Annotated in this window: 50 protein-coding genes and 1 pseudogene; 31 read left to right on the top strand and 20 right to left on the bottom strand. The window is 70.7% G+C overall.

The genetic code is table 11. From position 1 onward, the window contains the following. Nucleotides 1-106: 106 nt before the first annotated feature. Both SSMG_RS10965 and SSMG_RS10960 read right to left on the bottom strand, forming a co-directional pair. Entirely contained in the window at nucleotides 107-499 is a 393-nt protein-coding gene (locus tag SSMG_RS10965; protein ID WP_037713305.1) for a DUF6221 family protein, read from the bottom strand. 157 nt (nucleotides 500-656) lie between these two features. Further along, nucleotides 657-1,712: a DNA polymerase domain-containing protein gene (locus SSMG_RS10960; protein WP_009075663.1), complete on the bottom strand. Its 1,056-nt coding sequence runs from the start codon at nucleotides 1,710-1,712 to the stop codon at nucleotides 657-659. A gap of 37 nt (nucleotides 1,713-1,749) precedes the next feature. Here SSMG_RS10960 and SSMG_RS10955 point away from each other — a divergent pair, with 37 nt between their 5' ends. From SSMG_RS10955 to SSMG_RS10910, 10 genes are all read left to right on the top strand, one after another. Further along, the gene (locus SSMG_RS10955) at nucleotides 1,750-2,424 is read left to right on the top strand and encodes a TVP38/TMEM64 family protein (protein ID WP_037713303.1); all 675 of its coding nucleotides are present in this window, start codon (nucleotides 1,750-1,752) and stop codon (nucleotides 2,422-2,424) included. A 57-nt stretch (nucleotides 2,425-2,481) separates the two neighbouring features. Further along, nucleotides 2,482-4,179: a serine/threonine-protein kinase gene (locus SSMG_RS10950; protein WP_009075658.1), complete on the top strand. Its 1,698-nt coding sequence runs from the start codon at nucleotides 2,482-2,484 to the stop codon at nucleotides 4,177-4,179. A 50-nt stretch (nucleotides 4,180-4,229) separates the two neighbouring features. Next, entirely contained in the window at nucleotides 4,230-4,535 is a 306-nt protein-coding gene (locus tag SSMG_RS10945) for a hypothetical protein (protein ID WP_009075657.1), read from the top strand. A 19-nt stretch (nucleotides 4,536-4,554) separates the two neighbouring features. Further along, complete coding sequence (gene msrB / locus SSMG_RS10940) at nucleotides 4,555-4,983, top strand: peptide-methionine (R)-S-oxide reductase MsrB (protein WP_009075655.1); 429 nt, start codon at nucleotides 4,555-4,557, stop codon at nucleotides 4,981-4,983. A 109-nt stretch (nucleotides 4,984-5,092) separates the two neighbouring features. Beyond that, nucleotides 5,093-5,977 carry a TIGR04222 domain-containing membrane protein gene (locus SSMG_RS10935; RefSeq protein ID WP_037713295.1) on the top strand — a complete coding sequence of 295 codons (885 nt, stop codon included), beginning with the start codon at nucleotides 5,093-5,095 and terminating at the stop codon, nucleotides 5,975-5,977. 98 nt (nucleotides 5,978-6,075) lie between these two features. Further along, complete coding sequence (locus SSMG_RS10930; protein ID WP_037716904.1) at nucleotides 6,076-7,005, top strand: TIGR04222 domain-containing membrane protein; 930 nt, start codon at nucleotides 6,076-6,078, stop codon at nucleotides 7,003-7,005. A gap of 24 nt (nucleotides 7,006-7,029) precedes the next feature. Next, on the top strand, nucleotides 7,030-7,860 hold the full coding sequence (locus SSMG_RS10925) for a TIGR04222 domain-containing membrane protein (protein WP_009075651.1): 831 nt from the start codon (nucleotides 7,030-7,032) through the stop codon (nucleotides 7,858-7,860). Beyond that, a complete protein-coding gene (locus SSMG_RS10920) occupies nucleotides 7,853-8,656 on the top strand; it encodes a DUF692 domain-containing protein (protein WP_037716901.1) in 804 nt (267 codons plus the stop codon). Before SSMG_RS10925 ends, SSMG_RS10920 begins: the two co-directional genes overlap by 8 nt. After that, nucleotides 8,653-8,979, top strand: coding sequence for a hypothetical protein (locus tag SSMG_RS10915; protein WP_037713293.1), 327 nt, complete (start codon nucleotides 8,653-8,655; stop codon nucleotides 8,977-8,979). Before SSMG_RS10920 ends, SSMG_RS10915 begins: the two co-directional genes overlap by 4 nt. A 102-nt stretch (nucleotides 8,980-9,081) precedes the next feature. Then, nucleotides 9,082-9,873, top strand: coding sequence for a TIGR04222 domain-containing membrane protein (locus tag SSMG_RS10910; protein WP_037713291.1), 792 nt, complete (start codon nucleotides 9,082-9,084; stop codon nucleotides 9,871-9,873). A gap of 718 nt (nucleotides 9,874-10,591) precedes the next feature. On the opposite strand, the gene SSMG_RS10905 is transcribed toward SSMG_RS10910, so the two are convergent. From SSMG_RS10905 to hemE, 4 genes are read right to left on the bottom strand one after another with little or no spacing between them, the layout of a single operon-like run. Beyond that, a complete protein-coding gene (locus SSMG_RS10905; RefSeq protein WP_009075645.1) occupies nucleotides 10,592-11,959 on the bottom strand; it encodes a CoA transferase in 1,368 nt (455 codons plus the stop codon). A 6-nt stretch (nucleotides 11,960-11,965) separates the two neighbouring features. Continuing rightward, nucleotides 11,966-12,658, bottom strand: a complete 693-nt coding sequence (gene hemQ / locus SSMG_RS10900) for a hydrogen peroxide-dependent heme synthase (protein WP_009075643.1) — start codon at nucleotides 12,656-12,658, stop codon at nucleotides 11,966-11,968. A 46-nt stretch (nucleotides 12,659-12,704) separates the two neighbouring features. Then, a complete protein-coding gene (gene hemG, locus SSMG_RS10895; RefSeq protein WP_037713288.1) occupies nucleotides 12,705-14,114 on the bottom strand; it encodes a protoporphyrinogen oxidase in 1,410 nt (469 codons plus the stop codon). Further along, nucleotides 14,111-15,127: a uroporphyrinogen decarboxylase gene (gene hemE / locus SSMG_RS10890; RefSeq protein WP_286157040.1), complete on the bottom strand. Its 1,017-nt coding sequence runs from the start codon at nucleotides 15,125-15,127 to the stop codon at nucleotides 14,111-14,113. Before hemE ends, hemG begins: the two co-directional genes overlap by 4 nt. A gap of 836 nt (nucleotides 15,128-15,963) precedes the next feature. On the opposite strand from hemE, the gene SSMG_RS10885 reads away from it, so the two are divergent. The 3 genes from SSMG_RS10885 (at nucleotide 15,964) to SSMG_RS10875 (ending at nucleotide 19,238) form a co-directional block, all read left to right on the top strand. Next, a complete protein-coding gene (locus SSMG_RS10885; RefSeq protein WP_286157039.1) occupies nucleotides 15,964-16,518 on the top strand; it encodes a DUF3000 domain-containing protein in 555 nt (184 codons plus the stop codon). Between the two features lie 672 nt (nucleotides 16,519-17,190). Then, complete coding sequence (locus tag SSMG_RS10880) at nucleotides 17,191-17,907, top strand: response regulator transcription factor (RefSeq protein WP_033291604.1); 717 nt, start codon at nucleotides 17,191-17,193, stop codon at nucleotides 17,905-17,907. A 68-nt stretch (nucleotides 17,908-17,975) separates the two neighbouring features. Continuing rightward, nucleotides 17,976-19,238: a ribonuclease D gene (locus SSMG_RS10875; RefSeq protein WP_009075633.1), complete on the top strand. Its 1,263-nt coding sequence runs from the start codon at nucleotides 17,976-17,978 to the stop codon at nucleotides 19,236-19,238. Between the two features lie 59 nt (nucleotides 19,239-19,297). Here the strand turns inward: SSMG_RS10875 and SSMG_RS10870 are convergent, their stop codons facing one another. Then, nucleotides 19,298-20,062 (bottom strand): IclR family transcriptional regulator, encoded by a 765-nt coding sequence (locus tag SSMG_RS10870; RefSeq protein WP_009075631.1) that lies wholly within the window; start codon nucleotides 20,060-20,062, stop codon nucleotides 19,298-19,300. A gap of 194 nt (nucleotides 20,063-20,256) precedes the next feature. Here SSMG_RS10870 and SSMG_RS10865 point away from each other — a divergent pair, with 194 nt between their 5' ends. Further along, nucleotides 20,257-21,369, top strand: coding sequence for an NAD/NADP-dependent octopine/nopaline dehydrogenase family protein (locus tag SSMG_RS10865; RefSeq protein WP_199785871.1), 1,113 nt, complete (start codon nucleotides 20,257-20,259; stop codon nucleotides 21,367-21,369). Continuing rightward, the gene (locus SSMG_RS10860; protein ID WP_009075627.1) at nucleotides 21,366-22,325 is read left to right on the top strand and encodes a 3-hydroxyacyl-CoA dehydrogenase NAD-binding domain-containing protein; all 960 of its coding nucleotides are present in this window, start codon (nucleotides 21,366-21,368) and stop codon (nucleotides 22,323-22,325) included. Before SSMG_RS10865 ends, SSMG_RS10860 begins: the two co-directional genes overlap by 4 nt. 37 nt (nucleotides 22,326-22,362) lie before the next feature. Here the strand turns inward: SSMG_RS10860 and SSMG_RS10855 are convergent, their stop codons facing one another. Next, on the bottom strand, nucleotides 22,363-23,427 hold the full coding sequence (locus tag SSMG_RS10855; protein ID WP_199785870.1) for a tetratricopeptide repeat protein: 1,065 nt from the start codon (nucleotides 23,425-23,427) through the stop codon (nucleotides 22,363-22,365). Nucleotides 23,428-23,752: 325 nt separating this feature from the next. Here SSMG_RS10855 and SSMG_RS10850 point away from each other — a divergent pair, with 325 nt between their 5' ends. The 3 genes from SSMG_RS10850 (at nucleotide 23,753) to SSMG_RS10840 (ending at nucleotide 28,820) form a co-directional block, all read left to right on the top strand. Beyond that, nucleotides 23,753-24,952: a thiolase family protein gene (locus tag SSMG_RS10850; protein ID WP_037713282.1), complete on the top strand. Its 1,200-nt coding sequence runs from the start codon at nucleotides 23,753-23,755 to the stop codon at nucleotides 24,950-24,952. Beyond that, nucleotides 24,952-27,060 carry a 3-hydroxyacyl-CoA dehydrogenase NAD-binding domain-containing protein gene (locus SSMG_RS10845; RefSeq protein ID WP_009075623.1) on the top strand — a complete coding sequence of 703 codons (2,109 nt, stop codon included), beginning with the start codon at nucleotides 24,952-24,954 and terminating at the stop codon, nucleotides 27,058-27,060. The genes SSMG_RS10850 and SSMG_RS10845 overlap by 1 nt, the downstream gene beginning before the upstream one ends. 146 nt (nucleotides 27,061-27,206) lie before the next feature. Next, nucleotides 27,207-28,820 carry a PHP domain-containing protein gene (locus SSMG_RS10840; protein WP_009075620.1) on the top strand — a complete coding sequence of 538 codons (1,614 nt, stop codon included), beginning with the start codon at nucleotides 27,207-27,209 and terminating at the stop codon, nucleotides 28,818-28,820. Nucleotides 28,821-28,865: 45 nt separating this feature from the next. Here the strand turns inward: SSMG_RS10840 and SSMG_RS10835 are convergent, their stop codons facing one another. The 6 genes and pseudogenes from SSMG_RS10835 to SSMG_RS46785 form a co-directional block, all read right to left on the bottom strand. Then, nucleotides 28,866-29,267: a PIN domain-containing protein gene (locus tag SSMG_RS10835; protein WP_037713280.1), complete on the bottom strand. Its 402-nt coding sequence runs from the start codon at nucleotides 29,265-29,267 to the stop codon at nucleotides 28,866-28,868. Continuing rightward, nucleotides 29,264-29,551 carry a type II toxin-antitoxin system Phd/YefM family antitoxin gene (locus tag SSMG_RS10830; RefSeq protein WP_009075617.1) on the bottom strand — a complete coding sequence of 96 codons (288 nt, stop codon included), beginning with the start codon at nucleotides 29,549-29,551 and terminating at the stop codon, nucleotides 29,264-29,266. The genes SSMG_RS10835 and SSMG_RS10830 overlap by 4 nt, the downstream gene beginning before the upstream one ends. A 43-nt stretch (nucleotides 29,552-29,594) precedes the next feature. Then, nucleotides 29,595-30,719: a cell wall metabolism sensor histidine kinase WalK gene (locus SSMG_RS10825; protein ID WP_009075615.1), complete on the bottom strand. Its 1,125-nt coding sequence runs from the start codon at nucleotides 30,717-30,719 to the stop codon at nucleotides 29,595-29,597. Continuing rightward, nucleotides 30,716-31,387: a response regulator transcription factor gene (locus SSMG_RS10820; RefSeq protein ID WP_009075614.1), complete on the bottom strand. Its 672-nt coding sequence runs from the start codon at nucleotides 31,385-31,387 to the stop codon at nucleotides 30,716-30,718. Before SSMG_RS10820 ends, SSMG_RS10825 begins: the two co-directional genes overlap by 4 nt. 59 nt (nucleotides 31,388-31,446) lie before the next feature. Continuing rightward, nucleotides 31,447-31,626: a helix-turn-helix domain-containing protein gene (locus SSMG_RS44270; protein ID WP_159396476.1), complete on the bottom strand. Its 180-nt coding sequence runs from the start codon at nucleotides 31,624-31,626 to the stop codon at nucleotides 31,447-31,449. Between the two features lie 934 nt (nucleotides 31,627-32,560). Further along, a pseudogene (locus SSMG_RS46785) lies at nucleotides 32,561-32,950 on the bottom strand (PucR family transcriptional regulator ligand-binding domain-containing protein); the annotation flags it as partial. A gap of 106 nt (nucleotides 32,951-33,056) precedes the next feature. Here SSMG_RS46785 and SSMG_RS10810 point away from each other — a divergent pair. Genes SSMG_RS10810 through SSMG_RS10790 form a run of 5 tightly spaced genes read left to right on the top strand, consistent with a single transcriptional unit; the run spans nucleotide 33,057 to nucleotide 39,949 of the window. Then, the gene (locus SSMG_RS10810; protein WP_009075609.1) at nucleotides 33,057-34,508 is read left to right on the top strand and encodes a sodium:solute symporter; all 1,452 of its coding nucleotides are present in this window, start codon (nucleotides 33,057-33,059) and stop codon (nucleotides 34,506-34,508) included. Next, nucleotides 34,505-35,458: an agmatinase gene (gene speB, locus SSMG_RS10805; protein WP_009075607.1), complete on the top strand. Its 954-nt coding sequence runs from the start codon at nucleotides 34,505-34,507 to the stop codon at nucleotides 35,456-35,458. Before SSMG_RS10810 ends, speB begins: the two co-directional genes overlap by 4 nt. Then, complete coding sequence (locus tag SSMG_RS10800) at nucleotides 35,455-37,098, top strand: thiamine pyrophosphate-binding protein (RefSeq protein WP_009075605.1); 1,644 nt, start codon at nucleotides 35,455-35,457, stop codon at nucleotides 37,096-37,098. The genes speB and SSMG_RS10800 overlap by 4 nt, the downstream gene beginning before the upstream one ends. Further along, nucleotides 37,095-38,501: an aminobutyraldehyde dehydrogenase gene (locus tag SSMG_RS10795; RefSeq protein WP_009075603.1), complete on the top strand. Its 1,407-nt coding sequence runs from the start codon at nucleotides 37,095-37,097 to the stop codon at nucleotides 38,499-38,501. The genes SSMG_RS10800 and SSMG_RS10795 overlap by 4 nt, the downstream gene beginning before the upstream one ends. Continuing rightward, entirely contained in the window at nucleotides 38,501-39,949 is a 1,449-nt protein-coding gene (locus SSMG_RS10790) for a cytosine permease (RefSeq protein ID WP_009075600.1), read from the top strand. Before SSMG_RS10795 ends, SSMG_RS10790 begins: the two co-directional genes overlap by 1 nt. 223 nt (nucleotides 39,950-40,172) lie before the next feature. Here SSMG_RS10790 and SSMG_RS46075 read toward each other — a convergent pair whose 3' ends face one another. After that, nucleotides 40,173-40,397 (bottom strand): cupin domain-containing protein, encoded by a 225-nt coding sequence (locus SSMG_RS46075; RefSeq protein ID WP_009075598.1) that lies wholly within the window; start codon nucleotides 40,395-40,397, stop codon nucleotides 40,173-40,175. A gap of 251 nt (nucleotides 40,398-40,648) precedes the next feature. Here SSMG_RS46075 and SSMG_RS10780 point away from each other — a divergent pair, with 251 nt between their 5' ends. Next, nucleotides 40,649-41,275 carry a hypothetical protein gene (locus SSMG_RS10780; RefSeq protein WP_037713277.1) on the top strand — a complete coding sequence of 209 codons (627 nt, stop codon included), beginning with the start codon at nucleotides 40,649-40,651 and terminating at the stop codon, nucleotides 41,273-41,275. Nucleotides 41,276-41,672: 397 nt separating this feature from the next. Here the strand turns inward: SSMG_RS10780 and dxs are convergent, their stop codons facing one another. After that, nucleotides 41,673-43,589, bottom strand: a complete 1,917-nt coding sequence (dxs, locus tag SSMG_RS10775) for a 1-deoxy-D-xylulose-5-phosphate synthase (RefSeq protein WP_009075594.1) — start codon at nucleotides 43,587-43,589, stop codon at nucleotides 41,673-41,675. Nucleotides 43,590-43,797: 208 nt separating this feature from the next. Here dxs and SSMG_RS10770 point away from each other — a divergent pair, with 208 nt between their 5' ends. From SSMG_RS10770 to SSMG_RS10755, 4 genes are all read left to right on the top strand, one after another. Next, nucleotides 43,798-45,267, top strand: a complete 1,470-nt coding sequence (locus SSMG_RS10770; RefSeq protein WP_009075592.1) for an aldehyde dehydrogenase family protein — start codon at nucleotides 43,798-43,800, stop codon at nucleotides 45,265-45,267. A gap of 31 nt (nucleotides 45,268-45,298) precedes the next feature. After that, on the top strand, nucleotides 45,299-46,825 hold the full coding sequence (locus SSMG_RS10765; protein ID WP_037713274.1) for an APC family permease: 1,527 nt from the start codon (nucleotides 45,299-45,301) through the stop codon (nucleotides 46,823-46,825). Beyond that, nucleotides 46,822-48,375 carry a GMC family oxidoreductase gene (locus SSMG_RS10760; protein WP_009075588.1) on the top strand — a complete coding sequence of 518 codons (1,554 nt, stop codon included), beginning with the start codon at nucleotides 46,822-46,824 and terminating at the stop codon, nucleotides 48,373-48,375. The genes SSMG_RS10765 and SSMG_RS10760 overlap by 4 nt, the downstream gene beginning before the upstream one ends. Before the next feature lie 390 nt (nucleotides 48,376-48,765). Continuing rightward, nucleotides 48,766-49,185, top strand: coding sequence for a hypothetical protein (locus SSMG_RS10755; RefSeq protein WP_009075586.1), 420 nt, complete (start codon nucleotides 48,766-48,768; stop codon nucleotides 49,183-49,185). A 2-nt stretch (nucleotides 49,186-49,187) separates the two neighbouring features. Here the strand turns inward: SSMG_RS10755 and SSMG_RS10750 are convergent, their stop codons facing one another. Together SSMG_RS10750 and SSMG_RS10745 are read right to left on the bottom strand one after the other, a co-directional pair. Beyond that, a complete protein-coding gene (locus SSMG_RS10750) occupies nucleotides 49,188-50,378 on the bottom strand; it encodes a class I SAM-dependent RNA methyltransferase (RefSeq protein ID WP_009075584.1) in 1,191 nt (396 codons plus the stop codon). Continuing rightward, entirely contained in the window at nucleotides 50,375-52,423 is a 2,049-nt protein-coding gene (locus tag SSMG_RS10745) for an APC family permease (RefSeq protein WP_009075581.1), read from the bottom strand. Before SSMG_RS10745 ends, SSMG_RS10750 begins: the two co-directional genes overlap by 4 nt. A 150-nt stretch (nucleotides 52,424-52,573) precedes the next feature. Between SSMG_RS10745 and SSMG_RS10740 the strand changes: the two genes are divergently transcribed. Both SSMG_RS10740 and SSMG_RS10735 read left to right on the top strand, forming a co-directional pair. After that, the gene (locus SSMG_RS10740; protein WP_009075579.1) at nucleotides 52,574-53,239 is read left to right on the top strand and encodes a TrkA family potassium uptake protein; all 666 of its coding nucleotides are present in this window, start codon (nucleotides 52,574-52,576) and stop codon (nucleotides 53,237-53,239) included. Further along, nucleotides 53,239-53,895, top strand: coding sequence for a TrkA family potassium uptake protein (locus SSMG_RS10735; RefSeq protein ID WP_009075577.1), 657 nt, complete (start codon nucleotides 53,239-53,241; stop codon nucleotides 53,893-53,895). Before SSMG_RS10740 ends, SSMG_RS10735 begins: the two co-directional genes overlap by 1 nt. Before the next feature lie 54 nt (nucleotides 53,896-53,949). Here SSMG_RS10735 and SSMG_RS10730 read toward each other — a convergent pair whose 3' ends face one another. Together SSMG_RS10730 and SSMG_RS10725 are read right to left on the bottom strand one after the other, a co-directional pair. Beyond that, nucleotides 53,950-54,696 (bottom strand): DUF3159 domain-containing protein, encoded by a 747-nt coding sequence (locus SSMG_RS10730; RefSeq protein WP_009075575.1) that lies wholly within the window; start codon nucleotides 54,694-54,696, stop codon nucleotides 53,950-53,952. Between the two features lie 9 nt (nucleotides 54,697-54,705). Continuing rightward, on the bottom strand, nucleotides 54,706-55,086 hold the full coding sequence (locus tag SSMG_RS10725) for an OB-fold nucleic acid binding domain-containing protein (RefSeq protein ID WP_009075573.1): 381 nt from the start codon (nucleotides 55,084-55,086) through the stop codon (nucleotides 54,706-54,708). A 104-nt stretch (nucleotides 55,087-55,190) separates the two neighbouring features. Here SSMG_RS10725 and SSMG_RS10720 point away from each other — a divergent pair. Then, nucleotides 55,191-55,604 (top strand): alpha/beta fold hydrolase (locus SSMG_RS10720; RefSeq protein ID WP_369404174.1); only part of this gene is annotated, 414 nt, incomplete at its 3' end.

The raw sequence follows: 55,604 nt of genomic DNA, 5'->3' as shown, positions 1-55,604 counted from the left end.
TTTCCCGCCTTGACAAGCACCCCAGCGCCGTAGTCACAATCAAAAATCGGGGTGCCCAGCCTCACCACCCGGGCGCGATGTCGCCGCCAGGCGACGAGCCGACCCCCTACGGCCTCCACCGCTCGCTGTAATCCGGATGATCCGCGTACGGCAACGCCAGCAACCGCAACGTCAAACACCAATTCGACCCAGCCTCGTCGGCGGGCACATGGCACGTCTCACACCAATACTCGCTGCCGTACAACGGAAACCCGGGCACCTTCTCCGACACCGTAGTCCGATGCGCGAGCATGATCCGCCGCGTCGCCTCGATCTCGTTGATCATCTGGTTGACCACGTCGAGTTCGAGGTCGCCGAGGGAACGGACCCGCTCCTCCAGCCCGACCTTGGCCTCGCCGCGGGTCAGCGGCTCGCCGGCCTTGCCCTTCTGCACCGCCTGCATGATCAGCGCCTGCCGCTGTCCGACGCGCGCGGCGAGGAACGCGATCAGGTCGTCCACGACGTCTCCCTCCTCCGGTCCCGGCTCCCCTCCGGTCCGGCAATAGTCGCACCTCGACCTCGGCGCGTTACCAACCAGCGGCACGCTCCAGGGTAGTCGACCGCGAAAAACTCAGCGCGACCTGCGGAAACTTGCCGGAAATTCGCCGCGATGTTGATCACCCAGAGTGATCACGCCCGGCAATCGGACGATCACGCCTGGTCGGACGGGCCTTGCTGGGTTGCACCCGCTTCGGTTCGCCGGGCATTTTCGGGTAATCGGGCGGGTAGGGCAGTTCCGCACCGCCGAGGTCCCGGTCGTCGCGCTCGTACCACTCCAGCAGGGTCTCCAGGCCGAACGCCTTCTCGTCCATCGGCGCGTGCAGGTCGCCGTGTTCGGCGAGGAAGCCGGGGACGGTCAGGACATCGAAGTCGTCCGGGTCGACGTCGGCGAGCAAGTCCCAGGTCAGCGGGGTCGACACGGTCGCGCGCGGGGTGCCGCGGACCGACCACGAGGAGGCGACCGTCCGGTCCCGGGCCGCCTGGTTGTAGTCGAGGAAGACGCGGCCGCCGCGTTCCTCCTTCCACCAGGAGACCGTCGCCTTGTCCGGGATCCGCCGTTCGACCTCGCGGCCGAGCGCGATCACCGCGTGCCGCACCGCGATGAAGTCCCATTCCGGGCGGATCCGCACGAGGACGTGCACGCCGCGGCCGCCGGAGGTCTTCGGATAGCCGGTGAGCCCGGCGTCGGCGAGCACCTCGCGGACGACGCCGGCGACCTCGACCGCGTCGGCGAACCCGGCGCGTTCCGGCGGGTCGACGTCGATCCGCAGTTCGTCCGGGTGGTCCACGTCGGGGCGGCGGACCGGCCACGGGTGGAAGTCGAAGGTGCCGAGGTTGGCGGCCCAGGCGAACACCGCGGGCTCGGTCGGGCAGACCTCGTCGGCCGTCCGGCCGGACGGGAAGGCGATCCGCGCGGTCTCAAGCCAGTCCGGCGCGCCCTTGGGCACGCGCTTGGCGTAGAACCAGTCGCCGGTGACGCCGTCGACGTAGCGTTTCAAGGTGGTCGGCCGTTCGCCGATCGCCCGCAGCAACGGATCGGCCACGGCGAGGTAGTACTCGACCACCTGCCGCTTCGTGATGCCGCGTTCGGGGAAATAGACCTTGTCGGGGCTCGACACCCGGACAGTGCGCTCCCCCACCTGGTACTCGACCGGATCGCCGTGTTTGGCCATGCGGCCACCGTAGCCGCGAGTGCCGTACCGTGGCGGGGTGTCCGGGAGAACCAAGCTGATCGTCGCCCTGGCCGTGTTGGCCCTTCTCGGCGCCGCCGCGCTGTGGCTGCCGATCCCCGGACCGGCGCAGCTGCGCACCTGGGCCGCGGCGACCGGATCGATGACTCCGCTGGTGCTCCTCGTGGCTTACTCGCTGTTCACCGTCGCGCCCATCCCGCGCACGGTGTTCAACCTGGCCGCCGGGTTGCTCGTCGGCAGCGTCGCGGGGGTGTTCATCGCCTTGGCGGCCACCACGATCGCCGCCGCGCTGGCGTACGGGCTGGCCCGGCTGCTCGGCCGCGACCTGATCCTGCGCCATCTCCACCGGGCGCCGGTGCGGGCCGTCAACGACCGGCTCTCCGACGGCGGCGTGCTCGCGATCACGTCGCTGCGGTTGATCCCGGTCGTCCCGTTTTCGGCGATGAACTACCTGTGCGGCGTTTCGTCCGTGAAACTCCTTCCGTACCTTGCCGGGACCGCGCTCGGGAGCGTCCCCGGGACCGTCGCGGTGGTCGTTTTCGCGGACGCGCTGACCGGCGACACGCCGCCCGCATTGCTGGCTTGCTACGCCGTCTTCGCGGCGCTCGGCGCGGCAGGATTGGTGCGGGTGCTGCGGAAGCGCGTCCCCGCCGCTGAACCGGAGGCGCCCGTGCCGTCGGCACCGGCTGGCTGACGGCGGGCAGGTACTTCCGACCGCTACACTCGTTCGGGTGCGCGAGGGGTATCCGCGCTGCGCACGACCACGATCACGGGACTTTCGTCAGGAGCGGGCGTCATCGACACCGGGCAGCTGATCGCGGGGCACTACCGCCTCGTCGAGCACATTGGTAGCGGTGCCATGGGCGTGGTGTGGCGTGCCGTGGACGTGCGCCTGGAACGGTCCGTGGCGATCAAGCAGATCCTGCCGCAGCCGGGCGTCTCCGAGGCCGAACGCGACAACATGCGCCAGCGCGCCATGCGCGAGGCGAAGAACGCCGCCCGCTTCCAGCACCCCAACGCGATCGTCGTGTTCGACGTCGCCGAGCACGGCGGCGACCCGTGCCTCGTGATGGAGTACCTCAACGGCCCGAGCCTGTCCGCGGTGCTGGCCGAACAGGGCACGCTGCCGGTCGGCCAGGTCGCGCGGATCGGCGAGCAGGTCGCCGCGGCTCTCGTGGCCGCGCACCGCGCCGGGATCGTGCACCGCGACGTCAAGCCCGGCAACATCCTCATCGACGAAACCGGCACCGCGAAGATCACCGACTTCGGCATCTCCCGCGCGGCCGGCGACATGACGCTCACCCAGACCGGCCTCATCGGCGGCACCCCGGCGTACCTCGCCCCCGAACTGGCCCGCGGCGCCGACCCGGTGCCCAGCTCGGACGTCTTTGCCCTCGGCGCGACGCTGTACCAGGCGATCGAGGGTCAGACCCCGTACGGCAACACCACGAACCAGCTCGCGCTGCTCTACGCGGCGGCGAACGGCCAGGTCAACCCGCCGACGCAGGCCGGTCCGGCGACCGCGTTGCTGATGAGCCTGCTGCGCAGCGAAGCTTCCGAGCGGCCGAGCATGGCCGAGGCCCGGGAACGGCTGGCGGCGCTCGCGACCGGGGAACCGGCCGCGCCGCAGCAGTTGCTGTCGGGCCGCGGTCCGGGAAGCAACGGATCCCGTCCGCCGTGGGCGCGTACGGCTGCTCCGGCGGCGGCTGCCGCTGCCGCGCCGAAGGCCCCGTCGAACCCGCCGCGGACGCCGACTGCGTCGTTCATGCCGATGGGCGCGCCTTCGCGTCCTGCTCCCCCGGCGAACACTCCGCCGCGTCCGCAACCCGCGGTGCGACCGACGCCTACCGCTGCTGCGCCGAACTACTCCGGTGCTGGGTCGGGAGATCGGGTTTCGCCTGCTGCGGCACGGAAGAAGAAGATCGCGTTCCTCGCCGGCGGGGCCGCGGCAGTGGTCGCGGTGGCGTTGGTGGTGTTCTTGGTTTTGAGCAGCAGCCAGGGCAAGAGCGGCGGTTCGTCGAACGCGCAGCCGCCGGCGTCGAGTTCCTCCGCGCCCGCTACTCCGTCGAACACGCCGAGTTCGTCGGCACCTCCGGTCAAGTCCAGCGGAACGGTGCAGTGGCGGCCCGCAGGCGACCAAGTCGTCGCGTTCTACGGTGACGCTGGGTCGCCCAGTACCTGGGCGATGTTGACCCCTGCGGCGCAGGCAGCGTTCGGCGACCAGACCGCGTTCGCCGCGTACTGGAAGGAGAACAAGCCAGCTTCCTTCCGGAACGCGAACGTTTACAAGCGCCAGAACAACCCGGACGGTTCCGCCGACGTCCAAATCACCCTCTTTTCCAATAGCGGCGCGCAGACCCTGAAGGTCGTGCAGGTCGTCGCCGGGCCAGACGGAACGTTGATGATCAACAGCGATCCCCGTGTCGAGACTGGCGCGCCCGCGCAGTGACACTCGCCGCAGAGGTGGGTCCGGCGGGGCGAATAGCCTACCGTTGAGGCATGGCCGAGAACGGAGCTCTGCCGCCGGGCTGGAATCCTCGGTTCCACGAGGATCTGGTCGGGCTGGATCCGTACGACCCGGAGGCCCGTGCGTTCGCCGCCCATCTCGACCGGATGGAGCGCACCGGGCCGACTTTCACCGTCGAGGCGTGCCTGGACCAGGTCGCCGACTTCGCCGAGTCCAGCAACCGCACCGGCGGGCTCCGCTACTGGGTGTCCGCGCTGGTCGTGGTGCTGATCGTGCTCGGGCTGCTGGTCACCGCCTGGGACATCGCGCTGCACACGGTCGCTTTTCTCTCCAGGTAACGTGGGAAGGGTGAAAGGTATGAAACCCGTCGTCGGCACCACTCCGCGCGTGGTGAAGTCCGACCAGGAATGGCGGGAGCAGCTTGCCCCCGAGGAGTACGCGGTGCTCCGGCAAGCCGGCACCGAACGGCCGTTCACCGGCGAGTACACCGACACCAAGACCACCGGCGTGTACGAGTGCCGGGCTTGCGGCGCGGAGCTGTTCCGCAGCGACACGAAGTTCGAAAGCCACTGCGGCTGGCCGTCGTTCTACGACCCGGCGGACTCCGACGCGGTGCTGCTGCGCGAGGACCGCACCATGGGCATGCGGCGCATCGAGGTGCTGTGCGCCTCGTGCCACAGCCACCTCGGGCACGTGTTCGAGGGCGAGGGCTACGCGACCCCGACCGACCAGCGGTACTGCATCAACTCGATTTCCCTGAAGCTCGTCCCGGAATCCGGCGACTGACGCCCGGTTCCCCGAAACCGCCCTTCCCGCGCCGGGGAGGGCGGTTTTCCGTCCGGCGGCAACCCCGGCCGGGCGGGTAGCGTGGACTGTTCATCCGGAGGGGACCGCGATGGACTGGACGATCGAACGCGCGATGCCGGCCGCGTTGATCCTGGTGCTGGCGCTGGTCTGCTGGTGGCCCGGACGGCGGACCGCCGCCCGGCTGCACCGCGGCAGGCATCCCGAAACCCGGCTCACGTCCGCGGCGCAGGTCGCGCTGCTGACCAACGGACCGATCCGCGTCGCCGAAACGACAGTCGCGTCGATGCTGGAGCGGGAACAGCTCCGCGCGGACTCAACGGGAAGGCTGTACCGCACGCCGACCGAACCGTCGGACGCGCTGAGCCGGGAAGCCGCCGAGCTGACCGGTACGGGAGTCGGGATCGCGACGGTGTTGCGCGGTCTCGTCGGCGGCGAGACGGTCCGCGAGATGATCGATGACCTCACCAAACGCGGCCTGCTCGTTGACCGCCAGGCGCTGCAGGCGGCCTGGAAGTGGACCGCGATCGGGGAAGCAGTGCTGACGGCGGCGGGCGTGGCGGCGGGCGTCGGCGGGCTGAACGGCTATGTGCTGATTTCGGTTCTGCTGCCCGCGTGGTTCGGGTTCACCGCGCTGTCCCGTCGTCGGGCTGCCCGGCGGATCCGGCCGACCGACGCCGGACGCGCGGCGGCCGAAGCGGCGTGGCCGGACCAGAGCCTGATCAGCGGCCTGACCGGGAACGTCGCGGTCGGCGGGCTGTCGAACCATCCGGATCGCGAACTGCGGGTCGCGCTGCTTCGCGGGCTCCCAGCGACCCGGCAGGCGCGAGCGGCCATCGCGGGCTCCGCGGGCGGAGCTGCGGGGTATTGGGCCGCCGGGGCGGGGTGCGGATCCGGCTGCGGCGGTGGAGCGGGCTGCGGATCCGGGTGCGGCGGCGGATGCGGCGGGGGTGGCTGCGGCGGCGGGAACAGCTGAACCGGGAACGAACCGGGCATCGAGTGCGTCAGTTCTGCCGACAGCCTCCGGCGAGCAGCCGGTTAAAGTTCGGGCAACGCTGGAAAGAGGGGGAAGCCGTGGACGAACCGTGGGGCATTTCGGGCCCGCAATTCCTGCTGATCTTCGGCCTCGCGCTGGCCGTCGTGCTGCTGGTGCAGCTGAGCTGGCCGCCGATCGCGCGGTCCCGGCGGCGGAACGCGCCCGCCACCGTCGAACCGCCGCTGCAGCCGGACGTCTACCAGCTCGCCTATTTGGCCGGCGGCTCGGACCGCACGGTCGACACCGCGATCGCGACGTTGCTGGAACAGGAACTGCTGCGGGTGAGCAGCAAGGGCAAGCTGAGCGCGATCGGCAAGCGGCCGTCTGGCAAGAGGCTGGAACGCGCGGTGCACGACGCTGCTCAGGGCGGTTCGGCGACCGTGGCCATGGTGCGCAAATCGCCGGTGGTCCGGCCGGAAGTGGAAAAGATCCGCCAGGACCTCGAACGGCGCGGGCTGCTCACCGCCGGCGACGGCCTGGACGGCTTCCGCGTCGGCATCGTGGTCGCGTACGCGGCGCTGCTGCTGATCGGCATCGTCCGCGCGGTCAACGGAGCGCAGCTGGGGCGGCCGATCGGCGGGCTCATCGGACTGCTTTTCGTGGCCGGGACCCTGACGTTGATCGCTTATTCGGTGCGCAAGGGCTCGAAGACGTCCCGGGCGACCGACGCGGGCCACGCGATCGTGGTGCGCGCCCGCGAAGAAGCGAAAGCCGCCGAGGAACGGCCTCAGGAGTTCGCTGAGACGAGCGGAAACGGCAAGGGCGCGTTGCTTGTCGGTGCGGCGGCGGTGGTCGCGCTCGGCGGAATCGCGCTGTACCCGGACGAGGAGATGAGTACCGCCCTGATCAGCGGAAGCGGCAGCACGTGGGCCGGGGGCGGCGGTTCGAGCGGCGGGTCGTCGTGCAGCAGTGGTTCCTCGTGCAGCAGCGGGTCTTCGTGCGGCGGCGGGGGCGGCTGCGGCGGATGACCCGCGCTTGAGGAGGGAGACGCCGTGCACGAGCCGTGGGGAATCTCAGGCCCGCAGTTCCTGGCGATCTACGGGTCCGCGCTGGCCTTGACACTGGCGGTGCAGCTCGTCTGGCCGCGGATCGGGCCGAGGGCGGCCGCGGACGTGCGCCGGCCGCTCGACGTCTACCAGCTCGCCTTCCTCGCGGGCGGCCCCCACCGGACGGTCGACACGGCAATTGCCGCACTGCTGGAGCGCGGACTGCTGCGAGTCGACACCCGGGGCCAGCTCACCGCTGTTTCCGGAGCGCCCACAGGGCCAGTTGAGCAGGCGGTTTACGCGGCTGTGCGGAAGCGACGCCACGCGGCGGCGACGCTGCGCACGGCGGAAGCGGTCGCCGCGCCGGTGCGGAGCATCGGGGACGAACTGCGCCAGCGCGGTCTGGTCACGGTCGCGTCCGCCCGCTTCGCGGCGGGGGTGAGCGCGGTCTACGCGATCCTGTTCGTGGTCGGTCTGGTGCGCTCGATGAACGGCTCCGCGCTCCACCGGCCGACCGCGGGCCTGAACGTGCTGCTGACAGTCACCGCGATTCTCGCGGTGCTGGCGATGCTCAGCCGGAAGCGGCCAAAAGTCCACCCGACCAAGGCTGGGCGCGCGATGGTCGCCGCGGTGCGGACAGACCCGGCGGCGCAGCGGATACAGTCCGGCGCGCTGTTGGTCGGTGCGGCTTCGCTGGTCGCGCTGGGCGGCTTCGCCCAGTACCCGGACCATGCGACAAGCTTGGCGTTGCAGAGCGGCGCGGGAACGTCGTCCGGCGGCGGATCGTCGTGCGGCGGTGGCGGCGGATGTGGAGGCGGAGGTGGCTGCGGTGGCTGACCGGCTGGGAATCGGCATCGGCTGGCGACCGGAACTGGACCTGTCGATCGCGCGGCTGCCGGGCGTCGACTGGGTCGAGGTGGTCGCGGAGAACCTGCACGCCCCGCATCTCCCGGAAAGCCTGCTGGCGCTGAAAGATCGCGGGATGCCGGTGCTGCCGCACGCGGTGTCGCTGTCGCTGGGCGGAGCCGAGCCGCTGGACACCGCGCGCGTGGAGCACCTGGCCGAACTGGCGAGGACCCTCGACGCGCCGCTGGCCAGCGACCACGTGTGTTTCGTGCGCGCGGGCGGGCTCGATTCCGGGCATCTGATGCCGTTGCCGCGCACGCGCGAGGCGCTGGACGTGCTCGTGGACAACGTCCGGCTCGCACAGTCCATTGTGGACGTGCCGTTGGCGCTGGAGAACATCGCCGCGCTGCTGGAATGGCCGGAAAACGAGCTGACTGAAGAACAATTCCTCACCGAGCTGACCGAACGGACCGGCTGCCTGCTGATCATCGACGTCGCGAACCTGTACGCGAACGCGCGCAACGTGGGCACCGATCCGGTCGCGTTCCTGGACGGGATTCCGTGGGAACGGCTCGCGTATGTGCACATGGCGGGCGGTGTCGAGCGAGACGGCGTTTACCACGACACACACGCGCATCCGGTGCTGCCGGAGGTGCTGGATCTGCTGGCCGAACTGCGCCGCCGCACTGATCCGCCGGGCGTTCTGCTGGAACGCGACGACGACTACCCCACCGATTCCGAACTCGCTGCCGAACTGGTCGCGCTGCGGACCGCGGTAACGCCGTGAGCAGGGAAGAACTGGCGGCTCGGCAGGCCGCGTTGCTGGACAGCCTGTTGACCGGAACCGAGCCGCCGTCCGGCTTCGACGCCTCGCGATTGCGCATCGAGGCAGACGTCCTGCTCGCCAAGCGACGACGGCTTGTGGCGTACCTGCGACCGGACCTTCCGGAGACGCTGGGCTCGCGGTATCGGCCGTTGTTCGACACGTTCGCGGCGGAGCGGCCGAAGACGACTTCGATTCGGGCGCGCGAGTACGCCGACGCGTTCGCGCAGTGGCTCATCGCCCGCGGTGACCTGCCCAAACCTCGGCGCAGATGGTTCCGGCGCTGAGGCCTTCCCGTTTTTGTCGGTGGTGCTGACTACGCTGGCGACATGTCTGGTTACGGCGGGGTTATCCGATCTCTGCCGGGCCAGGGAGGGAGGGAATCTGTCGTGAACGGATTCTGGGCCGCGGTGAGCCCGATGGTGCTGGTCTACGTGGCCCTGGCCGCGGGCCTGGTGAGCATTTTGGCCGCTGGCAAGGACAAGCTGGCGAAGCAGGCGTCCGTGCCGGAGTCGGCCGCCATGCCGCGCGACGCGTACGACGTCGCGTACTTGGCGGACGGGCGGCCACGAGTGGTCGAGACCGCGATCGCGGCGCTGCTCGCGCGCGGACAGCTGCAGGTCGGGTCGATGGGCGAGGTCCTCGCCACCGAGCCGCCGCCTGCGTCACCGCCCCCGTCGCCGCCGCTGGAGCAAGCCGTGCACCAGGCGGCCGGTCGCGGACGGCTCGCCTCGTGGATCGCGCGTTCCTCGGCGCTCAAGCCCGCGATCCGGGCGCTCGAAACCGATCTGGTCCAGCGGCAACTGGTCAGCAGGCGCAGGCCGTTGACAGGCCTCGGGTACACGCTGACCGCGGTCGCCGTGGTCTTGCTGGCGGCCGGGGTGGCCCGGGTGGTCTACGACGTCGGCCGGTCTCACCTGAACGTCCTGGTGGTGCTCGTCTTCGCCGAGGTCGGGCTGACACTCTGGCTCTGCCTCGTCGGCAGTCAGCGGATCACCAAGAGGTTCGGCGAGCGGAAGGTCAGTTCGTTGCCGCCGACGACTGCCGGGACGACGGTGCTCGCGCGGGCACAACAGCAGGCTGCCGCGGGCAGTGGCGCAGGACCGGTTGAGCTGGTCGCGGTGGGCGGGTTGGCGGCTTATCCGGACAAGCGGGTTGCGGGAGGTCTTATGCCGATTTAGCCGTGGGGCGGAGCGGCGTTGACCGGCGTTTGGGGCTGGTGGCGTTGGTTTGTGAGACCAAGTGCTCATCGGACGTGCCGACGATCCGGCGCGGCGTCCACCGACGGACGCGCATGGGACTCATCGGCGTGGCCGTGCCTACTCGGCACTCGCGCCGTTGGCGGGGTCCACGAGATTCCTGCTTGGAGAACCGGCGCAGCACTTGGCGGACTGGCGGCACCCGACGAAACCGGTGCCGGGCTCATGAACTGGGGCGCTCACGAAGCTGCCCGTGGTCATGGCAGTGCTCACGCGAGACCGGCGCGCGGCGCGTCTCGGACTGACGGCACCCACGAGACCGGCTCTGGACTCACGGACCACGGCGCTCACAAAGCGCACTGTGCCCACGGGACTGGCAACGCCCGCACGCGACTGACGCGCGGCACGCCTGGGCTGGCGGCATCCACGAGACCCGCTTGGGCCTAGCCGAGCGCGACGCTGACAGTCGCCACGGACGGCGGCGTCCACGCGAGACTGACGCGCGGAACGTCGCGAACTGACGGCACCCACGAGACCGGCTTGGCCCTCACCGAGCACGACCCTGAACTGTCACGACGGAACTGGAGGTGCGCACGCGAAACTGACGCGCGGGACGTCCCCGGCTGGCGGCATCCGCGAAACCGGCGCACAGCGGTAGCCACGCAACCGGGGCGGCCGCCCACGAAGTGCCGGGAGACGCCTACGAAACCGGCTGCGGCACGACCGGCGACCACACCGGGGTGTCCGCGCCCGGGCGGTGCGACGGGTGGTCCCAGTGCGGCGGCGAGCCGGGCAGCTCTCCGGCCATCCGCACGCGGGTCATCCGGCCGAAGTCGCTGTCGACGGTCTCCATGACGTCCGCGTAGTCCACTTCGGACGGTTCCGGGTCCTTGCGGCCCAAGGAATCCAGCCACCGTCCGGTGCCGGCCAGGGAGAGGCGGGCGTGCCAGGTGCCGCCGTCGGTGACTGTGCGGCGGAGTGCTGTCATGATGGCGGCGGCGGTCAGCCAGCCGGTCGCGTGGTCGAGTGCTTGCGCGGGCAGCGGCGCGGGAGCGTCGGTGGCGTACTCCTCGGCGATGCCGGACGACATCTGCACGAGGCTGTCGAAGCCGCGGCGGCGGGCCCACGGGCCGGTCCAGCCGTAGGCCGACACGTCGGCCACCACGAGGCCGGGGCGCAATTCGGCCAGTTGTTCCGGGCCGAAGCCGATTCGGGCCAGGGCACCGGGGCGGAAGGTCTGGAGCAGGACGTCCGCGCGGGCGATGAGCTTCTTCAGCTTCGCGCGGCCGCCTTCGGTGTCGAGCGCGATGAACGCGGAGCGCTTGCCCTGGCCGGTGTCCATGGTCAGCACCGGAATGCGCGGCAGGTGTGCGGCACCGACGTGCAGCACGTTCGCACCGTGCGCGGCCAGCACGCGGCCCGCGACGGGTCCGGCCAGCACGTGCGTCAGTTCAAGCACGCGGACGCCGCCCATCGGGCGGTCCGAGTCGAACAGGGTGCGTTTCGGCGCGTCCCCGATGCGGTTCAGTTCGACCAGCGGGAGTTCCGCGACGGCTCGGCCTTGCGGATGCGCCAGCCAGTCCTCGCGAGAGCGCATCAGCGCTGCCGCACCGCCTGCCGTCACCACGGCGGACTCGACCTCTGCTGTGGATTTTCCGGCCACGGCTTTGGTCACCGCTTCGCGGGTCGCCGGAACGCCGAGCGCCCAGCAGACCGCTGCTTCGTGCCGGGAAGTGTTGCAGTGCAGCTTGATCCAGCCGTCGGCGGCGCGGTAGTCGCCCGCGATGCGGCCCCACGGGCTTGGCCCGGGTTCGCCGTCGATGCGGAGCAGCTGCTCGCTGCGGAACGCGGCGGCGGCGTGCCGGGTGTCGACCGACACCGTGCCTGGGTCGATGCCGCGCAGGCGCAACAGCTCACCGGCGGACAGGGTGGCCGCGGCGATGCTGGCGCTTGCCATGGCCGGGACCCGGAAGTGCCCGGGCAGCACGGATTCGTCGCCGGTCAAGGACACGGCGGGCAGCGGTTCCCCGGCGAGCGACTGCCAGGCCCCGGCGAGTACGTCCTGCACCGGCGGTTACGGCAGAGCCGCGACGAGCTCGGCGGGCGGCACCTTCGTGCCGGTGTAGAACGGGATTTCGACGCGCACGTGACGGCGGGCCTCGGTGTTGCGGAGGTGGCGCATCAGGTCGACGATCCGGTGCAGCTCGTCCGCCTCGAAGGCGAGGATCCACTCGTAGTCGCCGAGCGCGAACGAAGCGACGGTGTTGGCGCGCACGTCCGGGTAGTCCCGCGCCTCCTTGCCGTGGTCGGCCAGCATCTTGCGGCGTTCCTCGTCCGGCAGCAGGTACCAGTCGTAGGACCGGACGAACGGGTACACGCAGACGTACTTGCGCGCCTCCTCGCCGGCCAGGAACGCGGGCACGTGGCTCTTGTTGAACTCGGCGGGCCGGTGCAGCGCGGTCTGGCTCCAGACCGGCGTGGACGCGCGGCCGAGCGGCGTGCGGCGGAACCCGGTGTAGGCGGCCTGGACCTGCTCGATCTCCTCGGCATGCCACCAGATCATGTAGTCCGCGTCAGCCCGGAGGCCGGACACGTCGTACACGCCCCGGACGACGACGCCCTTCGCCTCGAGCCCGTCGAGGTATTCGGCCGTCTCGCGGCCCGCGGCGCCGCGGTCCTCCCCCAACTTCCCCGGTTCGATCCGGAAGACCGACCACGTGGTGTAGCGGATCGTGTCGTTGAGTTCGTTGTAATTCAACCGCGCCATGACTCCATCCTGGCACTGTCCGCCCGGCGATCGCCATGGGGCTCCGTCACACGAAGAGCTGCTCCGCGATCCGCCGGGCAGCGGCGTCGGCCGTGGCCACGCACGCGGGGAGGCCGACGCCGTGCAGCGTGGCGCCCGCCACGGCCAGGCCCGGGATCCCCGCCACTGCCGTCTCGATCCGCGTCACCCGCTCCAGGTGCCCGGTGCCGTATTGCGGCAGGCCGCCGCCCCACCGCGTCACCAGGGTGTCGATCGGCTTCGCGGTGACCCCGGCGAGCCGGGCCAAATCCGCGCGGACCGCTGCGACCAGCGCATCGTCGTCGCCGTTCAACGCGCCGGGCTCCCCGAACCGGCCGACCGAACCGCGCACCAGCACCGGTCCGGCATTTCCGAGGTGTGCCCACTTGTTCGACGAAAACGTGAAGGCTTTGGACGCGTACGGAACGCCTTCCGCGTCCCGCTCCCCCGCGCCGATAAGGATTCCGGACGCATCCGGCAGTTCAGTGCCCGGCGGGAAGGCGAACGCGACGACCGCCATGGAAGCCAACTCGACCTCGCCGAACGCCGTCGAAGCCACCGGAGCCACACCGTCGAGCAGTTTCCGGGCGGCCGGTGCGGGCACCGCGAGCAGCACCGCGTCCGCGTCCACCGGGCTGTCTGCAGGCGCGTGCGCTGGCGCGGCGGCACCGAATTCGAGGCGCCAACCGGACGGCGTCCGCGTCAGCGAACGGACCGTCGACGAAGTGCGCAACTCGGCTCCGGACAGCTCCAGCAACCTGTCGAGCAGGCCTCGCAAGCCGCCGGTCAGACTGCCGAAAACCGGTGCGGTGCCGGGGGTTTTCGGCAGCAGCGAGGACGCGGCCTCGGTGAGCGAACCCGCCCCGCTTTCGATCGCATTGGCCAAGCCGGGCATCGTCGCGCGGAGGCCAAGGCCGTCGGCACCGCCCGCATAGACGCCGCCCAGCAGCGGGTCGACCAGCCGGTCCACCAGCTCGTCGCCAAAGCGAGTGCGCAGCAACGGTCCGAGCGGCACGTCGCCCTCGCCCAGGTCGACCGGGCCGAGCGAGCGCTCCTTCTCGACCGCGCTCCGTCCGTCGGCGGACAGCACGCCCGCGACGGACTCCGCGGACGCCGGGACCCCCATCACGGTGCCGGGCGGCAGGCTCTGCACCGAACCGCCAGCGTGGATTTTGGCGCGCGCCTTCGTCGGATGCACCAGGCGATCGGCGAGGCCGACCTCCTTGACCAGCGAGACCATCTCGGGCCGCCGGGCGAGGAACGCTTCGGCCCCGACGTCGTAGCTGACGCCGCCGACCTCGGCCGTGCGCAGCTTCCCGCCGATCGCGGGCGTGCTCTCGAAAACAGTGATGGCCACCCGGTCGCCGAGCAGCTGACGCAGCCGGTACGCGGCGGCCAGGCCGGAGATCCCGCCGCCGACGACCGCGACGTGCTTCACAGCGAGTGCACCAGGTCGACGACCCGCTTCAGCACCTCCGGGTCGACTCCGGGCAGCACGCCGTGGCCGAGGTTGAACACGTGCCCGCGGGCGGCGCGGCCCTCTTCGACGATCCGGCGAACCTCGGCCTCCAGGACCGGCCACGACGCGTACAGCAGCGCTGGGTCGAGGTTGCCCTGCACCGACACGTTGCCGCCGAGCCGCTGGACCGCGACGTCGAGCGGGATCCGCCAGTCGACGCCGACCACGTCCGCGCCCGCCTCGCGCATCGCGCCGAGCAGCTCGCCGGTGCCGACGCCGAAGTGGATCCGCGGCACGCCGTACTCCCCGGCCACGGCCAGCACGCGGCTCGAATGCGGCAGCACGAACTCGCGGTAGTCGCGCTCGGACAGCGCGCCGGCCCACGAGTCGAACAGCTGCACCGCGTCGACGCCCGCCTCGAGCTGGGCGCGCAGGAACGTGGCGGCGAGGTCGGCGAGGCGCGCGGCGAGGTCGTGCCAGACCTCGGGCTGCGAGTGCATCAGGGCCTTGGTGTGCTCGTGGTTGCGGCTCGGGCCGCCCTCGATCAGGTAGCTGGCCAGCGTGAACGGCGCGCCGGCGAACCCGATCAGCGGCGTCTCGCCGAGCCGCTCCACCAGCAGCCGGACGCCGTCCGCGACCTTGCCGACCTGCTCGGGTTCGAGCTTCGGCAGCGCGCGCACCGCGTCCGCGTCGCGCACCGGGGAGGCCACGACCGGGCCGGTGCCGGGGACGATGTCGATGTCGACGCCCGCCGCCTTGAGCGGGACCACGATGTCGCTGAACAGGATCGCCGCGTCGACCCCGAGCCGACGGACCGGCTGCATCGTGATCTCGGCGAGCATCTCCGGGTCGAAGCACGCGTCGAGCATCGGCACGCCCTCGCGCAGCGCGCGGTACTCCGGCAGCGAACGGCCGGCCTGGCGCATGAACCACACCGGGACGTGCGCGGGCCGCTCCCCGCGCGCGGCGGCGAGGAAAGCCGAACCGGGCAGGACGCGACGGGTCGAAACGGACGGGGCGCCGACGGGCGCGGACGAAACCTGAGGCACGAACCCCATGGTCCCACGCGGGCCCGACAGTCCCGGCCCGCCCCGGGCCCAACGAGCCAGAACCCGCTCTCACGGCGGCACAGCGAGGTGTCCGGGCAGATGGGGGGCGGCAACGAGCAGAGGCGCAAGGCGAGCAGACAGGGAAGGCAGAGGCACCCAAGCAGGACGAGGTGCGCAGTGAGGCGGCGGAGAGACGGGACGGCCAACGAGGCAGCGCCGAGACCGCCGGGCAACACGGGGCCAGAGACGCTGCAGCACAGAAAGAGGGACGGGCGAGAGGGGGGACAGCAAGCCTCGACTGGCGGAGGCTCGGTCCGGGCGAGGCGGACAGCGCGGAACGAGCGAGACGAGAGCCATGCGCTGGGCGCAGCAGACAGCGTGCAGCGAGCGAGACGAAACCAAGCGCTGGGCGGAGCGGAGCGCGTCGCACACGGCGCGGCAGATAGGGCGAAGCGAGACACCAGCGCGGGACGAAGTCAAGCACGCGGCAGACGGCGCGGCGGACAGCGAGAGCGACGGAGACCGGTTCCAAGCCGCCGCAGGCACCGTGGCTGACGGTGCGGTGCGAGCGAGACCCGAGCCAAGCGGCGCGGCGATGCGGAGCGCGCGGCGGACCGCGCGCTCGGCGACGCGGAGCGAGCCAAGACCCAAGCACCGGGCGGAACGAAGCACCCAGCGAACGGCACCCAGACCCCTTCCCCGGGTCGCGGGACGGTCTCGCTCGGCGCGCCTGCGACCGCAACTGGGCGTTGCCGCCCTACAGTCGGTGCGTGACCGCGATGACGCCAGTGCCCGATCTTTTCCGCGAAGCCGTCGCGGCGCTGCAAGCCGTCCGGCCGCGCCCGGAGATCCGCCTGGAGACGATGCGCGCGCCGCAGCGGCTCGCGCCGTGGTCGTATGCCTTGAGCTGCGACGTCTCCGGCCCCGCCGACGTGATGGCGTCCGGCAGGCTGGTCCTGCTGCACGACCCGGACGGCCAGGAGGGCTGGGACGGCGTGCTGCGGCTGGTCATGTACGTGCGCGCCGAACTCGACCGCGAGCTGGCCACTGACCCGTTCCTGCCCGCGGTCGGCTGGTCGTGGCTCACCGACGCGCTGGAGGCCTCCGGAGCGGCGTGGAAGGCGCTCGGCGGCACCGTCACCGAGACGTCCTCCGCCCGGTTCGGCGACATCTCCGGCCCGGCCCGCACCGACGACCTCGAACTGCGCGCTTCCTGGACCCCGACCGACTCCGCGCTCGGGCCGCACGGGCTCGCGTTCTGCCAGGTGATGGCGAGCGTCGTGGGGCTGCCTCCGGTGGGCGTCACGCTGTTCGAGCAGCGGCAGAGCTCCTGATTTCCTAAGTTCACCCGGTCGGGCACGGTCTGCGCGGCACTTGCACGCGCACGGACGCGCCTTCCCGGGCGCTTTCGGGCCCTCCCAGCGCTCCGCGAAGATCTTCGGCGGGGCTTCCGCGCGCCCGCGGCCGACGGTCCACCGTGGACCGGAGCGGGCGCTGCTCCGGATGCCGCACGTTCGTGGCCGGGCTCGATCACAGCCAGTGAACCCCCGGTAACCAGCTTCGACGCCGTTCCAGGCCCCTTTTCGACGCCTCCGGCGGGGTGCGGGCGGCCGGGCGGCGCGCGCGGCAAAACATGAAAGAAAATGATCTTGCCCCGGCCGGGGCGCATTTCCGGACCCGGCTCGCCCGGGAGCCAGGGCCGCCTCGCGAGCACCCGCAGGTGCACGGGCCATCTGCACGCCCGTTTCATTGCCGGTAACTCAGGTGCATCGCGGCCCGGTCGCCAGTCGTTAACAAGACTCCGCGCGTTAGTCCGATCGTGTTACAACGATCTCGCTGAGTGACGAACTGTTTCGGATAGATACCCATTCGATCCCCCCGCAACGGCGTCCGGACGGCTACAGTGCCTGGGACGACACCACTTTCGGTCTAAAGCTGGCGCGGCTGAACGGCCGAAGGTCCCGGTGCCGGTCGGGGGGCACGACCGACTCCAGGGAGGTAGTGACGTGGCTACCGTCGGCTTATCTCAGGCCGTCCGATCCACGCCAGCCGGCGCCTTGCCGGCGAGCATGGTTCCGCACCCGCGGGAAGAGCTTTTTTCCGTGTTGGTGGTCGATGACCACCCGCTGTTGAGGGAGGCAATCGCAGCACGACTCGCACAGATGGGTGCGGGCACTGTCCACGAAGCCGCCACGGTGGCCGAGGCGAGGGCGCGAGCACAGGCCACCGGCCCGTGCGACCTGGCGATCCTCGATCTCGGACTGCCGGACGGCAGCGGCATCGAACTGGTTACGGAACTCCGTAGCCACGGCTGGCCGCGCGTGGTGGTCCTGGCATCCTCCGACGACCCGTACGCGGTGCGCTCCGCGTTCCAGGCCGGAGCTCAGGCGTACCTGCTGAAGTCGGCGTCGCCGGTGGTGGTCACCGACGGCGTGCGCCGGGTTCTCGAAGGCGGCGTCTACGCCGACCCGAGCGTGGCCCCGGTCCTGGCGACCGGCACGCGGGTGGCGGGCACCGACAACACCCCGCGCGAGCTGTCGGCTCGCGAGGTGGAGGTGCTCCAGCTCGTCGCGGACGGGCAGTCGAACAAGGAGATCGGCGAGGAGCTTTCCCTCTCCGCTCTCACCGTCAAGTCCCACCTGTCCCGCATCGGGCGCAAGCTCGGCACGGGCGACCGGGCGCAGATGGTCGCGCTGGCGATGCGAGCCGGCGTGATCCGCTGACGACGAACCACGTCCCTGCGGGGCGGGCGGACCAGGCGCGGTCCGCCCGTCCCGTAGGGTCGTCGGACATGGGAACTGCACAGGCGGACGGAGCGCGGACCGGAGACGAGACCACCGAAGACTCCGGAACGCCGGTGCTGCTCCGCGAACCGGCGGAAGGCACCCCTCCGGTGGTGGCCGACCCCGACGCGCTCGCCGAGGCGTGCGCGCGGCTCGCCGCGGGCACGGGCGCCGTCGCCGTCGACACCGAACGGGCGTCGGGTTATCGCTACTGGCCCAAGGCCTATCTCGTCCAGCTGCGCCGCGAAGGCTCCGGCACGGTGCTGATCGACCCTATCGCGCTCGCCGACGACCTCGCCCCGCTGCGGGACGTCCTCAACGACACCGAATGGGTGCTGCACGCCGCGTCCCAGGATCTGCCGTGCCTGGCGGAACTGAACCTGCGCCCGCGCTCGCTGTTCGACACCGAACTGGCCGGACGGCTGGCCGGATACGAACGCGTCGCGCTGGGCACGCTCGTCGAGCTGCTGCTCGGGTACACGCTCGAGAAGGGGCACAGCGCCGCTGACTGGTCGAAGCGCCCGCTGCCGGTCGACTGGCTCAACTACGCCGCGCTCGACGTCGAGCTGCTCAACGAGCTGCGCGAGAAACTCGAGGCCGAGCTGACGGCGCAGGGCAAGCTGGAGTGGGCGCGGCAGGAGTTCGAGGCGGTCCGCACCGCTCCCCCGCCCGCGCCGCGCGCCGAACCGTGGCGCCGAACGTCCGGGGTGCACAAGATCCGCAGCCCGCGCGGCCTCGCCGCGGTCCGGGAGATGTGGCAGGCCCGCGACGAGCTGGCCCGCAAACGCGACCGCGCGCCGAGCCGGATCCTGCCCGACAGCGCGATCGTCAACGCGGTCACCTCCGACCCGAAGACGGTCGAGGAACTGCAGGCGCTTCCGGTGTTCAGCGGACGCGTGCAGCGCAAGTACACGGCCAGCTGGCTGCGGCACCTGCAGGCGGCCAAAGCGCTGCCGGCGAGCGAGCTGCCGAGCCCGAGCCAGCCGTCCGACGGTCCGCCGCCGGTCAACCGGTGGGCCGACAAGGACCCGGACGCCGCTGCCCGGCTCGCCGCCGCGCGGGCCGCCTTGGCCGCGATCGCGGAGGACCGCAAGCTTCCGGTGGAGAACCTGCTGCTGCCGGACCTGGTCCGGCGCACCTGCTGGCGTCCCCCGGCCGACCTCTCGGAGGACTCGGTCGCGGAAGCGCTGAAGGCGGGTGGAGCGCGGCCGTGGCAGATCGAGCTGACCGCGGCGGTGCTGAGCAAGGCGTTGCAGAGCACGGCTTCCTGACCTCGCAACGGTGGTTTAGACCTCAAGCTGAGGTTCAGACCTTCGGCACGACTGCCCGCTCACGAACGGCGACGGGCCGGTCGGCGATATCCCAGCGACCGTGCCACGCCGGTCGCCGTGGTGACCACCGCGGGCACCAGATGGGCCACTGAGGTCGTCTCGCGACGGCCCACGACCGCGACGGCGGCGCTGACCCGCGAGGTCGCGTCGCGGATCGGGGCGGCGACCGCGACCGCGTCGTCGGCGAGCTGACGGTCGGCGACGCAGTAGCCGGTGCGGGCGATGTCGGCGAGTTCGGCGCGCAGGGCCTCCGGATCGGTCGTGGTGTGCGGGGTTTCCGCGGTGATCGGGCTGGTCAGCGCGGCTTCGCGGACGTCGGCGGCGGCGTGCGCGAGCAGGACGCGACCGGTGGCGGTGGTCGTCGCGGGGAGGCGGCTGCCGGTCGTGGTCAGAATTTCGACCGAACGGTGCCCGGCCAGCCGAACGAGAAACACGACGTCGGTTCCGTCCAGTACGGACAGGTGCACGTTTTCGCCGGTCGCGTCGAACAGGTCGCCCAGGTACGGCAGGGCGATTTCCCGGATCGACGCGCGGGCCAGCGACAGCGAGCCCAGCTCCCACAGTTTCAGGCCGAGGTGGTAGCCGCCGTGGTCGTCGCGGGTCAGCGCTCCCCATTCGGCCAGCTCGCCGACCAGCCGGTGCGCCGTGCTCAACGGGAGACCTGCGGTCTGGGCGATTTCGGTCAGGGACAGCACTGGATTCCGGGCACTGAAGCAGTCCAGCACCGACAGCAGCCGCGCCGCCGCGGTGGGTCTGGCTTCCATGTGGCGGAAGTCTGATTGAGGCCGGGCCGCGGCGCAAGCGACACTGCGGGCGTGGGTCGGCCAAGCGGACGTGCCTGCTTCGGAGCACGACTTTCCGGATTTCCCCGCGATGCCGCTGTGGGCTGAGAAAGACCTGGCCGACCCGTGAGAAAGTGCGGGCGGCGCGACAGCACACCAGTACGAGACAGGAGCACATGACAGTGAAGATCGCGGTTCTCGGGGGCGGACACGGTTCCTGGGCCACGGTGGCGGAACTCGCCGAAAACGGCCACGAAGTGCGCTGGTGGCGGCGGAACGCCGAGGCGTTGGAAGCGGTGCGCGCGACCGGAGCGGTGGGCGTCCGGGACTACCGAGGTTCCCGATCGGTGTCAGTCGGCGACGGTGCCGGGGAGATCAACCCGGTGGCGGACCTCGCCGAGGCAGTGCGCGGTGCGGCCCTGGTCGTGATTCCGCTGCCGTCGACCACACACGACGACCTGGCTCCCCAGCTCGCCCCGCTGCTGTCCGACGGCCAGGTGGTGTTCCTGCCGCCGGGCACGTTCGGTTCGCTGGTGTTCGCCCAGGCAGTCGCCGCGGTGGGCGGCAGCTCGGAGATCGCGTTCGCCGAGGCCGGGACGCTGCCGTACCTCGCGCGTCGGTACGGCGACGCGGAAGTGGTGATCAGCGGGTACGCGACCCGTCTGCCGACCGGCGTTTTCCCGCTGCGGCTGGCGGAAAGCGCGTTCCAGACCCTGCGCGAGGCATACCCGAGCGTCGAGGACGCGGGCGACGGGCTCAGCGGCGCGCTGATGAACGCGGGCCCGATCATCCACCCGCCGCTGATCACGATGAACGCCGGTCCGCTGGAGCATTTCGCCGCCTGGGACATCCACAACGAGGGCACGCAGCCGTCGATCCGCAGCGTCACCGACGCACTGGACGCCGAGCGGGTCGCGCTGCGCGAAGCGTTCGGCTACGGCGCGCCGCACTTCCCGCTGGCCGACCATTACGCCACCGACGGCGAGGAATGGATGTACGGCCGCGCGGCGCACGAGCGGCTCACCGACAGCGGCGACTGGCGCGAGAAGATCGACCTCCACACGCACCGCTACATGGTGGAAGACACCCGGCTCGGGTTGTCGCTGCTGGTGTCCGCGGGCCGTTGGGCCGGGGTGCCGACGCCGGTCGCGCAGGGTCTGCTGGCTCTCGGTTCCGCCATCACCGGCCGCGATTTCTACGCCGAGGGCCGGACTTTCGAAAACCTCGGGCTGGCGGATCTCGACCGCGCCGGGCTGAGCAAGCTGCTGCGGGACGGAGTCCAGTCGTGATCGCCATCGTCGGCGCCGGGCGGATGGGCGAGGGCATCGCGTTGGCCTTCCTCGCGGCGGGACACCCGGTGCTGCTCGCGGACGTCAAGGACCGCACCGAGGAGGAACGCCAGCTCCGCCGCGACGAGGTCCGCAAGCGCCTCGCCGACCGGCTGCGCGCGATGTTCGGCCACGCGGACGCGCTGGAAAGCCTGACGCTGGGCGACCGCACGGCGAAGGAACTCGCCGACGCGACCGTGGTGTTCGAGGCGGTGCCGGAGGTCATGGACGTCAAGCGGGAGGTGTTCGGCTGGCTCGGCTCGCAGGTGCCGGAGTCGGCGGTGCTGGCCTCGACGACGTCGACCTTCCTGGTCACGCAGATCGCCGAACTCGCCGACCGGCCGGAGCGGGTCGTGAACGCGCACTGGCTCAACCCGGCGGAATTGATGCCTCTGGTCGAGGTCAGCCGGAGCGACGACACGGATCCGGCCGCGGTCGACCGGCTCGTGGAGCTGCTGCGCGAAATCGGCAAGGTGCCGGTGGTGTGCGGACCCGCCGCCGGGTACATCGTGCCGCGGCTGCAGGCGTTGCTGATGAACGAGGCCGCGCGGATGGTCGAGGAAGGGGTGGCCGGAGCCGCCGAAATCGACCTCGCCGTCCGCGCCGGGCTCGGTCCGCGGTTCTCGGTGCTGGGCCCGCTGGAATTCATCGACTGGGGCGGCGGCGACATCCTGTACTACGCCTCGCGCTACCTGACCGGCGAACTCGGCGAGCGGTTCCAGGCGCCGGCGATCGTCGAGGAAAACATGACCGGCCAGCGGCGAGGCCTCCAGGACGGGGCCGGGTTCTACCGCTTCGACGCCGCCGGGGTGCCGGACTACCGGGCGGCGCGGATGCGGGAGTTCGAGGAGATCTTCCGGCTGCGGGAACCGCATTTGCGGGACGGGACGCCGGTTCCGGAGCGTCCGGAGGAGTGATTTCCGGCTGACGGCCGCGGGTTTCGGCCCGCGGCCGTCAGCATGCCTTGAGCCATCCGGCTGCCTCGACGGTGATGGGATGGGTGTCGCCGAGGGTCGCTTCGAGCCCGGCCACCACGGACTCCAGCTCTGCTGCGGCACCCGCCCGGTCGCCGCGTTGGGCGGCGGCTCGGGCCAACGTCGCGCGGAGGCCGAGCACCTTGGGGTGTCCCGCAGGCCAGGCACCGGCGGCCAATACGGTTCGGGCGGCGTGCTCGGCTTCGTCCAGATTGCCGCTCTCCACACCGGCTCGCGCGAGCGCGCCGCGGAGGACCAGCGCGCCTCGGCCGCGTGCTTCGCCCAAGGCTTGGCGAAGCAGGTCGGCCGCCTCGCTTGCTTGCCCTGCTTTCAGGAGCACGGCCGCCAGGAATTCCGCCAGCTCCGGCCGCTTCTCGAACAGCTCGCGCATCGGCGCGATCGCCGGCCCTGGATCACCGGTTTCGGCTTGCACCACCAGCCGAAGTCCGCGGATCCCGTCGCGGTGCTTGTCGGTGTCGCAGAGCGAATCCTCGTCGGACAGCATTTGTTCGACCGCCTCGTAGCGGTTCAGCGTGCGCAGCATCGTGATCTTGCGGCGGCGTCCGGCTTTCGTGCGAGGGTGCGCCGGGCCGACTTCGGCTGTGCAGTAGTCGATGTGGGCGTCGAGCACCGCCAGCGCGTCCTCGTATTGCGCTGCGACGCCGTAAGCTTCCGCGAGGAGCAGCTGGGTATGGAACGTCCCTGGCTGGCGCGCGCCCCAGGTTTCCTCGAACGCCTCCGCGGTGCGCTCCAGCAGCGGGATCGCCTCCGCCGGACGGCCCTGCGAAGTCTGGCAATACGCCAGATTCGCCCACGCGGCAAGGGTGTTCGGCCCACGCGGGCCGAAGGTATCCGTCAACGCGGGGATGAGGTCCGCGTAGTGCTGTTCCGCGGCCGCCCAGTTCTCGTTCTTGAGCAGCAACTGGCCCAGGAGGAGCCGCCGACGCAGGTTCGGCGCGCTGTTCGGGTTACGCGCCTTCGCGAGGGCGGCCTGCAGCGCGGCGACCTCGTCAGCCGGCTCTGGCTTCGTGCGGAAGAGTCCCACTCGGACAGTCTGCCCGCCCCGGGATCGCACCTGGGCGTCGGTTGCGACTAGGACGACGCCGAGCCGGTACCGCAGCGCGTCTTGCGCAGCCGCGCGATTTCGGTCGCCGGGTTCGCCCGGAAAAGCGCCATTGCCGTCCCCCGCCCGGTTGGTGTGTTCCGGACGCCGCAAGCCCCCGGGAGTGTGCCGTGCCCCACTCGACCGGGCCACTGCACTGGTTACCGACCGGTAACAAGGGCTAGGGTGCGGGCAGGAACACTCTCGACTTCCAGGAGCATTCGTGGCCGCACCAGCTACGCCGCCGCTCGCGCCCACCGCGCGAGGGGTGCGCAACGTCGTCTTCGTCGAAGGGGTACGCACGCCCTTCGGCAAGGCGGGCGACAAGGGCATGTACGCCGGGACCCGGGCGGACGACCTCGTCGTCAACGCCATCCGCGAGCTGCTGCGGCGGCATCCGGAGCTGCCGCCCGAGCGCGTGGACGAGGTGGCGATCGCCGCGACGACGCAGATCGGCGACCAGGGCCTGACCATCGGCCGCACCGCGGCGCTGCTCGCCGGGCTGCCGAAGTCCGTCCCGGGCTTCGCGATCGACCGGATGTGCGCGGGCGCGATGACCGCGGTGACCACCACCGCGAGCGGCATCGGCTTCGGCGCGTACGACATCGCCATCGCCGGCGGCGTCGAGCACATGGGACGCCACCCGATGGGCGAGGGCGTCGACCCGAACCCGCGGATCGTCGCGGACAAGCTGGTCGACCCGACCGCGCTCGTGATGGGCCAGACCGCGGAGAACCTGCACGACCGGTTCCCGGAGATCACCAAGGAGCGCACGGACGCGTTCGCCGCGCGCAGCCAGGAAAAATACGCCGAGGCGGTCAAGACCGGCAAGATCGGCCCGGAGCTGGTTCCGGTCGCCACGCGCAGCAAGGAACTCGGCTGGGGCCTCGCGACCGAGGACGAGCCGCCGCGCCCGGGCACGACCGTCGAGCAGCTGGCGAAGCTGAAGACGCCGTTCCGCCCGCACGGCCGGATCACCGCGGGCAACGCGGCCGGCCTCAACGACGGCGCGACCGCGGCGATCCTCGCCGACGAGGACACCGCGCGCGAGCTCGGCCTCCCGATCGGAATGCGACTGGTCGGCTACTCGTTCGCCGGCGTCGAGCCGGAGGTCATGGGCATCGGCCCGGTGCCGGCCACCGAGAAGCTGTTCAAGCGCACCGGCCTGTCCATCGACGACATCGGCCTGTTCGAGATCAACGAGGCGTTCGCGGTGCAGGTGCTCGCGTTCCTCGACCACTTCGGCATCGCCGACGACGACCCGCGCGTCAACCAGTGGGGCGGCGCGATCGCGTGCGGCCACCCGCTGGCCTCGTCCGGCGTCCGGCTGATGACGCAGCTGGCGCGCCAGTTCTCCGAGCGTCCCGACGTGCGCTACGGCCTCACCACGATGTGCATCGGCATCGGCATGGGCGGCACGGTGATCTGGGAAAACCCGGCCTACAACGGCGCCGAGGGGGCGAAGTAATGACTTTCACCGCTGAAGAGGCGAAGGCCGCGTTCCCGGACGAGGTCGTGACCAACGCGGTCACCAACCTGGTCAAGGTCCCGGGGCTGGACAAGCCGGTCGCGCTGATCACGCTGGACAACGGCCACGACCACACCCGGCCGAACACCTTCGGACCGCAGGGTCTCGTGGCGCTGAACTCCGCGCTGGACGAGGCGTTCGCCGCCGAGCCGGCCGCGATCGCGGTCACCGGCAAGCCGTTCATTTTCGCGGTCGGCGCTGACCTTTCGGGCGTCGAAGCGGTGTCGGACCCGAAGCTGGCGCGGGAGATCGCGCAGACCGGGCACGACGTGTTCCGCCGGCTCACCGAGTCGAAGATCCCGACGTTCGGGTTCGTCAACGGCGCGGTGATGGGCGGCGGGCTCGAACTCGCGCTGTCCTGTCACTACCGGACGCTGTCGGACAACACCGCGGCGATCGCGTTCCCCGAGGTGTTCCTCGGCCTGTTCCCGGGCTGGGGCGGCACGCAGCTGCTGCCGAACCTGATCGGCCCGGACGCCGCCGTCACCGTGATCATCGAGAACGCGTTGGCGCAGAACAAGATGCTGAACGTGCGCAAGGCCGCTGAACTCGGCATCGTCGACGAGGTCTTCGGTTCCGCGGACTACCTCGAGCAGTCGCTGCTGTGGCTGGCGAAGGTCGTCAACGGCGAGATCACCCCGGCCCGCCGGGAAATCGACCGCGGCGCGGAGTGGGACGCGGCGATCGCACGTGCCAAGTCCATCGTGGACGGTCGCACGCACGGTGCCTCGCCGGGCGCGACCAAGGCGGTCGAACTGCTGGAGCTGGCGCGGGAGAACGACCTCGACCGCGGATACGCGGCGGAGACCGACGGGCTCGCCGAGCTGCTGATGTCGGACGTGCTGCGGGCTGGGCTGTACTCGTTCAACCTGGTCAACAAGCGGGCCAAGCGGCCGGCCGGCGCGCCGGACAAGTCGTTGGCGCGCAAGGTGAACAAGGTCGGCATCGTCGGCGCGGGCCTGATGGCCAGCCAGCTGGCGCTGCTGTTCGTGCGCCGCCTCAAGGTGCCGGTGGTGCTCACCGACGTCGACCAGGCGCGCATCGACAAGGGCGTGGGCTACGTCCACGAGGAGATCGACAAGCTGCTGGCCAAGAAGCGCGTGTCCCCGGACGGCGCGAACCGGCTGAAGGCTCTGGTGACCGGCTCGCTCGACAAGGCCGCGTTCGCCGACGCGGACTTCGTGATCGAGGCCGTTTTCGAAGAGCTGGGCGTGAAGCAGCAGGTGTTCGCCGAGCTGGAGCAGCACGTCTCCCCCGAGGCGATCCTGGCCACGAACACGTCCTCGCTGTCGATCACCGCGATGGCCTCGAAGCTGCAGCACCCGGAGCGCGTGGTCGGCTTCCACTTCTTCAACCCGGTGGCCGTGCTGCCGCTGCTGGAGATCGTGCGCGGCGAGAAGACCGACGACGCGGCGCTGGCGACGGCGTTCTCGGTCGGCAAGCAGCTGAAGAAGTCGAGCGTGCTGGTGAAGGACGCGACGGCGTTCGTCGTGAACCGGCTGCTGCTGCGCTTCCTCGGCGAGGTGCTGGTGGCGGTGGACGAAGGCACGCCGTTCGAGGTGGCCGACTCCGCGCTGGAGCCGCTCGGCCTGCCGATGTCGCCGCTGAACCTGATGCAGCTCGTCGGCCCGGCCATCGCGCTGCACGTCGGCGAGACGCTGCACGGCTCGTTCCCGGACCGCTTCACGGTGAGCGAGAACCTGGAGAAGTTCGTGAAGGCGGGCAAGAAGGGCGTCTGGACCTGGGACGCGACCGGCACGCCGTCGGTCGACCCGGAGGTCGCCGAACTGTGGAAGCAGGGCGACAACCCGTCGACCGCCGAGCAGGTCCGCGACCGCGCGCTGAACGCGATCGCCGAAGAGGTCCGGATCATGCTCGACGAGGGCGTGGTCGCGGAGGCCCAGGACATCGACCTGTGCCTGATCCTCGGCGCGGGCTGGCCGTTCTGGCTGGGCGGCATCACGCCGTACCTGGACCGCTCGGGCGTGTCGGAGCGGGCCAACGGCAAGCGGTTCCTCTCCCAGGGAGTCGCTTCGGTTCCGGCGTAACGCCTTGGCGGAGCCGCCCCGTGTTCGTGCGGCCCGGCTCCGCCGTGAACCCGGACACACCGAGCGCTTCGTGACCTTCCGGGCACCAGCCGTTCACCGCTGCCCCATAGCGTCCTGCCGAATCTTCGGAGCAGGTCAGGAGCAGGATGAACAGCACGAACCCGGACGGTGTCGGCCGTCGCGGATTCTTCAAGCGCGCCGGGCTCGTCGGCGCCGTCGCGGCCGGGGCCCCGGTGCTGGCGTCGGGTCAGGCCGATGCCATGGACCTCGATCTGGGGCTCGACCTCGGGATCGATCTCGACTGGCTGTTCGGCCGCCGCTACCAGTGGGTCGTCGGCGATCACCACACGCACAGCCAGTATTCGTACGACGCGATGTACCCCATCGACCGGATCGCCGCCGGCGCGCGCGAGCATGGCGCGAAGTGGATCGTTTTCACTGATCACGGGCACGCGACGCACGAGAAGTCGTCGGTGGAGCCGACCAGCCGCGACGTGCTCGCCGCGCAGCGAAGGCATCCGGATCTGCTGCTGTGGCAAGGCATGGAATGGAACGTGCCGGGCGCCGAGCACGCGACGCTGTTCTTCCAGGCCGGACGCGACCAGGCGACCGTGCTGCGCGAATTCGAGCGCAATTTCGACTGGCGGCTGACGGATTCCGAATCCTCCAGCCCGGAGCACGAAGCGTTGGCGCTCAAGGGTTTGCGGTGGCTGGCCGAGCAGGAACGCAAACGCCGGATCCACGCGCCGGTCGTCCTCATCAACCACCCGCTGCGCAACGGCCGCGTGTCGCCGCACGAACTGCGCAACTACCGCGACACCGCGCCGGGAATCGTGATCGGCATGGAAGGCGCACCGGGTGCGCAGGCCGACGGATTCCCCAAGCCGCAAGGCAATGGCGGCGCCAGGGGCGGCTACGGCAACAACCCCGGCGGCAACTCGTGGCCCGGCTTCCCGGCCGAGGCGTACCGCACGTTCGGCGGCTGGGACTGGACGACGGCGAAGGTCGGCGGTCTGTGGGATTCCCTGCTGGCCGAAGGAAAACCGTGGTGGATCACCACGAACTCCGATTCGCACTACAACCGCGGCGACCATCTGGTGCGGCCGTCGGTGCCGGACGGCTGGTACGAGCAGACCGGCAAGTACCCGGACCCGGTGGACAGCGGGGTTCCGCAGTTGTCCGCTCCGTACGCGGATTTCTACCCCGGCGAGTTCAGCCGCACCGTGGTCGGCGTGCGGCGGCCGGGTTTCGAGGGCGTACTGGAAGGCCTGCGTGCGGGCCGGATCTGGCTGTCCCACGGCGGTTTGGTGCAGCAGCTGGAAGTCGGCGTCGCTGGCGGCGGCGACTGCACGACGTTCGGCGGACGCCTGCGCGTGCGGCGGGGCTCGACGGTGACGGTCGTCGTGTCGGCGGTGACCGCGTACCGGCCGAACGGCTCGGGTTCGGTGCCCCGGCTCGGTCGGCTGGACCTGATCTCGGGCCCGGTCACCGGCCCGGCGGCGGATCGCGACACGATGACCGCGCCGGGTACGCGGGTGGTGGAGTCGTTCACCCCTTCGCGGGGCTATGCCGGGCGGCGGGTGACGTTCAAGCACACGTTCCGCAACGTGCGGGAGCCGTTCTATGTGCGGGTGCGCGGAACGGACGGGAACCGGCACGTCGCCGGCGGGATCGAGCCCGCGATGGACGTGATCGGGCAGGCGAATCCGTACGAGGACCTTTGGCTGTACGGGAATCCTACGTTCGTGGACGTCCACTGAGGACAGTGCGCCCGGCAGGCGCGGTTTCGGCCGCGTCTGCCGGGTTCAGATCTCGACGACCTCGACCAGCCGATCCAGGCCCACGAAGTCCTTGAGGTTCCTGGTCAGCAGCGGGATCTGCTGCGCCGCCGCGGTCGCCGCGATCTGCAGGTCCGTCCGGCGGGGACGCGGATCCCGCCCGAACCGCCGGACCAGTCCCGCGCCCGTGCCGTACATCTTGGCTTCGTCGACGCCGAACGGCAGCACCACGAACTGGTCGAGAGCACGGCGATAACGCTCGACCCGTTCCGCGAGCCGGACGGGATCTTCGGTGACGAGTCCGTAGGCCAGCTCCGCGACGGTCACCGAGCTGATCGCGGGAACCGCGGACGCGTACGAGCCGAGGTCGAGCCGTTCGAGGTCGATGACCACCGAGGTGTCGAGCAGCACCCGGGCCGGAGCGGTCACCGGTCTTCGCCGGGATCGCCGAGGCGGTCCGGCCCGAAGACGGCGTCGTCGGCTTCCCGCTCGCGACGCCATTCGGCGCTGTCCATCGGCGGCAGCCCGCGGAAAGCTTCCTGGATCTCGCCGAGCGTCCGGTCTCGCCGCGGTTCCTCCGGGGCGCGGTGCGGCACCAGGTCGGCGACCGGCTTTCCGTTGCGCGTCACCACGAACGACTCGCCCGCCGCCACCCGGCGCATGATCTCCGCGTTGTCGTTGCGCAGCTCTCGCTGGCCGATTGCGGACCCCATAGCCAGGATTGTAGCACCTTTTCCCTTAAGTGCTACACCAGTGCTACACCGACGGGAGCCGCACCGTCACCGCCAGCCCGCCCCCGACCACCGGTTCCGCGGACACCGTTCCGCCGTGGGCCTGCACCGCCGCCCGCACGATCGACAAGCCCAGCCCTGCCCCGGAACGCGCCGTCCGGGCCACCCCGGCTCGGCGGAACGGCTGGAACAGTTCCGGCACCGCCGCCGGGTCCAGGAGGCCGCCCGACGAGCGCACCCGCAGCGTCGACCATTGCGCTCCAGGCTCGGTCGTCACCTCGATCCAGCCGCCGTCGACGTTGTGCCGCACCGCGTTCTCGACGAGATTCCCGGCGATTCGTTCCAGCAGCGCCGGATCCCCGATCGCGGGCGACGGCTGCATCGCGAAATCCGCGCGCAGGCCCCGTTGTTCGGCTTCGCCGCGGACCGCGGACCACGCCCGTTCCACGAGCACCGTCAGGTCGACCAGTTCCCGCGTCGCCAGGCCCGCTCCGTCGGTCCTTGCCAGCAGCAGCAACGAATTCACCAGCTGCCCGGCCCGGTTCGTCGCGTCCAGGACCACCCCGGCCATGCGGCGGAATTCGGCCTCGTCGGCGTTTTCGTCGGACAGCGTGACGTCCAATTCCGTGCGGATCACCGACAGCGGCGTACGCAGTTCGTGGCTCGCGTTGGCCACGAAATGCCGCTGCGAATCGAACGCGTCCTGGAGCCGGTCGAGCATGTCGTCGAACGTCCGGGCCAGCTCGGCCAGCTCGTCGCGCGAGCGGATCTCGCCGATGCGTTCCCCCATCGACTCGATCGACAGCCGTTGCGCGGTGCCGGTGATCTCGCGCAGCGGACGCAGCACACGGGAGGTGAACGTCCAGGCCAGGATCGCCGCCGCGGCCACCACGAAGAAGAACGCCAGCGAGCCGAAGATCAGCACCCGGGTGACCGCGTGCGTGCGCAGATGCTGCGCGAGCGTGGACGCGTCCACGTCGTTCCCGTCGACCCGCACGATGGTGCCCGGCGGCATGTGCGGCACGGCGTCGACCGCGTCGCCGACGAGCGTCCAGGCCAGCCACAGCAGGAGCAATCCCGCCGCGGCGACCAGGACGGTCGCCAGGACGGTGACGCGCACCCGCAGGCTGCGGGCACCGGGAAGCTTCACTCGGAACCGGCGACCGACACCCGGTAGCCCGAGCCGACCACGGTCTCGATGATGCCCGGTTCGCCGAGCTTCTTCCGCAAGGTCATCACGGTGACCCGGACGGTCGTGGTGAACGGGTCGGCGTTCTCGTCCCACACCCGTTCGAGCAGTTCCTCGCTGCTGACCACGGAACCCCCGGCGGACAGCAGCACCTCGAGCACGCCGAACTCCTTGCGGGTCAGCTCGACCGGCCCGCTCGCGCGCCGGACGGTGCGCTTCGCCGGGTCCAGCTCGACGTCGCCCGCGGTGAGCAGCGGCGGCGCGGCGGGCGTCGCGCGGCGGCCCAGCGCCCGCACGCGCGCGACCAGTTCCGGGAACGCGAACGGCTTCGCGAGATAGTCGTCCGCGCCCAGGGACAGCCCGTCCACCCGGTCGGACACCGAACTGCTCGCGGTCAGCATCAGCACGCGCGTCAGCTCGCCGGACGTCACGATCTCCCGGCACAGGTCGTCGCCGGACATCCCGGGCAGGTCGCGGTCGAGCAGCACCACGTCGTACCGCGTGACGGACGACTTCTCGTGCCCGTCGTCGCCGGTGAGCGCGATGTCGACGGCCATGCCCTCCCGCCGCAGCCCGCGGGCGATCGCGTCGGCCAACGGCTCTTCGTCTTCGACTACCAGAACTCGCACCAGACCACAATCCCATAGTTTCCTGAGAGCACCTGAGAAGCCTCAGTGGACACTCGCGTTCACGCCCACCGCAAGGCGAACCACAGGCGCATCCGCGTTTCCGGGTCGGCCAGCTCGACGTCCAGCGCCCGCTCCACCTGCCCGATCCGGTGCCGCACGCTGTTGCGGTGCACGCCGAGTTCGGCGGCGGTGCGGTCCCAGCTTCCGTGGTTCGCCAGCCAGGTCCGCAGCGTCGGCACCAGCTCGGGGTTCGGTGGTGCGCGGTCCAGCTTCCCGAAGCGGGGCCAGCAGCCGTTCGGCGAACGCGCCGGCCGCGGCGGGCGGGATCAGCTCGTCGAAACCCAGCGAGTCCGCGCTGGGGGGCCCAGGAAAGGAGCACAGGTGCGGCGGGCCGCGGGCCAAGGGAGCAATTTCGGTCCTCCGCTCCGCGACGGCGGCGGGGAGGTCCGCCGCGGCGTGGGGCGAACTCGCGACCGCGAGCCAGCCGTGGTCGAGGAGGCCGTCCAGGTCGCCGAGTTCGCCGGCGATGGCGTAGAACCGCGGGCCGGGCAGGACTTGGACCAGCGGGGTGTCAAGCCGGGCGCGCAGCCAGTCCGGTCGCCGGGCGAGCGCGTCCGGGCCTCGCCGGCGGGCGACTCCGGCGACGAGCCGGGCCTGGTCGCTGCCGACGACTCCGGCGAGCGCGTCCGCGCCCGGGCCGCCGAGCAGCAACGCCGTGGCCGCCGCGCCGAGTTCCGCGCTGTCCGATCCGGCGCGGCCGACGAGGCCCAGCAGCGCCGCGCCGACGGCCAAGATCGCCCGGTCTCCGCTGTCGAACCGCTGCGCCCGGCCGACCACGACCAGGTGCGCGGCGGTCGCCTGCGGATACACCGGCTGCGCGACGACGTGTGTGCCGTCCGGCAATTCAGTGGACGCGATGCGGATTCCGGAGCGGGCGCGCAAGGTCGCGAGCAATTCCTTCACTGGGGACGGCAACGGCTGCGGCGCGTCGTAACCCGCCGCCAGCACGTCCCCGGCCCCGACCATCGCGACCCATCCGCGCAACCGTCCGGCGAGCGCGGCGACCAACTCCCCCAGGCCGCCGCCAGCGGCTCGTGTCAGCGCTTCGCGGCCTTCCGCCAATCTTCGTTCTTCGTGCCGTCCCGCCTCGGCGAGCGCGACCGCGACGGCACGGTTGATCGCGAGGAACGGCGTCGCGGGTGGCACCACCAGCAGCGGCAGTCCGTGTTCCGCGCAGGCGTCGCGCAATGCGGACGGCAGGGTCTCCGAGACCGTCGGGGTGAGGCCGAAGCCGAGCGCGGTGACGCCCGCCTCGCGCAGGCCCCGGACGTAGCGGTCGGCGTCCTCCGGCAGGTTCACGCCCGCGGTCAGCACGAGTTCGGCGCCCACCAGGTACGGCGCGGGGTCGGCCAGTTCGCTGACGTGCGCCCACCGCACCGGCCGGTCCAGCGCGCCCGGACGCAGCGTTTCCGGCACGACGTCGAGCGCCAGCTCCGGGTTGCCCGCGACGGTGCGTAGTGGGACTGTCACCTCTGCGGGCAACAGCACGTCCGGGTGGGTCATTTCAACCAATCTCCAGTGAAGTCCTGGATACATCGTCCCATGCCGTCGCGGGGTCGGCCGACCCTACGGTGTCCCGCAAGAACCCACCCCGTTTCAAGGAGGACCCGTGGGCGGCGACTATGCGGTGATCGCGCTGTACATCGCGGGCATGATCGGGGTCGGCTGGATAGGCCTCCGGCTGGCCAAGACCAAATCCGACTACCTGGTCGCCGGACGGCGGCTTGGCTGGTTCATGTACTCCGGCACGATGTCGGCCGTCGTGCTCGGCGGCGCGTCGACCGTCGGCGGCGTGAAGCTCGGCTACACCTACGGCATCTCCGGCGCGTGGCTGGTGATCACGATCGGCGCCGGGATTCTCGTGCTGCACGCGGTTTTCGCGCGGAGGCTGGTGAAACTGCGCGTCTACACCGTCGGCGAGATGCTCGACCTGCGCTACGGCGGCCGCGCGAGCGCGGTGTCCGGCGTGGTGATGTGGGGCTACACGCTGATGCTCACGGTCACCTCGACGCTGGCGTTCGCGTCGATCTTCAAGGTGCTGTTCTCGATCCCGAGCTGGGCCGGGATCGCGATCGGCGGGTCGATCGTGGTGCTGTACTCGGTGCTCGGCGGCATGTGGTCCATCACGCTGACCGACATCGCGCAGTTCGTGATCAAGACGATCGGCATCCTGTTCGTGCTGCTGCCGGTCGCGCTCGTGTCGGCGGGCGGCTTCAGCGGGATGGCCGAGAAGCTGGACGCGTCGTACTTCGAGTTCACCTCGATCGGCGGCGAGACGATCCTGACCTACTTCCTGATCTACACGTTCGGGTTGCTGATCGGGCAGGACATCTGGCAGCGCGTGTTCACCGCGCGCACTCCGCGCGTCGCGACCGGCGGCGGCGTCATCTCCGGCGTCTACTGCCTCGTCTACGGCATCGCGGGCGCGCTGATCGGTACGGCCGCGAAGGTGCTGTACCCGGACCTCGGCAGCGCGCAGGACGCCTTCGCCACCATCGCCGAACGGCTGCTGCCCACCGGCGTACGCGGTCTCGTGCTCGCGGCGGCTCTCTCCGCGCTGATGTCGACTTCGAGCGGCGCGCTCATCGCGTGCGCCACGACGACGACTTCGGATCTGCTGCGCAAGGTCGGCCTTAAGAGTGGCGAGGTCTTGCGTAACCGAGTGACGACACTTGTGCTGGGCATCGTGGCCATCGGTATCGCAATGCTCGTGGACGACGTCGTCAACGCGCTCACCATCGCGTACGACATCCTCGTCGGCGGCCTGCTCGTGACGATCATCGGCGCGCTGTTCTGGAAGCGCGGTACTCGCGAAGGCGCGTACGCGTCGATGGTGGCCGGCACGGTGTCCGTCATCGCCTTCATGTTTATCGACGGGGTTGCGGCCAACAGTCCGATCTATTGGGGCCTCGGCGTCAGCCTGATCGTGTACGTCGGCGTCAGCCTCGCGACACCGCGTACGCCGGACAGCATTCTTTCCGTGTGGACACAACGTCTTCACGGCTCCGAAGCCGCTGAAGATCTCAGCGCAACCGAAACCCGACAGGAGTTGCCCCAGTGAGTGAACAGCGTCCGGTCGGCCCGCTCGACTCGTCGCAGATCCCGCGCTTCGCCGGCTTCGCGACCTTCGCGCGGCTGCCGCGGATCGACGAGGTGCCGAGTGCCGACGTAGCCGTGGTCGGCGTGCCGTTCGACTCCGGCGTGTCGTACCGCCCCGGCGCGCGGTTCGGTCCTTCAGCGCTGCGCGAGGCCAGCCGGCTGCTGCGGCCGTACCACCCGGCTCTGGACGTTTCGCCGTTCGCCGAGAAGCAGGTCGTCGACGCCGGTGACATCGCGGTCAACCCGTTCCACATCGGCGAAGCGATCGAGAAGCTGCAGCAGGAAGCCGAAGCGCTTACTGCGGGCGAAACGAAGCTGGTGACCGTCGGCGGTGACCACACCATCGCGCTTCCGCTGCTGCGCGCGGCGGCGAAGAAGCACGGTCCTGTTGCGCTGCTTCACTTCGACGCTCACCTCGACACCTGGGACACCTACTTCGGCGAGCCGTACACGCACGGCACGCCGTTCCGTCGCGCGGTCGAAGAAGGCATCCTCGACACCAGCGCGGTGTCGCACGTGGGTACGCGCGGCCCGCTGTACGGCAAGCGCGACCTCGAAGAGGACCGTCGTCTCGGCTTCGGCATCGTGACCTCCGGCGACGTACTGCGTCGCGGCATCGACGAGACCGTGGACGCTCTTCGCCAGCGCATCGGCGACCGTCCGCTGTACGTGTCCGTCGACATCGACGTGCTCGACCCGGCGCACGCGCCCGGCACCGGCACCCCCGAGGCGGGCGGCATGACCAGCCGCGAACTGCTGGAGATCCTGCGCGGCCTGCGCGGGCTCAACCTGGTCGGCGCGGACGTCGTCGAACTGGCCCCGGCCTACGACCACGCCGAGATCACCGCGGTCGCCGCTTCGCACGTCGCTTACGACCTGGTCAGCCTGCTGGCGCTGGGACGCGGCGCATGACCCGGATCGGCGGCGACGTTGTCGTAGAGACGCTGCGGGCGCTCGGTGCGGACACCGTGTTCGGCCTGCCCGGACAGCACGCGCTCGGCCTGTTCGAGGCGCTGCGCCGGGCCGAGGACCTGCGCGTGGTCAGCTCGCGGGTGGAGAACAATCTCGCCTTCGCCGCGGACGGCCACGCGCGCGCCCGGCTCGCCGCCGATCCGCACGGCCCGGTGCCGGTCACGCCGATGATCGTGTCGACCGGCCCCGGCGCGCTGCTCACGCTGGCGTCGCTGCAGGAATCGCGCGCGGCTTCGGTCCCGGTGCTCGGGATCTCGAGCCAGATCCCGGTCGCCGGGCTCGGCGGCGGACGGCACGGTTACCTGCACGAACTGCCGGACCAGCAGGCCAGCTTCCGCGATGTCGTGAAGTCGGTGCACGTGGTCCGGTCGATCAGCCAGATCCCGACCGCGCTGCGCGAGGCGTGGGCATCCGCCGCGACCGCGCCATACGGACCGGTGTGGGTGGAAATCCCGCAGGACGTGCTGCTCGCCCCGGCGAACCTGCCACAGCTGACGAGCGTGACCGCCGCCCCGGCACCGCTCGAACCGTTGCCGGAGCTGGTCGCCGAGGCCGCGAAACTCCTTGAAGCCGCGAAGAATCCGGTGATTCTCGCCGGTGGCGGTGCCCTGCGCTCCGGCGCGCACGAGGAGCTACGCCAGCTCGCTGAAACCCTGCGCGCGCCAGCGGTCTCGACGTTCGGCGGCAAGGGTGTTTTCGCCTGGGACCACGAACTGTCCGCGCAATCGTGGATGGAAGACTGGCACACCACGGAATTCCTCTCCGCTGCGGACGTCCTGCTGGTGCTCGGCTCCGGGCTGGGCGAGCTGTCCAGCAACTACCGCGAGTTCGCGCCGCGCGGCCAGGTCGTGCAGGTGGAAGCGGATCTCGGGAAGCTGGAGTCGAACTACCCCGCGCTCGCGCTGCACGCCGACGTCCGGCTCACCCTTCGCGCGCTGCTCGACCAGCTCACGCCGCGTACCCCGGACGGACGCGCCGAAGCCGCGGTGAAGGAGCTGCTCGCCCGCGTCGAGTCCAGATTGGACAGTCAGCCGCTGACGCTGGAACGGAAGCTGATCGACGACATCCGCGCCGCGCTTCCCGAAGGCACGCAAACCTTCTGGGACATGACGATCGCGGCTTACTGGGCGTGGTCGGCGTGGAATCCGGACGGCGCGCCGATCCACACCGCGCAGGGTGCGGGCGGCCTCGGCTACGGCCTTCCCGGCGCGCTCGGCGCCGCTGCCGCGGGCGTGCGGTCGCTGGCTGTTTCCGGCGACGGCGGCGCGATGTACGGACTGGCCGAGCTGGCCACCGCCGTGCAGCACCAGCTCGACGTGACCTGGCTGGTGATCGACGACGGCGGCTACGGCATCCTGCGCGAATACCTGACCGGCGCGTTCGGCCAGACCACCGCGACCGAACTGCCGAGGCCGGATTTCGGCGCGCTGGCCGCATCGTTCGGCATCCCCGCCCGGAAGACCACTGTGGACAGTGTCCGCGCCGATCTCGCCGACGCGCTGCGCACCCCCGGCCCGTCGGTCGTCGTGCTTCCCGCGCTGCTGAAGATGTTCGCCCCAACTCACTTGGAGCACTCATGACCCACGTCCGCAACTTCGTCGGCGGCGCTCTGGTCGACACCCCCGACACCGAGGCGACCCTCGAACTGACCAACCCGGCCACCGGCAAGGTCTTCGGCGCCAGCGTCGTGTCCCGGAGGAACGAAATCGACCTCGCGATGGAGTCGGCGGCGCGCGCGTTCCAGTCGTGGCGGCGCAGCACTCCCGCGCAGCGCCAGGAAGCCCTGCTCAAGATCGCCGACGCGCTGGAAGCCCGCGCGGAGGAGTTCGCCGACGCCGAGGTCCGCGAGACCGGCAAGGTCCGTTCGGTCGTGCTGGACGAGGAAATCCCCGAGTGCGTGAGCACGCTGCGGTTCTTCGCCGGTGCGGCGCGGCAGCTCGAAGGCACCGGCGCGGGCGAGTACCTGGCCGGGCACACGTCGGTGATCCGCCGCGAGCCGATCGGCGTGTGCGCGCAGATCGCCCCGTGGAACTACCCGCTGATGATGGCCGTCTGGAAGATCGGCCCGGCGCTCGCCGCGGGCAACACCGTCGTGCTCAAGCCCGCGGAGACCACGCCGTCCACCGCGGTGCTGCTCGCCGAAATCGCGGCGGAATTCCTGCCGCCGGGCGTGTTCAACGTGCTGTGCGGCGACCGGGAAACCGGCCGCGCGCTGGTCCGGCACCCGCACACCGACCTGGTCTCCATCACCGGCTCGACGCGCGCCGGCATCGACGTGGCCACCGTCGCCGCGGCCGATCTCAAGCGCACCCACCTGGAACTGGGCGGCAACGCTCCCCTGCTGGTCTTCCCGGACACCGACCTCGCCGACACCGCAGAGCGGATCGCCGACGCCGCGTTCTACAACGCCGGACAGGACTGCACGGCGGGCAGCCGCGTCTTGGTGCACGAGAGCGTCCACGACGAATTCGTTGCCGCACTGGCGAAAACGGCTGCCACCCGCCGTCCGGACGTCGACTACGGCCCGCTCAACAGCCGCGCCCAGCTCGACCGCGTGCTCGGCCTGCTGGAGCGGCTGCCGGCGCACGCCCGGGTCGAAACCGGCGGCACCGCGCCCGGGCCGGGCTTCCAGCTCGCGCCGACCGTCGTGTCCGGCCTCCGCCAGGACGACGAACTGGTCCAGGAGGAAATCTTCGCGCCGGTGATCACCGTCCAGCCGTTCGCCGACGAGGCCGAGGCGCTGGAGCTGGCCAACGGCGTCCCGTACGGCCTGGCTTCCTCGGTCTGGACGAACGACGTCGCCCGCGTGGCCCGGGTGTCGCGCGACCTCGATTTCGGCTGCGTGTGGGTGAACACGCACGGCCCGCTGACCGCCGAGATGCCGCACGGCGGGTTCGGCCATTCCGGGCACGGCAAGGACCTCTCGGCGTACTCGTTCGCCGAATACACCCGCGTCAAGCACGTGATGACGAGGTTCGAGTGATGAGCGACAAAGTCACCGAGGTCGAACAGCACGGCATCGCGCCGATCCCGCCCGCCGAACAGACCTCGCGGCCGCGCGACCTGTTCCGGCTCGCGTTCGGCGGGGCCAACACGTTCGCCACGATCATCCTCGGCACGCTGCCGATCGCGTACGGGCTGAGCTTCTGGGCCGCGCTCGCGGCGACTGTCGTGGGCGTGGTGCTCGGCGCGCTCGTGCTGTCCCCGATGGCCCTGTTCGGCCCGGTCACGCGCACCAACAACGCGGTTTCGTCCGGCGCGCATTTCGGCGTGGTCGGCCGGTGCGTCGGCTCGTTCCTGTCGCTGCTCACCGCGATCACCTTCTTCGCGATCTCGGTGTGGGTGAGCGGGGACGCGGTAGCCGGTGCGGCACAACGGCTTTTCGGCATCGACGGCGGTCCCGTCCTCCGCGCGGTCGCGTACGGCGTGATCGCGATCGCTGTCCTCGTCGTGTGCATTTACGGCTACCGCTTCATGCTGCTGGTCAACCGGGTCGCGGTGACGCTGGGCACGCTCATCATGCTCGTCGGGATTTTCGCCTACGGCGGTTCGTTCGACCCCTCGTTCGCCGGCAGCGGCAACTTCGCGCTCGGCACGTTCTGGCCGACGTGGATCCTCGCCGTGCTGACCGTGATGGCGAACCCGATCTCGTTCGGCGCGTTCCTGGGCGACTGGTCGCGCTACATCCCCGCGACCCACTCGCGCCGGTCGCTGCTGGCCGCGCCGTTCCTCGCCCAGCTCGCGACGTTGCTGCCGTTCGGCTTCGGCATCGCGACCGCGACGCTGGTCGCCGACCCGGCCGACTACGTGACCGGTTTGACCGCGATTTCCCCGCTCTGGTACGCGATCCCGCTGATCGTGGTCGCGCTGATCGGCGGTTTGTCCACCGGCACCACCGCCTTGTACGGCACCGGGCTGGACTTCAGCTCGATCTTCCCGCGCCTGTCCCGCGTGCGGGCGACGCTGCTGATCGGGACGCTGAGCGTGCTGTTCATCTTCGTCGGCAATTTCGTGCTCGACATGGTGTCCAGCATCAACGCGTTCGCGACGCTGATCGTGCTGTGCACGTCGCCGTGGATGGTCATCATGATGATCGGCTACGTGCAACGCCGCGGCTACTACGACCCAGCCGACCTGCAGGTGTTCAACGAGGGCCGCACCGGCGGCCGATACTGGTTCCACCGCGGCGTCAACTGGCGCGCGATGGCGGCCTGGCTCCCCGCCACCGCGCTGGGTCTGCTGTGCGCGAACACGCCGATGATCACCGGCCCGCTGGCGAACATCGCGGGCGGGGTGGACATCAGCCTGGTGGTGACGCTGTGCACGGCCGCGATCGCGTATCCGGTGCTGGTGAAGGTGTTTCCGGAACCGCGCGAGGTCTTCGGGCCTGCTCCGGCTATCGCCGCGGAAGCGGTGGCCGCCGAGGCGTGAACGGCGGGCGGCTCCGCCGAACTTCGTGCGGTTCCCCGGTGGCTCAGCAGGAACGTGACCGATCCCGGATCGGGCAAGCCCGCGATCGAGGCCAGCCCGTCCGGGACCACGGACGCTGAGAACAGGCCCCCGCTGAGCCTGGCCTCGAGCGCGACCCGCAAACCGTTGAGGCGTTCGCTGACGCAGCCGATCCGCCCGCGGACCCCGTTGCGGCGCAACGCGTTCAGCGCGCGGGCTCGGGTGATGCAAACCGGCCGAGGACGTCCGCCGCGTGGCCGAGCAGGAAGTCCTCGCACACGCCGAACCGGACCTGGCCGCACCAGTGCGGTTCGCGCACGCCGCCGGGGTCGAGGCGCACCAGGCACACCGAACCCCGCTGACCGGCCAAAACCGGGAAGTTCTTCTCATAAGCCTCGCTCAATGTCCCGCCGTCGTAAACGGCGGGCACGGATGCGGCGAGCGGAAAACCCTACGTCGGCTTCGCTGGCGTCGCGGCGATTCCGGCACCTGCCCTGACCGCACCGCGCCTGCTGATTCCCGACATTCTTTCCGCCCGGAATTGTTTTGCCGCCTTTGCTTCTTCCGGGAACGCGAAGAACGGAAAGAGCCCGGCACGGATCACTGCTGTCGCGCACCGCGACGAGCGAACGAGCGGCTGGCTGTGGGACGATCCGAAACCCCGTGTCCTGGAGGCGATCCGTGACGTTCGCAGTCGGCATCTTCGATCTGTTCAGCTTCGCCGTGCCCGGCGCGGTCCAGTTGGCATTGCTGGCCTACGTGCTGGACCGGCTGGGCGTGCTGCACGTAGCCGCACTGGTTTCCGCACCGGGCGCGCTGCTGGTCGCCGGTGCCGTGGTGACCAGTTATCTGCTGGGACATCTCTTTCATCCGCTGGCCGCGCAACTGGAGCGGCTCCGCCCCCGCCCGGACGCGGAGGAAGCCCGGAAGGAGTTCCTCGCCCGGGTTCCGCGAGCGCGCGACCGCGCTTACGTCCAGACCGACCCCGCGCTGCTCGTCGCCGCGATCGAACTGCACGACAAAGACGCGGGCGGGGAGATCATCCGGATGCGCGCGCAATCGGTCATGCTGCGCAATATCGCCTTCGCGTTCGCCGTGGCGACGGTCGTCGCGCTCGTACAGACCGCCACCGGGCCGCATCAGGTGGTCGCCGCCGTGGCTGCTGTGCTGTCCGTGCTCGGGACGACCGCGGCGTTGGGAAGCAGCCGGAAGGTCTGGCACATGTCCCGGCTGAAGACGCTGGACGTCTGTTACTGGATCCCGGACATCGACGAGACCTTCACCGCCGACGCTCCCGCTGAGGGCTAGCTGGACCCGCCGACACAGAAAACGGCAGATCCTGGACCTCGACGAGACCTTCGCCGCCGAAGCCCCAGCGGAGGGCTAGCCGCACCCCGCCGACACCGTGAACGGCGGGTCCCTTATCCGGGAACCTGCCCTTCACGTGTTCAGACGCGAGACCGTCGCTCAGGCACACGGCTTCCCGGCCCAGCCCGCGCGACGCCCGGGCCGCGACCTCTCGGCCCCGCCCTTGCTCACGCAAGATCAGCCGCGCAGTTCCCGCCCAGCGCGCGGCCCCCGCCACGACTTCTTCCGGCCGCCCTTGCCCTGCGCAAGCACGCAACTCCGCACCGGTTCCCCGCCCAGCGCGCGACACCCCGGGCCCGCCCTTCTCGGCGCTTGCCCGCGGACCCGCAACGCTCGCTCAGGCGCGCGGCTTCTCCCCCGCGGCCGCTTCGACGTCGGCGCCCAACCGGCCCGAGGCCCATTCCGTGATTCGGCGCGCCACGTCCTGGGCGGTCAGGCCGATGCGGTCTAGCACCTCGGCGCGGGTGCCGTGGTCGTGGAACGCCTGCGGCACCGCGAGGTCGCGCAGCGGGACGTCGCATTCGGCATCGCGCAGTACCGCCGCCAGCGCGGAGCCGAAACCGCCGTGGCGGCCGCTGTCTTCGACCGTCACCACGAGTTTGTGCTGTTCCGCCAGGGCGACCAGCTCCGCAGGCACCGGGACCACCCAACGCGGGTCGGCGACCGTCACGCCGATGCCCTGGTCGGCCAAGCGGTCCGCGGCCGACAGGGCCAGCTGTGCGAACGGGCCCACCGCGACGAGCAGCACGTCCGTGGAACCCGAGGGGCGGCGCAGCAGGTCGACCGTGCCGATCCGCTCGACCGCGGGCACGTCCGGACCGACGCTGCCCTTCGAAAACCGCAGGGCGGTCGGGCCGTCCTGGACCGCGACTGCCTCGCGCAGTTCCTCGCGCAGCGTGCCCGGGTCGCGCGGCGCGGCCACGCGCATGCCCGGCACCATGCCCAGCAGCGACAGGTCCCACATGCCGTGGTGGCTCGGGCCGTCCGGGCCGGTGATGCCCGCGCGGTCCAGCACGAACGTCACCGGCTGGCGGTGCAGCGCGACGTCCATCAGCACCTGGTCGAACGCCCGGTTCAGGAACGTCGAGTACAGCGCGACGACCGGGTGGCAGCCGCCCATCGCGAGGCCCGCCGCGGACGTCACCGCGTGCTGTTCGGCGATGCCGACGTCGAACCAGCGGTCCGGGAAGCGCTCGGAGAACTTCTCCAGACCGGTCGAGCGCAGCATCGCGGCGGTGATCGCCACGACGTCCTCGCGCTCCTCGCCGATTTTCGCCAGCTCGTCGCCGAACACGCCGGTCCAGCTGGGGCCCTTCACCGGCGGCAGTCCGGTCTCCGGGTCGATCGGGTCGGTCTGGTGCATCTGGTCGGCCTGGTGGTTCACCGCGGGCGCGTAGCCGTGGCCCTTCTCGGTGACCACGTGCACGATCACCGAACCGCCGAACGCCCGCGCGCTCTGGAACGCCTTCTCGAGCGCGACCAGGTCGTGCCCGTCGACCGGGCCGAGGTACTTCAGGCCGAGGTCGGAGAACATCACCTGCGGGCTCAGCGCGTCCTTGATGCCCGCCTTGGCCGCGTGCAGCGCGGCGTAGATCGGCTTGCCCACCACGGGAGTGCTGCGCAGCAGTTCGCGGCCGCCGTCCAGCAGCCGCTCGTAGCCCGGCTGCAGGCGCAGCGACGCCAGGTGGTCGGCCATCCCGCCGATGGTCGGCGAGTACGACCGGCCGTTGTCGTTGACCACGATCACGACCGGGCGGTCCTTGCGCCCGGCGATGTTGTTGAGCGCCTCCCAGCACATGCCGCCGGTCAGCGCGCCGTCGCCGACCACCGCGATCGCGTGCCTGCGCGGGCCGCCGGCCAGCTCGAACGCCTTCGCCATGCCGTCCACATAGGACAGTGCGGCGGACGCGTGGCTGTTCTCGACCAGGTCGTGCTCGCTCTCGCTGCGGCACGGGTACCCGGTGGGCCCGCCCTGCTGGCGCAGCTTGTCGAAGTCGCCGTGCCGCCCGGTGACGATCTTGTGCACGTACGCCTGATGCCCGACGTCCCACACGATCGCGTCGCGCGGCGAATCGAACACCCGGTGCAGCGCGAGCGTCAGCTCGACGACGCCAAGGTTGGGCCCGAGGTGCCCGCCGCTGCGGCGGACCTTGTCCACGAGGAAGTCCCTGATCTCGGCCGCCAGCTCCCCGAGGTCCTCGACGCTCATGCGCTTCAGGTCCGCCGGTCCGTGCACCGAGTCCAGCATGGTCACCGCTCCACCCCGTCCGTTTCTTCCTCCGCCGGTTCCGGCCAGTCTACGGACGGCCGCCACCTCGGTCCGGCCGCCCGCGTCCCGGATCACAGCTTCGGCCGGAACGCAACTCCACGAGCGGGGAAGACCACCAGCCCGGTCAGTCAAGTCGCGGTCACCGCGCGTGGCCGTGATAATCCCGGACGGACCCCGAGCTCGAGAGGACCCCATGGCGGACTTGTACATCGGCGGCGAATGGGTGGACGCGCGTGCGGGAGGGCGGCGCGAGATCCGGTGCCCCGCGGACGGCAGCCTGGTCGCCGAGGTCGCGGAAGCGACCGCGGAGGACACCGAGGCCGCCATCGCCGCGGCCCGCCGGGCGTTCGACACCGGCCCCTGGCCGGCTACCCCGGCGGCCGAGCGCGGAAACCTGCTGCTGCGCGCGGCCGACCTGCTCGACCGCGACGCCGAGGAATTCGCCCGCGCCGAATCGCTCGACACCGGCAAACGCCTGGTGGAGAGCCGCTACGACATGAGCGACATCGCCGCTTGCCTGCGTTATTTCGGCAAGCTCGCGGGCAACGACGCGGGCCGGGTCGTGGACACCGGCAGCGCGGACTCGTTCAGCCGGATCGTGCACGAACCGGTCGGCGTCTGCGGGCTCATCACCCCGTGGAACTACCCGCTGCTGCAGACCGTGTGGAAGATCGCCCCGGCCCTGGCCGCGGGCAACACTTTCGTGCTCAAGCCGAGCGAGCTGACGCCGCACACCTCGATCCTGTTCATGCGGCTGCTCGCCGAGGCCGGGCTGCCCGGCGGCGTCGCGAACCTCGTGCTCGGCGCGGGCCCGACGGCCGGCGCGCCGCTGTCGGAACACCCGGACGTCGACCTCGTGTCGTTCACCGGCGGGCTGGCCACCGGACGGGTGATCGCGGCGAACGCCGCCGCGACGGTGAAGAAGGTCGCGCTCGAACTCGGCGGCAAGAACCCGAATGTCGTGTTCGCCGACGCGGACTTCGAGACCGCCGTCGACTACGCGCTGACCGCGGTGTTCCTGCACTCCGGCCAGGTCTGCTCGGCCGGAGCGCGGCTGATCATCCAGCGGGAATGGCACGACGAGTTCGTCGACGAACTGGTGCGCCGCGCGGAGCGGATCCGCCTCGGCGGGCCGTTCGACGAGAACGCCGAGACCGGGCCGCTCATCTCCGCCGCGCACCGCGAGAAGGTGGAGCGCTACGTCGCCACCGCGATCGAGGAGGGCGCGGTCCTGCGCACCGGCGGCAAGCGTCCGGACGACCCGGCGCTGCAGGACGGCTTCTACTACCTGCCGACGATCCTCGACAACGTGAAGCAGGGCAGCACCGCGGTCGTCGAGGAATCCTTCGGCCCGGTCCTGACCGTGGAGACGTTCACCGACGAGGACGACGCGGTCCGCATCGCCAACGACACGCACTACGGCCTGGCCGGCGGCGTGTTCACCCAGGACGCCGCCCGCGCCCAGCGCGTCGCGAACCGGCTCCGGCACGGGACGGTGTGGATCAACGACTACCACCCGTACCTGCCGCAGGCCGAATGGGGCGGCTACAAGCAGTCCGGGTTCGGCCGCGAACTCGGCCCGACCGGACTGGCCGAATACACCGAGGTCAAGCACATCCACCAGAACCTGAAGCCCGGCCCGCAGCACTGGTTCTCCGGCTGATCCCCCTCCCCCACCGAAAGGAACTTTGCCCTTGAGCGACACCGGCGATCGCGAACTCGGCGAATTCGGCTACACCAACCAGCTCAAGAGAACGCTCGGCAGCTTCCACACCTTCGCCGCGGGCATCAGCTACATCTCGGTGCTCACCGGGGTGTTCCAGCTGTCCTACCTCGGCCTCTCCGAGGGCGGCCCGGCCTACTGGTGGTCCTGGCCCGCGGTGTTCGTCGGACAGCTGATGGTGGCGCTCTGCTTCGCCGAACTGGCCGCGCAGTACCCGGTCGCCGGGTCGGTCTACAACTGGGCGAAGAAGCTCAGCAACCCGCACATCGCGTGGATGGCCGGCTGGATGATGCTGCTGGCCTCGATCGTCTCGATCTCCGCGACCGCGCTCGCCTACCAGCGGACGCTGCCGCAGATCACGTCGTTCTTCCAGTTCATCGGCGACGGCACGGGCACCAGCGACGCGGCCAACGGCGTGCTGCTGGCCACCGTGCTGATCGTGTTCACGACGCTGGTCAACGCCTTCGGCGTGAAGCTCATGGCCCGGATCAACAGCGCGGGCGTGTTCGTGGAACTGCTGTTCGCGGTGCTGCTGGTGGTGTTCCTCGCTTTCCATTTCGTGCGCGGCCCGTCGGTGGTGACCGAGACGAACGGCACCGAGGCCGGGCACTCGTCCGGCTACCTCGGCGCGTTCCTGATCGCCGGCATCGCCTCGTCGTACGTCATGTACGGCTTCGACACCGCGGCCTCGCTCGGTGAGGAATCGCTGAACCCGCACCGCAACGCGCCGAAAGCGATTCTGCGCGCCCTCGTGGCCTCCTTCGTGCTGGGCGGACTGATCATCCTGTTCGCGCTGATGGCGGTCGGCAACATCCACGCGCCGGAGCTCGGCACGGTCGGCTTGCAGTACGTGCTCACCGACGCGCTCGGCCCGGCGATCGGGCGGGTGTTCCTGTTCGTCGTGTTCATCGCGATCACCGTGTGCGTGCTCGCGGTGCACACCGCGGCGATCCGGATCGCGTTCGCGATGGCCCGGGACAACGCGCTGCCCGGCGGCCGGAAACTGGCCCGGGTCAACAAGACCACCGGCACCCCGGTGCTCCCCGCGATCGTGATCGGCGTGCTCGCGATCGCGCTGCTGGTGCTGAACATCAACTCCACGCAGATCTTCTCGGCGGTCACCAGCCTCGCGATCATCCTGATCTACCTGTCCTACCTCCTCGTGACGGTTCCCATGCTGATCCGCCGGCTGCGCGGGCGCTGGCCGCGCGAGGACGCCCCGGCCGGGCGGTTCTCCCTCGGCCGCTGGGGGCTGCCGGTGAACGTGCTCGCGGTGCTGTGGGGCGGCGCGATGACGGTCAACCTGGCCTGGCCCCGCAACGAGATCTACAACGCTTCCCCGCCCTTCCACTGGTATCTGAAGTGGATTTCGGTGCTGTTCGTCGGCGTCTTCGCGGCCGGCGGCTTCGCCTATTACTGGTTCGTGCAACGGCACAAGGTCGGGGTGCTGGCGGACCACGCCGCCGCCCCCGTGCCCGACGAGGAGGTTTCCCGGTGAGCACAAGCGAGTTCGACTACGTGGTGGTCGGCGGAGGAACGGCCGGATCGGTGGTGGCCGCCCGGCTGTCCGAGGATCCGGGCGTGACCGTCTGCCTCCTCGAGGCCGGACCGTCCGACACGGACGTGCCGGAGGTGCTGGAGCTGACCCGCTGGATGGGGCTGCTGGAGTCCGGATACGACTGGGACTACCTGGTGGAACCGCAGGAGGCGGGCAACTCCTACCTGCGCCAGGCCCGCGCGAAGGTGCTCGGCGGCTGCTCGTCGCACAACTCGTGCATCGCGTTCTGGGCCCCGGCCGAGGACCTCGACGAGTGGGCCTCGATGGGCCTGCCCGGCTGGTCGGCAGTGGACGTTTTCCCGCTGTACCAGCGGCTCGAGACCAACGACGGCCCCGGCGACCACCACGGCCGCTCCGGCCCGGTCACCATCCGGTCGGTCCCGCCGAAGGACCCGGCGGGCGCGGCTCTGCTGTCCGCGTGCGCCCAGGCGGGCATCCCGACGACCGAGTTCAACTCCGGCAAGACCGTCACCCACGGCGCGAACTGGTTCCAGATCAACGCCCGCGAGGACGGCACCCGGTCTTCGGCTTCGGTGTCGTATCTGCACCCGATCATGGGCAAGCGGCCGAACCTGGAGATCCGCACCGGCGCCCGCGCGAAGCGGCTGCTGTTCGACGGCCGCCGCTGCACCGGCGTCGAGGTGCTGGACGCGGACCTCATCCACCACAGCACCGTCACCGCGCGCCGCGAGGTCGTGGTCAGCTCCGGCGCGATCGACACGCCGAAACTGCTGATGCTGTCCGGCATCGGGCCCGCCGAGCACCTGCGCGAGGTCGGCGTCGAGGTGCTCGTGGACTCGCCGGGCGTCGGCTCGAACCTCGAGGACCACCCCGAGGGCCTGGTGATGTGGGACGCCCTGCAGCCGATGGTCACCGAATCCACGCAGTGGTGGGAAATCGGCATCTTCACCATGACCGAGGAGGGCCTGGACCGCCCGGACCTGATGTTCCACTACGGTTCGGTGCCCTTCGACATGAACACCGTCCGGCACGGCTACCCGACTACGGAAAACGGCTTCTGCCTCACGCCGAACGTGACGCGCAGCCGTTCCCGGGGCACCGTGCGGCTGCGCACCCGGGACTTCCGGGACAAGCCCCGCGTCGACCCGCGGTATTTCACCGACGAGTACGACATGCGCGTGATGACCTACGGCGTGAAGCTCGCCCGCGAGATCGCCGCCCAGCCGGCCCTCGACGAATGGGCGGGCACCGAACTCGCGCCGGGCCGCGACTGCACGACCGACGACGAGATCGCCGACTACCTGCGCAAAACGCACAACACCGTGTACCACCCGGCGTGCACGGCCCGGATGGGCGCGGAGGGCGACCCGGAGGCGGTGCTGGACGAGCGGCTGCGCGTCCGCGGCGTCGACGGCCTGCGGGTGGCCGACGCTTCGGCGATGCCGTTCCTCGTCACGGTGAACCCGTGCATCACCACGATGGCGATCGGCGAGAAGTGCGCGGACCTGCTCAAGGAAGACCGGGCCTGACCGCGCGGCGGGTGGTGGTGTCCCAGCGGGCACGACCACCCGCCCGGCTCCGGCCTCAAAATCGGCCCGCCGACGGCCCCGCACCAGCGCACGCGCCGCTGCCAGCACTTCGCGCGAATTCATGTCCACCCCTCGCTTCGACTTCCGGCGGCTGCCGGAGCGCACCTTCTCCGATGCACATCAGGTCAGTCGCCAGCGAACGCGCTGAGGTTCTCGAGTAACCGAATCGTTACCAAAAGTGAGGCCGCCAACCACCGCACCGCCGCGGATTTCGTTGCACCGCAGTCAATCCGAGCCAGAACGCCGAGCCCGATCCGCCGTCGACCCTCAGCCCGGCGAGAGAGAACGGACGGGGCTGAAACCACTGCCACGCAACGTAGACTTCCTTGCGTGGCAGGAAATCGGGCGCTCGCGTGGGCCGGAGCGACCGCCGCGGTGGGCGGCGGCGTCGGGCTCGCCCTGCCGACCGCGCACTACCTGCCGCTGCATCTGCCGCCCGGCACGGCGGAACCCGACCTGGCTCTCGGTCTCCGGCTGGCCTGCGCCGGAGCCCTGGCGCTCGCGTTCGCGCTGGCCGTCCTGACCCTGCGCCGACGCCAAGCCGAGCCGCTGGCCTTCACCACTCTGACCGGCCTCGCGGTAGCGGGAATCCTCCTGCGCTACCTCGTGATCACGCTCCCCGGCGCGGACCGGCTCGCCCCGTCCGCCGACGTCCAGCCGGCGCTGGGAGCCTGGGTGCTGCTGGCCTCCGGCCTGGCCTTGGCCGCGACCGGGCTCGCCGCGGCGGCACAAACCCGACGAGCGCAGTAGCGTCACTGCAGCAGCGCGACGCACTCCACGTGATGGGTCATCGGGAACGCGTCGAACGCCCGCAGATCCGTCAGCGAATACCCGTGCTCGGAGAAGAACTGCACGTCCCGCGCCAACGCCGCCGGGTCGCAGGCCACGTAGACGATCCGGTCCGGTTCCCCCGCGGCGATCGCGTCGACGACCGCTCGCCCGGCGCCCTTGCGCGGCGGGTCGAGGACCACGACGTCGACCGGTGTCGGGGCGTCGCCGATGAGGTGTTCCACGCGCCCGGAACGCCAGTTCACCTGCGGCAGGTCGGCGAGATTGCGCTCGCCGTCGGACACCGCGCGGCGGCCGGATTCGATGGCCAGCACCTGGCCGTCCGGGCCGACCTGGTCGGCGAGCACCGACGCGAAAAGCCCGACGCCGGCGTACAGGTCCCACGCGACGCCGCCGCTCGGCGCGTCCGCCCACTCCCGCACGAGTTCCGCCAGCGTGTCCGCCGCGCGCGGGTGGACCTGCCAGAAACCGTGCGCGTCGAGCCGCCAGTCCCGTCCGGCCGCGTGCTGGATCGCCATCCCGCCGGACAGCTGCTTGCCCTGGGTGCGCCCGCGCACCGTGGCGAGTTCGCGCAGGTGGAGGTGGTTGTCGCCGTCGCTGGTGACTTCCAGTTCGGTGCCCGGCCGCCACCGCTTGCCCAGCGCGGTGCCGAGCGAGCCGGGCACCGCGATCGGGCAGTCGTCGATCGGGATGACCCGGTGGCTGTGGTGCGCCCGCAGCCCGGCCTGCCCGTCGCGTCCGGCGACGAGCCGCACCCGGCTGCGCCAGCCCAGCGGACCGCCTTCGAGCGGTTCCACGACCACGTCACGGGTGATTCCGGCGAGCCGCTGCAGCTGCTCGGCCACCACCGCGGCCTTCAGTTCCCGCTGGTAGGCCGGTTCGGCGTGCTGCCAGTCGCAGCCTCCGCACCCGCCGGGGGCGGCAAGCGGGCACGGCGGCGTCACCCGGTGCTCGGACCCGCTGAGCACCTCGATCGCGTCGGCTCGGCAGAACGAGCCGCCCTTGTCCTCGGTCACTTCCGCCCGCACGCGTTCGCCGGGCAGCGCGTGCCGCACGAACAGCACTCGTCCGTCCACACGCGACACACAGTGCCCGCCGTGCGCGACTGGGCCGACTTCCAGTTCCAGGATCCGGCCTAGCCAGCTCTCGGTCATTCTGATGATTCCTTAGTAGCAGGGGCTGGCTTCGGAGCGTCCGCGGAACGAGGGGTCGTGGGCGTGAAACCGCGCCGCACGTCGCCGGCGGACGGGCGGGCCTTGCGCAGCCGCGCGACCGCCTTCTTCGACGACTCCAGCTGCCACGGTACGCTCGCCACGACCACGCCCGGCTGGAACAGCAGCCTTCCCTTGAGCCGCAACGCACTCTGGTTGTGCAGCACCTGCTCCCACCAGTGCCCCACGACGTACTCCGGAATGAACACGGTGACCACGTCGCGCGGGTTGGCGCCGCGGACCCGCTTCACGTAATCCAGCACCGGCTTCGTGATTTCCCGGTACGGCGATTCGACGACCTTCAGCGGCACCTTGAATTTGTGCGCTTCCCATTCGTGGGTGAGCGCCCGCGTGTCGGCGTCGTCCACGTTGACCGTGACCGCCTCGAGCACGTCCGGGCGCATCGCCTTCGCGTAGGCCAGCGCGCGCAGCGTCGGCCGGTGCAGCTTGGACACCAGCACGATCGCGTGGTTGCGCGAGGGCAGCACGGTCGGCGCGTCGCCCATGTCCTTGAGTTCCTCGGACACCCGGTCGTAGTGCTTCCGGATCGCCGTCATCAGCGCGAAAATCGCCACCATCGCGGCGATCGCGATCCACGCGCCGAGCAGGAACTTGGTGATCAGCACGATCACCAGCACGGTGCCGGTCATGGTCAGGCCGATCGCGTTCACCGTCTGCGAACGGCGCATCCGCCGCCGCGCCGCCGGGTCGGTTTCCTTGGCCAGCAACCGGTTCCAGTGCCGGATCATGCCCGCCTGGCTCACCGTGAAGGACACGAACACGCCCACGATGTACAGCTGGATCAGCCGGGTGACCTCGGCGTCGAACGCGACGATCAGCACCAGCGCGAAGATCGCGAGGAACAGGATGCCGTTGGAGAACGCCAGCCGGTCGCCGCGGGTGTGCAGCTGCCGGGGCAGGTAGCGGTCCTGGGCGAGGATCGAGCCGAGCACCGGGAAGCCGTTGAACGCGGTGTTCGCGGCCAGCAGCAGGATGATGCCGGTGGAGAACGAGATGTAGTAGAACGCGGGCGGGAAGTCGGCGAACACCGCGTGCGCGATCTGCGCGACGATCGTCTTCTGCTCGTAGCCCGCGGGCGCGCCGGCCAGCTGCCGCGCCGGGTCCTCGGCGAAGTTCACCTTCGTGACGATCGCGAGCGTGATGATGCCGACGAGCATGGTCACCGCGAGCACGCCCATCAGCAGCAGCGTGGTGGCGGCGTTCTTCGACTTCGGCTTGCGGAACGCGGGCACGCCGTTGCTGATCGCCTCGACCCCGGTCAGCGCCGCCGCGCCGGAGGAGAACGACCGCAGGATCAGGAAGACGAACGCGATGCCCGCCCAGTTGCCTTCCTCGTGCAGCGTGAAACCCGCGCTTTCGGCGCGCATCTCGGTGCCGGTGACGGTCTGGAACAGCCCCCAGACGACCATCAGCAGAATGCCGGCGATGAACCCGTAGGTCGGGATCGCGAACGCTTTGCCGGATTCGCGCACTCCGCGCAGATTCAGCGCGGTCAGCACGGCCACGATCACGACCGATGCGAGCACTTTGTGGTTGGCCACCCAGGGAATCGCCGAGCCGATGTTCGCGACGCCGGACGAAGTGGACACCGCGACGGTCAGCACGTAGTCGACCAGCAGCGCGCTCGCCACCGTCAGGCCGAACTTCCCGCCGAGGTTGGTCGTCGCGACCTCGTAGTCGCCGCCGCCGCTCGGGTACGCGTGCACGTTCTGCCGGTACGACGCCACGACGACGAGCATGACCAGCGCGACCGCGACCCCGATCCACGGCGCGAAGGCGTACGCGGACAGGCCCGCGACGCTCAGCGTCAGGAAGATCTCCTCCGGCGCGTAGGCCACGCTGGACAGCGCGTCCGAGGCGAAAATGGGCAGCGCGATGCGCTTGGGCAACAGGGTGTGGGCGAGACGGTCGCTGCGGAACGGGCGCCCTAGGACCAGTCGCTTCAACACGGTCGGGAACTTCGACACCTGCAGAATGTACAGCGGAGCGAAGCTCCTCCGCTGAGGGCGGTGGAGGGGAGGACGGTGGAGCTGACCGGGAGGGGGCAAGGTAGGTTCGGCGCTGGTGTCCGAGGGTACCCACGAACGGGTCATCCGCACCTGCGAGGGAGGCTAAGCGTGCACGTGGTGATCATGGGATGCGGCCGCGTCGGCGCGTCTCTGGCCGCGGCGCTGGAGCGGCTGGGCCACGACGTGGCCGTCATCGACAAGAACCAGCAGGCGTTCCGCAGGCTGGGCAGCGACTTCCACGGCCAGCAGGTCGTCGGGGCGGGTTTCGACCGCCGGGTGCTCGTCGAGGCCGGGATCGAGCGCGCGGGCGCTTTCGCGGCCGTGTCGAGCGGCGACAATTCCAACATCATCTCCGCGCGGGTCGCGCGCGAGAACTTCGGCGTCGAGCACGTGGTCGCGCGGATCTACGACCACAAGCGGGCCGCGGTGTACGAACGGCTGGGCATCCCGACCGTCGCGACCGTGCCGTGGACGACCGACCGGTTCCTGCGCACCCTGCTGCCCGACGGCGTCGCCTCCGCGTGGCGCGACCCGTCCGGTAACGTCGCGCTGCTGCAGCTGCCGCTGCACGAGGGCTGGGTCGGCCGCAGCGTGCACGAGCTGCAGGAGACCACCGGCGCGCGGGTGGCGTTCATGATGCGGTTCGGCACCGCGGTGCTGCCGGACGCGAAAACCGTCGTGCAGGCCGACGACGACGTGTGGGTGGCGGCGCGTTCGGGCACCGTCGGAGACGTGACGAGCCTGGCCGCTCGGGCCCCCGAGGAGGAGAACTGATGCGGGTCGCGATCGCGGGCGCGGGAGCCGTCGGGCAGTCCATCGCCGCCGAGCTCATCGACGGCAACCACCAGGTGATGCTGATCGAGCGCGACGCCGACCAGTTCGAGCCGGAATCCGTTCCGCAGGCGGACTGGGTCCTCGGCGACGCGTGCGAGGTGTCGATCCTCGAGGAGTCCGGCATCGAGCGCTGCGACGTCGTGATCGCGGCGAGCGGCGACGACAAGGCGAACCTCGTGGTGTCGCTGCTGGCGAAGACGGAGTTCGCCGTGCGGCGCGTGGTGGCGCGGGTGAACAACCCGGCCAACGAATGGCTGTTCACCGACGCGTGGGGCGTCGACGTGGCCGTGTCGACCCCGCGGATGCTCGCCGCGATGGTCGAGGAGGCGGTGAGCGTCGGCGATCTGGTGCGGCTCATGACGTTCCGGCAGGGGCAGGCGAACCTGGTGGAACTCACCCTGCCGGAGGAGACGCCGCTCGCGGGCAAGCCGGTGAGCGAACTGGCGCTGCCGCGCGACGCGGCGCTGGTGACCATCCTGCGCGGCGACCGGGTGATCGTGCCGCAGCCGGAGGACCCGCTGGAGGCGGGCGACGAGCTGCTGTTCGTCGCGACCTCGGACGTCGAACCGGAGATCCGGACGGCGCTCGGCTACTGAGACGCGAAAAGGGGCGGGACCGCGATGGGTCCCGCCCCTTTTTCGTGCGTCGGATCAGGCCTCGGGAGTCGGCGCCTGCGCGTACTTCTTCCGCAGCCGCGCCTCGACCTGCGCGTCGGTTTCCGGTTCCGGTTCTTCCTCGGCGAGCGCCTTCAGCCGCTTGTCGGAGCGGCGCACCGCCCAGACGACCACCAGCAGCCCGATCGCGTACAGCGGGTAGCCCATCGCGATCTTGGCGAACGCGAGCCAGCCGGTCTGGTTGCCGTCGTAGAGCCAGCGCTGCACGACGAACCGGGCCGCGAAGATGACGGCCATCGCGAGCGTCGCGACGTCGTAGCCGTAGCGCGACGGCTTGTCCTTGCGCCAGGCGGTGCCGTTGCCGTTGAGCGCGTTCCACACGACGCCCGCCAGCGGCCAGCGCACCAGCACCGAGATCACGAACACGGCGCAGTAGGCGAGGCTCGCCCAGATGCCGAAGAGGAAGAATCCCTTCGCGGACCCGGTGCGGAACGCGATGAAGGCCGCGATCGCGACGCCGAAGAACCCCGAGATCGCCGGCTGCAGCGGCTCCTTGCGCACGACCCGCAGGACGGTGATCGCCACCGCGCTGCCGATCGAGCCCCAGATCGCGGCGGTGAGCCCGAAGATCGCGTTCAGGAGGACGAAGACGATGACCGGCACCGAGGAATAGAACAGGCCGGAAACCCCGCCCATCTGCTCCATCAGCGTCGGCTGCCGCTCGGGCTCGTCGCCGTTTCCGGGCGCGTCCTTCTCGTCGCGGGGAGCAGCGGGTTCAGTCACGAGAGTTGATCACCCTACCGGGCTCTGGAGTTCGTAATACGGGTTGTAGAGCACCTTCTGCCCGTCCCGTTCGGCCATCCGGCCGCGAACCTTGACGGTGCGGCCGGGCTCGATGCCGGGAATCCGGCGCCTGCCCAGCCAGATTAGCGTCACGCCCTGCGTGCCGTCGAACAGCTCCGCCTGCAGCGAGGCGGGCCCGTCGGTCGGCGACAGCTCGACGCTGCGCAGCCTGCCGAGCACCGTCACCTCTTCGCCGGACCGGCAGTCACAGGCGCGCTGCGCGCCTTCGGCACCCGACCTCTCGGACATCTCGTCGGCGTCGAGGTCCTCGACGTCGCTGGTCAGCTTGCGAACCAACCGGCTGAAGTAGCCGCCGTCCTTGGCGGACATGGTGTGCTCCTGTGCTCCGGGGCCCCCGACTTCGTTCGGCCCGTGCGTGTTCCAGCGTAGCTGCGGTCCCAGCCAGGGAAACGGGTTTGGGGCAAGATCGCAACGTGACGTCCGCAATCCGTGTCCCGGCCGCCGTCCTACTGCCCGGTACGGGCTCTGACGACGTCTTCGTGCGCTCGGTGTTCGCCGGGCCGCTCGCGGCGCTGGGGGTGCCGCTGATCACGCCCGCGCCGGTTCCCGGGGAAGGTCTCGCGGACGCGTTTTTGGCCGAACTGGACCGTCTCGCTGACCGGTACGGGACTGTGCTGGTGGGCGGGATTTCGTTCGGGGCGCATCTCGCGGCGGAATGGGCGGTGGCGAATCCGGGGCGTTGCGGGGGGCTGCTGGCGGCGCTCCCGGCCTGGAACGGGGAATCCGGATCAGCACCCGCGGCGATGGCTGCGACTGTCACGGCGGATCTGGTGGCCGATGCGGGGGTCGAGGGGGCGTTGGCTGCCGCGGCGGCGGGGAGTCCGGGG

Source organism: Streptomyces sp. AA4 (assembly GCF_000158875.1).
Classification (GTDB): Bacteria; Actinomycetota; Actinomycetes; order Mycobacteriales; family Pseudonocardiaceae; genus Amycolatopsis.
This window is presented reverse-complemented; position numbering and strand designations above follow the sequence as displayed.

Excerpts from the sequence above, each read along its gene's own strand:
- SSMG_RS10960 (WP_009075663.1), bottom strand. The coding sequence starts at position 1,712 with ATGGCCAAACACGGCGATCCGGTCGAGTACCAGGTGGGGGAGCGCACT.
- SSMG_RS10945 (WP_009075657.1), top strand. The coding sequence starts at position 4,230 with ATGGCCGAGAACGGAGCTCTGCCGCCGGGCTGGAATCCTCGGTTCCAC.
- msrB (WP_009075655.1), top strand. The coding sequence starts at position 4,555 with ATGAAACCCGTCGTCGGCACCACTCCGCGCGTGGTGAAGTCCGACCAG.
- SSMG_RS10935 (WP_037713295.1), top strand. The coding sequence starts at position 5,093 with ATGGACTGGACGATCGAACGCGCGATGCCGGCCGCGTTGATCCTGGTG.
- hemQ (WP_009075643.1), bottom strand. The coding sequence starts at position 12,658 with ATGGCGCGGTTGAATTACAACGAACTCAACGACACGATCCGCTACACC.
- SSMG_RS10885 (WP_286157039.1), top strand. The coding sequence starts at position 15,964 with ATGACGCCAGTGCCCGATCTTTTCCGCGAAGCCGTCGCGGCGCTGCAA.
- SSMG_RS10875 (WP_009075633.1), top strand. The coding sequence starts at position 17,976 with ATGGGAACTGCACAGGCGGACGGAGCGCGGACCGGAGACGAGACCACC.
- SSMG_RS10870 (WP_009075631.1), bottom strand. The coding sequence starts at position 20,062 with ATGGAAGCCAGACCCACCGCGGCGGCGCGGCTGCTGTCGGTGCTGGAC.
- SSMG_RS10865 (WP_199785871.1), top strand. The coding sequence starts at position 20,257 with ATGACAGTGAAGATCGCGGTTCTCGGGGGCGGACACGGTTCCTGGGCC.
- SSMG_RS10845 (WP_009075623.1), top strand. The coding sequence starts at position 24,952 with ATGACTTTCACCGCTGAAGAGGCGAAGGCCGCGTTCCCGGACGAGGTC.
- SSMG_RS10840 (WP_009075620.1), top strand. The coding sequence starts at position 27,207 with ATGAACAGCACGAACCCGGACGGTGTCGGCCGTCGCGGATTCTTCAAG.
- SSMG_RS10830 (WP_009075617.1), bottom strand. The coding sequence starts at position 29,551 with ATGGGGTCCGCAATCGGCCAGCGAGAGCTGCGCAACGACAACGCGGAG.
- SSMG_RS10800 (WP_009075605.1), top strand. The coding sequence starts at position 35,455 with ATGACCCGGATCGGCGGCGACGTTGTCGTAGAGACGCTGCGGGCGCTC.
- SSMG_RS10795 (WP_009075603.1), top strand. The coding sequence starts at position 37,095 with ATGACCCACGTCCGCAACTTCGTCGGCGGCGCTCTGGTCGACACCCCC.
- SSMG_RS10790 (WP_009075600.1), top strand. The coding sequence starts at position 38,501 with ATGAGCGACAAAGTCACCGAGGTCGAACAGCACGGCATCGCGCCGATC.
- SSMG_RS10770 (WP_009075592.1), top strand. The coding sequence starts at position 43,798 with ATGGCGGACTTGTACATCGGCGGCGAATGGGTGGACGCGCGTGCGGGA.
- SSMG_RS10750 (WP_009075584.1), bottom strand. The coding sequence starts at position 50,378 with ATGACCGAGAGCTGGCTAGGCCGGATCCTGGAACTGGAAGTCGGCCCA.
- SSMG_RS10735 (WP_009075577.1), top strand. The coding sequence starts at position 53,239 with ATGCGGGTCGCGATCGCGGGCGCGGGAGCCGTCGGGCAGTCCATCGCC.
- SSMG_RS10725 (WP_009075573.1), bottom strand. The coding sequence starts at position 55,086 with ATGTCCGCCAAGGACGGCGGCTACTTCAGCCGGTTGGTTCGCAAGCTG.